The organism is Polaribacter sp. WD7 (assembly GCF_003335085.1).
Classification (GTDB): domain Bacteria; phylum Bacteroidota; class Bacteroidia; order Flavobacteriales; family Flavobacteriaceae; genus Polaribacter.
In genome coordinates this window covers 115343-173013 of record NZ_QPEJ01000018.1, presented here as the reverse complement: position 1 = coordinate 173013, position 57671 = coordinate 115343, and the positions used below count along the sequence as shown (strand labels likewise).

The window sequence follows — 57671 nt, the reverse complement described above, 5'->3', positions numbered from 1 at the left end:
CGCAGAATTCGTGGACAAGCCAAAGACGTAACAAGGGTACACTCTATTTACGTAGTAGATAAAGAAGACAAATTGGTAGGTAGACTTTCTTTAAAAGATTTAATTATTGCAAAATCTGATCAAAAAATTGCTGAAATTGCCAAATCAAAAGTAGATGCTGTTCATGTAAATATGGATGATGAAGAAGTGGCAAAAATTATGGCAAAGTATGATTTGGAAGCCATTCCTGTAGTAGATGATCATAATGTCTTACTAGGTAGAATTACCATTGATGACATTGTAGACGTTCTAAAAGAAGAAGCAGAAAGAGACTACCAAATGGCAGCAGGTTTAACCCAAGATGTAGACTCAGACGATAGTATTCTACAGCTTACCAAAGCACGCTTACCTTGGCTATTTTTAGGCTTAGTGGGTGGTATTGGTGCCTTTTTAATTATGAGTGTATTTGAGCATTCTTTTAAAGAAAGTGCATTTGTCTTATTCCTTTTTACTCCGTTAGTTGCTGCCATGGCAGGTAATGTTGGTGTACAATCATCTGCAATTATTGTACAGGGTTTAGCCAATGATGATGTAAAAGGAAGCATAAACAGCCGTTTATTAAAAGAAATGCTCTTAGCGTTGCTAAATGGCTTTATTTTGGCACTCTTTTTAATGCTTTTTGTTTGGATTTATGAAGGAAGAATAGATTTGGCTTTAGCCGTTTCTGTTTCGCTTATTGCAGTAATTGTTGTAGCTGGCTTAATTGGTACTTTTGTACCTTTGTTTTTACACAAAAGAGGTATAGACCCAGCCATTGCCACAGGACCATTCATTACCACCTCAAACGATATTTTTGGAATTCTAATCTACTTCTTAATCGCAAAATCAATTTTAGGAATTTAGTTTTAGAAGCTATTTCCAGCTTTCTGCACTCGCTTTTTTTGTTTTGTAAAAAACAAAAAAGAGCTCAAACAAATGCTTCAATCTGGGCTAAACGTGTTTGTTAACTTTACGTTTTAAAAGTTATGCTTTGTCAGTCTAATTGCTAATTTTACAAAACAAATCCCAAATAACAACACCAGTAGTCACAGAGATGTTTAAGGAGTGTTTGGTACCCAATTGCGGAATTTCAATACACAAATCAGAAGCATCTACAACCTCTTGTTGCACTCCTTTCACTTCATTACCCATTACAATAGCATATTTTTGGTTTTTTTCAGGAATAAAAGCATCTAGTTTTGTACTATCTTCTGCTTGTTCAATGGCTAGTATTTTTATACGTTCTGCCTTTAGACTTTCAACCAATTCTAAAGTATTTTCTGCATACTCCCAATCTACAGAGGCAGTAGCCCCCAAAGCTGTTTTATGAATTTCTTTATTGGGTGGGGTTGCACTAATGCCACACAAATATATTTTTTCTATCAAAAAAGCGTCACTTGTTCTAAAAACAGAACCAATATTATTTAAACTTCTAACGTTATCTAAAACAACAATTAATGGTGTTTTTTTAGAAACTTTAAATTCTTCAACACTAATCCTGTTCAGTTCGTTGTTTTTTAATTTTCTCATTTTAGTCTTTAGACTTTTATATTCAGACGTTAGTAAGACTGTTGAAAACTAAAAACCACCAACTAACGACTAAAAACTATATTTTCTATCTTCGCAAAACTAACCCAAAAATTCTAAAACTTGGCAAAATCAAAAGGTAAAAAGGTAACCCCTTTAATGAAACAATACAACAGTATCAAGGTAAAGTACCCAGATGCAATGTTATTGTTTAGAGTGGGCGATTTTTACGAAACTTTTGGTGAAGATGCCAAAAAAGCTGCAGAAATTTTAGGCATTATTCTTACCAAAAGAGGCGCAGGCTCTGAGTCTGAAACAGCTTTAGCAGGTTTTCCGCACCACTCTCTAAACACCTATTTGCCAAAGTTAGTAAAAGCGGGTATGCGGGTAGCTATTTGCGATCAGTTAGAAGATCCTAAAATGACTAAAACTATCGTAAAACGTGGTGTTACAGAACTAGTTACTCCTGGAGTTTCTTTAAATGACGAAGTTTTACAAACTAAAAAAAACAACTTTTTAGCAGCCGTTCATTTTGATAAAAAACAACTTGGTATTTCTTTTTTAGACGTCTCTACAGGAGAATATTTGGTAGCCCAAGGTAATGCAGAATATATAGACAAATTATTACAAAACTTTACACCAAGTGAGGTTTTGGTACAAAAACAAAACAAACAAAAATTTCTTGAACTGTTTGAAAATAGATACTACATATTTTATCTAGACGATTGGGTTTTTCAAGCAGTATATGCTAATGAAACCTTACAAAATCATTTTGAAGTTAAGACCTTAAAAGGATTTGGGGTTCAAGACCTAAAAACAGGAATTATTGCTGCTGGTGCAGTGTTGTACTATTTGTCTGAAACACAACATAATCAATTAAAACACATTCAAAATATTAGCAGAATTGCAGAAGACAATTATATTTGGATGGATAGATTTACTGTTAGAAACTTAGAACTCTACAATCCTAATTCTGTGAACGCTGTTACACTTTTAGATGTAATAGACAAAACCATTTCACCTATGGGTGGCCGCTTGTTAAAACGTTGGTTGGCATTACCTTTAAAAGATATTAATGCCATTAAAGACCGTCATGAATTGGTCAAATTTTTTATAGACTCAGATGTTTTTTCGCAAACGGTAACCTATCAACTCAAACAAATATCAGACCTAGAAAGACTCATTTCTAAAGTAGCCACAGCAAAGGCTTCACCAAGAGAAATTGTACTTTTAAAAAACTCTTTAAAAGCCATTTTACCCATAAAAAAGGCTACTGAACAAAGTAAAAACAATACGGTAAAAACCTTAGGCAAGCAATTGCATGCTTGTAATGATTTGATTGATAAAATTTCTAATACACTTTTTGAAGATGCTCCTGTAAACATTACCAAAGGCAATGCTATTGCAGATGGTGTTCATCAAGAATTGGATGATTTACGTGCTATTTCAAATTCAGGAAAGCAATATCTGGATGATATGCTTACGCGAGAAACAGAACGTACAGGAATTACCAGCTTAAAAATTGCGTTTAACAATGTTTTTGGCTACTATATTGAAGTTAGAAATACGCATAAAGATAAAGTACCCCAAGAATGGATTAGAAAACAAACCCTAGTTTCTGCAGAAAGATACATTACAGAAGAACTTAAAGAATACGAAACTAAAATTTTGGGTGCCGAAGAAAAAATTCAGGTTCTAGAGCAAGAAATTTTTAGCAAGTTATTGCTCTATATCATTCAATTTGTACAAAAAGTACAAGAAAACGCACAAATTATTGCAAAAATTGACTGTTTATTGTCTTTTTCTGTTTTAGCAATAGATAACAATTACGTGCGTCCTATTATGGATGAAAGTACAGATTTAGATATTAAAAACGGACGTCATCCTGTTATTGAAAAACAATTACCCATAGATCAACATTATATTGCCAATGATGTTGTTTTAAATAGAAATCAGCAACAAATCATTATGATTACTGGACCAAATATGTCTGGTAAATCTGCTATTTTAAGACAAACTGCATTAATTGTTTTGTTAGCACAAATGGGTAGTTATGTACCCGCACAAAACGCTAAAATTGGTATTGTAGATAAAATTTTTACCAGAGTTGGTGCCAGTGATAATATTTCTATGGGAGAATCTACGTTTATGGTAGAAATGAATGAAACGGCTTCAATTTTAAATAATGTTTCTGAAAGAAGTTTAATTTTATTAGATGAAATTGGACGAGGAACCTCTACTTATGATGGAATTTCTATTGCTTGGGCAATTGCAGAATTTCTGCATGAACATCCTGCCAATGCAAAAACGCTATTTGCTACACATTATCATGAATTGAATGAAATGACAGCCACTTTTGAGCGCATCAAAAACTTTAATGTTTCTGTAAAAGAGTTAGAAGACAACATCATTTTCTTACGCAAATTAGTTTCTGGAGGTTCTAATCATAGTTTTGGAATTCACGTTGCAAAATTAGCAGGAATGCCAAATATGGTTATTCATAGAGCCAATAAAATACTGGCTCAATTAGAAAAAAACAATAAAAATGCAGAAGTAAAAGACGTTTTAAAACAAACACAACATGATGAAATGCAACTCAGTTTTTTTCAGTTAGATGACCCCTTGTTAGAAAATATTAGAGAGGAAATTTTAGCGACTAATATTGATACCTTAACACCAATTGAAGCGTTGATGAAGTTAAATGAGATTAAGCGTATGCTTATAAAAAAGTAATGTTTATGACGCATACTTTATAAAAACCTTTGTTTTTAGCTACTTCTCTAATAAATCTTGCACACCATTTTTAAGTGTATACAAATGTTTAATCTCTTCTGGAAACAAGTATTTGTTGTAAATAGAAATTTCATCCATAAGACCAATGTAACCTAAGCCTAAATAGATTTTAGCATTATGAATATCCCAAGTAAAAGGGTCTTTAATTTCATTTCTCACACCTTTAAACACGCCGTTAACATAAATAGCAGCTTCACCATTTCTATTTAAGTTTTTAAAATTTATCACAATATGTGTCCAACTTTTATTGCTAAATCCTGGTTCATCAACAGTAACTAGTTGATTTATAAATATTGGATTTTCATTGTCTGGTCCTTTAGGATTTGGATTCCAACTATCACGATCTCCAATAACTCCAAGACGAAAATCTCTTGGGTTTTCTTTGGTAAAATCTACCCAAAAACCAGCATCATTATAACCAGAATCTGTAATTTGAATGGGGTCACAATATCCAGGTTCTAGATCTTCATCAGGATTTAAACTTAACCAAAAAGAAATAGCTCCTTCCCATGCTTCTTTGGTATAATTCATATTCCCTTTTGCATTGTAATACAAATATCCTTTACTATCTTCTGTGTATGAAAGTGCATCACCATAAAGCCCTTTTCCTTTGGCAATAGTTACTCCTTGTTTATAAAGCCCTACTTTTGCAAAATCTCTTTGTTTACGATTGGTAACAGTGTATAAGTTTGTATCTCCTTTACCAAATACAGCCTTTGTGCCATTATCAAAAGAAGTAAAAAAGGTTAGTGAGTTTCTTAAAGATATGGCTTCTTTTTTAGTAATGTTTTTATTTTTATTTTGAGTTGTTTTTTTGGTACAAGAAAATATAAAAAGAAAAACCAAACTGTACAAAACTTGTTTTGTAAAACGCATAAGAGATATTTTTAACAAATATACCTGAAAATAAGTAATGTTTTTGTTAATAGGGGTTTTGTAAAAAATAAAAGCAATAAAAGTTGATTAAAAAGTAATTATATTTGCATTATGAATTCAATATTGTTATTTATTAGTGGGCCAGAAATTATGGTGGTAATGCTTATTGTTGTCATGGTATTTGGTGCAGATAAAATTCCTGAAATAGCAAGAGGTTTAGGAAAAGGGATGCGTCAAGTAAAAGATGCTACAAATGATATTAAAAGAGAAATAAAAGAAAGTTCTGAAAAACAAGGAATTGATACAGATATTACTAAAGATATTAAAAAAGAAATTGGCGAAGTAAAAGATAATTTAGATGATCTTACAGGGCCAATTAAAAGACAAATGTAAGTTTACAAACACCCAAAAAAACGTCACGGTTTGTGTAAACTGTGACGTTTTTTTGTTTATTATCTTTTTTTAAAGTCTGTATTAAAAATCTAAAATAAGTTTAATTTTACACAAATTATATAACCCTGCTAACTGTTAAACCATCACGAATTGGTAACAAAACCGTTTCTATTCTATTGTCAGCATTTAAGAGGTTGTTATACTCTAAAAGCACTTTGGTATCTGTATCTTTTGGATCTAATTTTTCTACCACTTTGCCACTCCACAATACGTTATCTGATAAAATAATTCCTTCAGGATTTATCTTGTCTATAATTAAATGAAAATAATTGATATAGTTAGATTTGTCTGCATCAATAAAAACCAAGTCAAAAGTAGTGTTTAGCTTGGGTATAATCTGTGTGGCATCTCCTACAAATTGTTCAATTTGGTTTCGGTAGCCAGATTTTTCAAAATATTTATTTTGTAATGTTTCTAATTCTTCATTTTTATCTATCGTAATTATTTTTCCTTCAGGATGTAATCCTTCAGCAAAACATAAAGCAGAATACCCTGTATACGTTCCAATTTCTAAAACCGTTTTTGGTTGAACCAATTTAGAAATCATACTTAAAATTCTTCCTTGAAAAGCACCGCTTAACATTCTTGGATTTAATACTTTTTGCCAAGTTTCTTTACTAAGTTCTTGTAATATTTTGGGTTCTTGTTGCGAGTGTCTTACAACATAGTTGTCTATATTTTCTGGTAAAAAATGCATATTATCGTACCTACTATTATGGTGTTTCAATGTATCAAAAATAAAAAAACGGAATTTATATTTCTATAAAATCCGTTTCAATCTAACAAAAAATCAAAAAATGTAGTTTTTAAAAAAACTACAAAAAAATTTTTATTGTGCTTGGAGTTTTTCAAACTCTTCTTTTAATAGATCTTTTGCATTATCTGGCATGCAATGATTTACATGCTGACAACTTCTTGCATGACCTTTATATATTTTTGTAAGAGTCATATTTTGCTTTGTATATTTAAAGCAAATTTTACACCTAATAAAATGAAGGTTTAACTTCAATTTTTCCAATAAACTAGCTTCACCATATTGATTTTTATCGCAAATGGTTGTGGCTTGATCGCATGTTATTTTTAAACTTTTAAACATTTTTCTAAGTATTAAACCAGTTATCTTCCATACATTTTCTGAGCTGTGTTCTTGCTCTGTGTATCATAACCCATAAGTTTGACGCAGTAATATCTAGTTCCTTACAAATTTCTTCAGTTTCAAATTCTTGTATGGTTTTCATTCTAAAAACCATGCCGTATTTTTGAGGTAATGCATCAATACAAGACTCTAGTTGAGATTTTAATTCTTCGTTCTCTATAGATTTTTCAGATTGGTTATCCCAACTTTGAGGTACTCTTTCTTCTAACCAATTTCCTTCGTTTTCACCATCATCATAAAAATTCATTCTAACTTCAGCTTGCCCTTTTTTAGAATTAATTTTTCTATAATAATCAATAATTTTTCGCTTTAAAATTGAAACTAACCAGGTTCTTTCTGTTGATTTTCCTTGAAAATTTTTTGCAGATTTTAATCCTGCAAAGAACGTTTCTTGTACAAGGTCTTTTGCTAAATCTCCGTCATTAACACGTACAATAGCATAATTATACATATAATCTGCATAATTATCTATCCATTTACTAGTATCTAATACAACTTGTTCTTCTGCCATTTTAAAATAAAAAACCAAATATAATGTTATTTTTTTTGTTTTGCATCCTCACAATTAGCTCTTCTTCTCATATCTACCAAATAAATAATTTTCCAAATTCCGTTGTCATTAAACAATTGAAAAGAATTTGCACCACAATGACTAAAATTTCCGTTTAAAAAAAATGAATACGGTGTCCAAACCGAAGCCAAGTTTCCATCTACATGTATTGTGTAAGAATGTATTTTTTCTAAATACATATCTGCTGTTTTTTTGCTAGCAACTTGCTTTAATAAATTTGATTTTGTCTGTGTTCTCAACTGTTTTTCTCCTTCACTAGTGGTAAATGTTGTCTGAATTTTAAGATTTTTATGTAAAGTGCTTTTTAAAAGTGTACTATCGCCTTTATGTAAACCTATAAAAAACGTTTTTAGTACTTCTTTTATTGACTTTTCTTCATTTTGGTTTTGAGCAGATGCTGTTACTGAACATAATAGAACTGTAAATACAATAATAATTCTTGACATAAAATGTTGATTTTAAAACAACTAAAACTAATCAAAAAAAATTGTGCTTGTTAAACAATAACTAAGATTAACGAAACATTAACTCGTTTTAAATCTCTCAATATTTCTTACATTTACACTATTCTAAAACAAAAAAAGAATGTCTACAGCAAAAAAAGAATACAAAAAAGTTACTGTAAAATCTCTAGTAGATATGAAGAAACATGGAGAAAAGATCTCCATGTTAACAGCCTATGATTTTACCATGGCCAAAATATTAGATGGTGCAGGAATTGATGTGCTTTTAGTTGGCGATTCTGCCTCTAACGTAATGGCAGGTCATGAAACTACTTTACCTATTACTCTAGATCAAATGATTTATCATGCGAGTTCTGTAGTTAGAGCTATTGACCGTTGTTTGGTTGTGGTAGATTTACCTTTTGGTAGTTATCAATCTGATCCTAAAGAAGCATTGCGTTCTGCGATTAGAATTATGAAAGAAAGTGGTGCACATTCTATAAAATTAGAAGGTGGTAAAGAAATAAAAGAATCTATAAAACGTATTTTAAATGCAGGAATACCTGTTATGGGGCATTTGGGTTTAACACCACAGTCTATATACAAATTTGGAACATATACTGTAAGAGCTAAAGAAGAGAAAGAAGCAGAACAGTTGATGGAAGATGCTTTAATGTTAGAAAGAATTGGTTGTTTTGCGGTAGTATTGGAAAAAGTACCTGCAAAATTAGCAAAGAAAGTGGCCGACACTATTTCTATTCCGGTAATAGGTATTGGAGCAGGAAATAATGTAGATGGACAAGTTTTGGTTACCCATGATATGATTGGAATGACACACGAATTTCATCCTCGTTTTTTAAGACGATATTTAGATTTATATAAAGAAATGACAAGTGCTTTTGAATCTTATATTAATGATGTAAAAAGTGGTGATTTCCCTAGCGAAAAAGAACAGTATTAAATTAGTTTTTAGAAAGTAAGAAAAACTCTTTTTTTACTGTTTACTATGTATCATTAATTTCTTTTTTATATGTTTTTGATTTTATTGCTCATAAAACTTGACATCTAATCATTTACTCTCTATAACCATCTAATTTGAAAATTCTACACCTAGATACAAACCACCCTCTTTTACTAAATCAATTAAATGATTTAGGGTTTATTAATGATGAAGATTATACTTCATCTAAAGAAGTTGTTGAAGAAAAAATTCACTTGTACGATGGTTTTATCATTAGAAGCCGTTTTAAAATTGATAAAAACTTTTTAGACAAAGCCACAAATTTAAAGTTTATTGGTAGGGTTGGCGCTGGTTTAGAAAATATAGATTGTGATTATGCTTTATCTAAAAACATACATTTAATTGCTGCTCCAGAAGGTAATAGAAATGCAGTTGGCGAGCACGCTTTAGGAATGTTACTATCACTCTTTAACAAACTTAATACCGCCGATAAAGAAGTAAGAAATGGAAAATGGTTGCGTGAAGAAAATAGAGGAATTGAGCTTGATGGAAAAACCGTTGGTTTAATTGGCTACGGCAATATGGGAAAATCTTTTGCAAAAAAACTACGCGGTTTTGATGTCCAGGTTATATGCTACGATATAAAACCTGGTGTTGGTGATGAAAATTGCACCCAAGTTTCTTTATTAGAATTGCAAAATAAAGCTGATGTTTTGAGTTTACATACACCGCAAACCAACCTAACCAAACAAATGATAAATATTGATTTTATCAATAATTTTAGAAATAATTTTTGGTTGATAAATACTGCACGAGGTTCAGCTGTGGTTACCAAAGACTTAGTGTCTGCTCTTAAATCTGGCAAAGTTTTAGGCGCAGGGTTAGATGTTTTAGAATATGAAAAAACGTCTTTTGAAAACTTATTTTCTGACCATAAAATGCCCAAAGCTTTCAACTATTTGATCAATTCAGAAAAGGTACTTTTATCTCCTCATGTTGCGGGTTGGACTATAGAAAGCAAAGAAAAATTGGCGCAAACTATTGTCAATAAAATAAAAGTAAAGTTTTGTTAACTTGTAACCATCAAAATTTGATGTTATGCAATACAAAGCAAGTTCTCCAGAAGATTATATTAATCAAGTTCCAGAAGATCGTAAAGAGACTCTAAAAAAGTTACGCAACATTATCAAAGATAATTTACCCAAAGGTTTCAAAGAAGGTATGCAATATAGTTTTATCAGCTATTTTGTTCCGCATTCTATATATCCTAAAGGATATCATTGCAACCCAAAAGAACCATTACCTTTTATAAGTTTTGCTTCACAAAAAAACTCCATAAACTTGTATCATAGTGGTATTTATGCAATTCCAAAACTTCATAATTGGTTTGTTTCAGAATATCCAAAACATTGCAAACGCAAACTAGATATGGGAAAAAGTTGTATTCGATTTAAAAAAACAGACGAAATCCCATTTGATTTAATTGCCCAATTGTGCCAAAAAATTACAGTTGAACAATGGATTAAAATTTACGAAACCAATATTAAAAAGAATTAAATTTTACCTGTTATGCATTTTGAAAAATTCTGTCAATTCGAGTGTATTTTATGATTGAAGTGAGTAAAATTTGTATCGAAAATAAGAATTTTTAGCTTATAAATGGTTCTCGATACAATTTTTCGTTCCTCAAAATCACTCGAACTGACATTTATCTAGTTTCTGCACTAAAATGCACAACAGGTTAAATTCTTATTTCTAATATAGATTACAGCAATCTTACATACTCAAAAGTTTACATAAAACATACTACACATGAAAAATAGAGTAACAGGAATTGGCGGTTTATTTTTTAAAAGCAATGACCCTAAAGCATCCAAAGACTGGTATAAAAAATATTTAGGTTTTAATACTGATGAATGGGGCTGTACATTTTGGTGGAAAGATAAAAATGGGAATGAATGTTCTACACAATGGAGTCCTTTTGACAAACATACAGATTATTTTAAGCCTTCTCAAAAGGAATTTATGTTTAATTATCGTGTGGAAAATTTAGTTGAACTTATGACTCAATTAAAAGAAGAAGGCGTTACTATTGTTGCTGAAATACAAGAATATGATTATGGTAAGTTTGGTTGGATTTTAGACAACGAAGGCAATAAAATAGAACTTTGGGAACCTATAGATTCCGCTTTTAAATAACTATTAAAACTACTTAGATGCGCTTTTTATCTAATCATCCTGCAGAAATTCTTATTTTACTTTTTTTAACCATTACTTTTTTAGTATCTGTTTTTGAAAAAACAACAGATTGGAAAGGAAACGTACATTTTATAAAAGAACATTTTAAACTATCTCCTTTAAAAAACTACGTTCCATTCTTATTAGCTATTGTTTTACTAACAGAAATATTTGCTTGTATTTTTATGGGTATTGGTATGTATCAAATTTACACTTCAGAGGCAAAGGAGTATGCTTTATTTGGTGTAAGTCTTGCAGCGGTTACTTTACTTTTTTTGTTAATAGGGCAACGTTTGGCCAAAGATTATCCAGGAGCGATGTCTTTAGCCGTCTATTTTATCGTTACGCTTTTGGGTGTATTTCTTTTAAATAATTAAAAACTATTATTTTTATTAAAGTTATAATAAAAAACTATTAAATTATCAATGAAAAGAAGCTTTTTAAGCTCTTTTTATTTTTATTTAGACTTATGTGTTGTTTGTGCTACAAAATTAAATCTAACCCCGCTTTAAATCTTTTTTAACACATAAATTATAGAAGAATACTCAGAAGTTGTCCTTGCTTTAAGATTTGAAAGAAATCCTTTAGCAAAAGCCTGTATAGGCTTCATTTTTCCATGCTTGTATTTTTCACTTAGCAGCGAAACATAATATGCATCAAATTTCATAGGTATCGTTTTTTCAACAATCATACTTTCTTCTGTAAATATTTTATGAATTGATGTTTGTGAGAAATGCCAAATATGTCTTGGTACATCATAAGCTGCCCAATATTCTTTATAATGTTTTGCATCGTAACTATTAAAATTAGGTACAGCAATTACAAGTTTACCATCTTCAGATAACAACTCTATAATTTTAGAAATGTAATCTGAAAGGTTTTTTACATGTTCTAAAACATGCCATAGTGTTATAACATCAAATGTTGTTCTTTCAACTTGTCCTAAATCTTCTTTTAAGAAAATGCCTTTTTCAGCAGCCTTATTTATAGCACTAATGTTTGGCTCTACTCCAGAAACAGTCCAACCATTATTTGCACAAATTTTTAAAAAATCTCCTGTACCCGCTCCAACATCTAAAACCGTTTTTGTTTTTGTTTTAAATGAGTTGAGTAACTTTAATTTTCTTTTGAGTGTTATATTTTTTACAGATTGATATACTTTATCTAAAGATGATGTTTTGCTATCTGTATGAGATATATAGTTTTCACTTTTATAATAATTTTCTAAATCTGAAGGTATAGGTGAGGTAACCATCATATCAAATTCAGAATTAAACATAACCTCATACGTTTCTCCAGAAACAGTATAATCTTTACAATTTAAAAAAGGTTTTAATCCTTTTTGTAAATCTCTTTTCTTCTCCATGTTGTTCTTTTTTCAAAATGTTCCACGAGGAACAATAGCTCTTTTTTTATTTTTATCTTCCCATATAAACCAACAATACAGAAATATCACTAGGAGATACACCACTTATTCTACTGGCTTGTGATATAGATGTTGGTTGAATTTTACTTAGTTTTTCTCTAGCTTCATACGAGAGAGATTTAACTTTTTGATAATCGAATTTAGAAGGAATACTTACATTCTCTAATCTATTTAATTTATCTGCGTTACTTTTTTCTTTTTCTATATAACCAGAATACTTTAAATGAATTTCTGCTTGTTCTATAATTTCTGAATCGATATTATTTTCTTTCAGAAAAGAACTTAGTTTTTTTAGGTTTGTGAAATCAGAAAAATCCAATTGTGGTCTGGCAGCAATTTTAAACAACTTCATGGACTGATTTACCAAAGCTAAGTTTTTTGCCTCTAAAATAGGATTCATTTCTTCTTGTTTAACGCTTGTTTCTTTTAAAAACTTAATCAACAGATCTGTTTTTTCCTGTTTTTCTACAACACGATCCATACGTTCTTTTGAAGCCAAACCTAATTTATATGCTTTAGGTGTTAATCGTAGATCTGCATTATCTTGTCGTAACAGTGTTCTATATTCTGCTCTTGATGTAAACATTCTATAAGGCTCTTCGGTTCCTTTAGTTATTAAATCATCAATTAGAACTCCAATGTAAGCTTCATTTCTTTTTAAAATGAAAGCTTCTTTTTGTTGAACTTTTAAGGCTGCATTAACTCCTGCCATTAGACCTTGTGCAGCGGCCTCTTCGTACCCAGTAGTTCCGTTAATTTGACCTGCAAAGAATAGATTTTGAATCAGTTTAGTTTCTAAAGAATGTGTCAATTGCGTAGGTGGGAAATAGTCGTATTCTATAGCATAACCATATCTAAAGAATTTGACATTTTCAAAACCTGCTACAGAACGTATTGCTTTGTCTTGAATATCTTCCGGAAGTGATGTTGAAAAACCATTTACATACATTTCGCAGGTAGTCCAACCCTCTGGTTCAACAAAAATTTGATGTCTGTCTTTGGTTGCAAAACGGTTTACTTTATCTTCTACAGAAGGGCAATATCTAGGCCCTGTAGATTTAATTCTACCATTAAACATAGGTGATCTTTCAAAACCTTCTTTTAACAAATCATGTACTTTTGGGTTTGTATAAGTTAGCCAACAAGACCGTTGTTTAGTTAAATTTTTAGTAATTGGTAAATACGAAAATTTCTCTGTGTTATCATCTCCTGGTTGTTCAGTCATTTTAGAATAATCTAAAGATCTACCATCTACTCTTGGAGGTGTTCCTGTTTTCATTCGTCCCGCTTCAAAACCTTTTGTGACTAAATCTTCTGTTATTCCTCTTGACGCTCCTTCTCCTGCTCTACCTCCTCCAAAATTTTTATCACCTATATGTATTAAACCATTTAAGAAAGTACCAGCAGTAATAACTACAGTTTTAGATTTTATCTCTAATCCTAACGCTGTTTTTACACCAATAATTTTATCGTCATCAAACAAGAGACCATTAACAGAATCCTGATAAAAATCTAAATTATCTGTTTGCTCTAACATTGTTCGCCAACACTCTGCAAACTGCATTCTATCTGATTGTGCTCTGGGACTCCACATTGCAGGTCCTTTAGATTTATTCAACATCTTAAACTGAATTGCTGTTTTATCTGTTACTATAGCACTGTAACCACCTAGAGCATCAATTTCTCTTACTATTTGCCCTTTAGCAATACCGCCCATTGCAGGGTTACAACTCATTTGTGCAATGTTTTGCAAATTCATTGTAATTAATAAGGTATGTGCACCCATATTTGCAGCAGCAGCAGCAGCCTCACTACCTGCATGACCACCACCTACTACAATTACATCGTATGTTGTATTAAATAAACTCATTTTAATAGTTCCACGTGAAACTTTATATTTAATTAATTGTTAATCAATTTATTAAGACTCGATAAAGCGTTATCTTCTGCATTACGCATAGCTTTTTTTTCTAAGGATGTTTTATCTTTAAAACCCATATAATGCAAAACACCATGAATCATAACTCTTGACAGTTCTTCTATAAAAGTTACATTAAAATCTTTTGCGTTTTCTTTAACTCTTTCTACAGATATAAATATATCTCCGCTAATTAATTTACCCACAGTATTATCAAAACTAATAATATCAGTTAAGGTATCATGTTGTAAAAATTCAACATTTAATTTATGAAGATATTTGTCATCACAAAAAATATAATTGATTTCACCTATATCATAACCATTTTCTATGACCACATCATTTATCCATAACATAAAATTGTTTTCTTCTTCTAAGACAAAGTTTGTTTCGTAGTTAAAAAGAATCATTATTTTATAGATATGTTATGAATTACAAAGTTTTTGTCTTTAATATTATAGGCTATGTATCTAAAATTATTTTTTAAAAAACAACTAGATTCAAACTTAAACTTAAGGTTACCCTCTAAATTATCTATGTACATTTCTTTATCGATTTCTTGATAAAAAGAATCGGGTAAATCTTCTTCCAATAAATTACAGTCTACATCCAAAACCACCTCAAAGAATCTTTTTTGTTTTAATACTGTTGCACTTAAAAAAGCTTCATCATCCATAAAATTAGGTCCAAAGCCACTAGGAATACTTCTTTGTATATTTTGTTGGATAAATTGATTGTGGAATTGTTGATGGATAAATTGATGATGATACCACAAATTATAATTATAATTATAGGTTACATCTACATAATCTATTCTTAATCGTAATTTATCTGTAGTTGTTTTATTAACAGTAAGAGTTGCATTGTACTTATTCTTTGATGCGTTTTTCAAGAATTTAGGTAGACCAATAAATTCGTCATTATTTTTTATATATTTTGACAAACTTTCATCTAGAGGAAAATTATTTACTGTTGTATTTGTATTAATATCGTGTATTTTTATATAACCTTCACTTTTTGATAAAGCAAGTTGAAACAACTTATTATCAATTACATAAGAGGTTGCTTTTCTATACTTTTGATTATTTTGATTGTTAAAAACAGATAACTGTGGAGACAATAAATTACTGTTCAAATTAAAAATTAACAATTCTGTAGTATTGGTTTTTTTACTATTGATATCAAAACCAATGATATTAAATTTTAAAGGCTCTTCTGAATCTCTGGTAAAAAATAATTTATTATCTTTAAAATAAAGTCTTACATCATTGACAGCTCCATTAGGTACAAACTCATTTGTATTTATAGAAGAAACAGATTTATCTTTAAAAAAAACTTTAACACTATCTTTTGGGGAAATGAATGTATATCTTTTTAAAACAGGTTTTAGTGAGGATATAAAATCTGCAATTTCTATGTAATTATTATCATTTTTGTATACTAAAATAGAACGATTATTTAAGCGAACTGAAGTTAGAAAATCATCATGAACCAAGGGGTCTGACTTTTGTATTGAGTTCTTGTAAAGGTTGAAATCAATCTTTTTTAAAAAGGATTTATTTTTGAGTTTATAACTTAATAATAACGTTAACATTTCTTTATTTTGGTGAAAAGAAACAATATTAACATCTGTTTCACTTGTAAAAATTGGTAAAGCAACTACAGTATTTCCATCAAACAAAAATGAAAAAACTTCATACTTCTTGGATATTTTGTTTTTTGTAAAAATTAGATGAAAAGATTCATTATTAAGTAAGTCTCCAGAAAAAGTGCGTAGTGTTTTATTACTTTTTGGAAGCACAATATCATTTTCTAAGTTTAGATTTGCGTGAATAAAATTTGAACATAAAAAAGCAATAATGATGCTAAACTTTTTCATAATTAAATGGTATTTTCTATACTTTGTTAGAAAAATAAGCTCTAACTTTAAGTTTATAATTTTGCTGCAAAGGTAATGATTGTCTGTTTAATATCTCTGTTTGATTATAAAACTGTTTTTTAAACTTTAATGCTTTTGCTTTTATTCTTTCAAAATCTTTTTTGTTGGTATTAGATTTTCGTTTTTTATCTTTTCCTTGTTCTAAAGCTGCTTTGTCTAATTTAAGTAATTCATAATTTAAATTTTGCATTTTTTGTAATGTTGAAGCATTAAAACCTTTTTCTAAGATTTCATTTTCTAAATCTTCCATTTTTTTTAAGGCTTTTCTAGCTTTAGAATTTACACCACTACCACCGTTTTCAGATTGCCTAATTTGTTCTTGTAATTGTTGGCGTAATAGACTTTGTTCTTTGTAGATTTGATATAACTCACCATCAAGATCATCATTTAAACCTCCTTCTCCAGATCCATTTTGCTTTCCATTATTTCCTTGTTTCCCTCCTTCACCTTGTTTCCCTTGCTCTCCTGTTTCTCCTGGTTTACCCATTTTTCCTGCTTGTTTGCCTTCTTTCCCTTTCCCCTTTTCAATACCTTTTTTCATCTTCTTGGACAATCCTTCTTGTTTTTTAATCAAGTCAGGTAAACTAAAGCCACTTCCACTACCCTTTTTTCCTTTTCCCATTTTCATAGACATCGCATTTTGCATACTATTTAAGATGTTACTTAGATAATCTGAAAGATTATTTGTTGCGGTCATTACATAGCGTTGATTAGATACTCCGTTTGTGAACCTATTTTCTGAGAAATTTTCTAAAGACTGGTCTAAATTATAGTGAACAGTAGAAAGATCATCTTTAATTTTGGTTGAAATTTTGGGTACCCGTAGAGATAAAACGTACAAACTATCATCTATGTGCTCAAAATATGTTTTTAATTGATTTTGGTTTTTTAAATCTTTACCAAAATCTGGATGCGATGTAGATATATTGCTAAACTTTTGCATAAGGTTTTCTTGTTGAAAAGAAAATGTAACCAAGTTTTCAAGTATTTTTCGCAAATCATCCATATTTTCTTGCATAGATTCTCCTTCCATTTCTAGCATTTGTTGTTGCATTTTAGCACTCATTTTTTGCATTTGACTAGAAGATTTTTGTTGACTTTTTTTGGCTTCTGATGATTTTTTTTCAGTTAAATTCTCTTCCGATTTTTTTAACTGATCATCTACGTTCTCTTTTTCTTCCTCTACATCAGGAAGCTCCATAGGTTTTTTTAATTTTTCATTGTCTTTATCTAGTTCTTTTAACTCTTCTTTTATTTGATTAAATTCTTTTTTTATGTTTTTTTGAGCGTCTAGATTGTCTTTCTCTTCTTTAGCTAAATCATCTTGTTTTTTAGACAGCTTATCTATTTTATTGGCAATTTGCATTGCTTTTTGTTCTACATAAAAACGTTTAGTAAGTTCTAAAACACGTTCTAAACTGCGCTCTTGTTGTTTATTTTGTTGTGCTAATTCTTTAGCTTTTTTTAGCAAATCATCTTTATTCAGTTTTTCTGCCATTTTTTGAATTTCATCCAACAGCTTTTGTTGCTTTTGTAACTTTTTTAATTCCTGAATTCTTTTCTGTAACGCTTCTTTTTTATTTTGAAGAGACTCTGTTTCTTCTTTCTTTTCTTCTAAATTTTCTTGCAACTTGTCAGTTTGACGTTGCATCATTTGATTGTATTGATTTTGGCGTTGTATAAATTTTTGAACTTTCTTTTTATCGTTCCAATTTACTTTTTTCTTACTTTGTAAATCTTTTTGAACTTCTTGTAAGGCCTGTTTCTGTTTTTGTTGTTTACTTATAGAGTTTTCAATAGCACGTATGGTGTTTCGCTGTTCTTGTAACAACTCCTCTTCTATTTCATCGTCTAATTTATTTCTATAATTAAAAACTTTACTTGTAGTTTTTTTATTTCCGTTAACAGCATCGTTATCAAAAACTTGAAAAAAGAACTCATAAGAAACTCCTTTTTGCAGACGCAAACCATTAGGAAATTCATAGAAGAAAGATTGTATGCTCTCTTTTGTAATTTTTATGTTTTGTATTTCTTTTACATCTGGATTATTTTCATCATAATAAACCAGTTGTAATTTATGTAAACCATAATCATCAGAAATTTGTCCCGCAAAAAAAGATGTTCCACGAGAAATACTATCTATGTTAGATTTTACAGAGATTTGAGGAAAAGCATCTTTTACAACATCAACAGAAAATTGCAAACTTTCAAAATCTTTTAAATAGTTGTTAGAAGATGAAATTTGATAATAAAATGCTTTACGTACTTGTTGTGTGTGTCTAAAAAGATCTTTACTTACAGAGTCAAAAAAAACACTATTGTTATTGTTAGTAAATGAAACAGAATCTGTTTGATTCGCAGTTACATTCCAAGTTATTTTTGTTCCTTCGGGTACACTTATATTGTTAGAATTTTGAGTTGATTCATTTTTTTTACCTAAGTACTTTGGATATTTTAAATCTAATGAAATCGATTGTATAGTTGGTGTTTTTAAGATTGATATTTGATAGTTTTTTGATTCAACTCCATTAGCATCAATATAAAAATCTATAGGTTTTTGCACATCAGAAAAGGTATAAGAAAAAGTACCATTCTCTTTATTTTGTAAATAGTATTGTTGATTGTCAAAGATAACCTTAGCTTCACTTGGTATAACATTACCTATAGTTTCTACAGTTATTGTTATAGAAGATCCTTGAATTATTTGTAGACTTTTATTGGTTATAGAAATAGTAAAAGGCGCTGGCGGAAGATATGCTTTTTCGTGATTTACTACGCGCTTTAGACTTTGAGTTAAATCTTTATAAAATCCTGATAATAAAGATATTATAAAAATAAAAACAGGAATTATTGCATATTTTAAATATTTTTTATTTTGCTTAAAATCTACTGCTTTAGCAAACGGAATAGGTTGTAATTGTGCTGATTTTTGAGCTATGCTTGCCAATAATAAATCTGATGTATTGCTGCTTTGTTGTAACTGTAAAACGTTTAGTAGTTTGTCTTTTACTTCAGGAAAATGATTTCCAATAATTGTAGACGCTTGTTCATAAGAAATGCCTTTTCGTAAGCCTATTAGCTTAAAAATAGGAAAAGCAATAAAACGAATTAAAAGAAAAAGTTCTACCAAAACAAACACCCAAAACAAAATTGTTCTAGATAAGGGTTTAAGCCATAAAAAATATTCTAAAAAAAGAGTAAAAAAGAGGTAAACACATCCTAAAGAAAGAAATAAAATTGTGCCCTTTATCAACTCACTTGTATAATATTTTTGTGTAAACTGATGTAGTTTTTTTTCTATGTTTTTAAATACGTCCATAAACAACTAATAAAAATACTGTTTTTTAAATTTTTATCATTCAATTTTTTGTTAAAACAGTTTTGTAAGTAATTTAAAAACAACGCTACTAAGTTCATATAAAAAATTTAAAATGAAACATCTAACAAAACTTTTGTTCCTATTCATTACTATTAGTGCTTTTTCTCAAAGCCCTTGGACACAAGAAAAAGGAAAATTTTATACACAATTATCATTTACAAGTATTGCCAATTATAATTCTTTATTTGGAGACCCAGAGATTCTTACTGAAAGAGAAATTACAGACAATACGTTACAATTTTTTGGAGAATATGGTTTGTCTGATAAAACGTCTTTACTGGTAAATATTCCCTTTAAACTTATTGAAACAGGAGATTTAACATCAACCAACTTAAACCCAACAACAACAGCTGCTACAGAAAGTACACTTGGCAATATAGAATTGGGTTTAAAACATAATTTTTATCAAAAAGACTGGACAATTTCTGGGCAATTTTCTGTCGAAGCAAATACAAGTTCTTTTGATGCTAGTTCAGGTATTAGAACAGGGTACGATGCTTGGACATTCTCTCCTTTATTATTAGCAGGAAAAAGCTTTGGAGACACATATATACAAGGTTTTTTAGGAGCCAACTTAAGAACAAACAATTATAGTTCTAACTTTAGATTTGGAGGTGAAATAGGAAGCAGATTAGGAAAACACGTATGGTTAATTGCTTTCTTAGATGTTTCTTCTTCTTTCAAAAATGGAGATGTAGTAATACCTCAAGAAAATATACTTACTGGTTTATATGTAAATGATCAAGAATTTGGTGCTTTTGGTTTAAAAGCAATTGGAGAAATTTCTGAAAATTTTGGTATTACTGCCGGATTTGGAGGTGCATTTTCTGGAAATAATGTAGCTAAACAAGGAGCTCTTAATATTGGTCTTTATCATAAATTTTAGAGTAATTGCCCCGAATTCACGAATAAATCATACCAAAACCTCACAAAATATGTGAGGTTTTTTGTTTTTTGATTCATATGTTTTCTAATCAACTATCAAATCATTCTAATAACAGGCAATAATTTGTGAATTCGTGGCTATAATTTTTAAGAAAAAGTATCTTTGCGTCGTAAAAAACTAAAATAAATTTGTTTGTCATTTCGACTGAAATGGAGAAATCTAAAATAATTAAATACAAAGGTTAGATTTTTCGGCTTCATTTCATTCCGCACAAAACGACATTTAAAAAATTTTAGAAAATCTTATTCAAAAATCAAGAAAATAATGAAATCTGATGTTCGTGTTCGTTTTGCACCAAGTCCTACAGGACCTTTACATATTGGTGGTGTAAGAACAGCTTTATATAATTACTTATTTGCAAAAAAACATAACGGAACTTTTGTGTTACGTATAGAAGACACAGACCAAACACGTTACGTTGCCAACGCAGAACAATATATTATAGATGCTTTAGATTGGTGTGCTATTCCTTTTGATGAAGGTCCTGGAAAAAATGAAAAATTTGGTCCGTACAGACAATCTGAACGAAAAGAGTTATACAAAAATTATGCAGATACTTTATTAAAAACAGGTTGGGCTTATTACGCTTTTGATTCTTCTGATGATTTGACTAGTTATAGACAACAACACGAAGCTGAAGGAAAAACCTTTGTATATAACTGGCAAAATAGAGCAGACGGAACTTTGGTAAATTCTTTAGTTTTAAGTGAAGAAGAAGTACAAGCAAAACTTAATACTGGTGATAAATATGTCATCCGCTTTAAAACACCACAAGACGAAATTTTAAAATTAGAAGATGAAATTCGTGGTAATATTACCATTGATACTAATACTTTAGATGATAAAATTTTGTTTAAATCTGATGGAATGCCAACCTATCATTTAGCAAATATTATAGACGATCATTTAATGAAAATTAGCCATGTAATTCGTGGAGAAGAGTGGTTACCTTCTCTCCCACTTCATTCATTATTATATAGAGCCTTTGGTTGGAATTCTCCAAAATTTGCACACTTACCATTAATTTTAAAACCCGTTGGTAAAGGAAAATTAAGCAAACGAGATGGTGATAAATTAGGTTTTCCTGTATTTCCTCTAGAATATACAAACGATGTTACAGGTGATGTTTCTCGCGGATATAAAGAAGATGGGTATTTTGCTGATGCTTTTATAAACATGTTGGCTTTTCTTGGATGGAATCCAGGTACAGAACAAGAAATCTTTTCTTTAGAAGAATTAGTACAAACATTCGATTTAAAACGTGTGTCTAAATCTGGTGCAAAATTTAGCCCAGATAAAACCAAATGGTTCAATCAACAATACATGCAGTCTAAATCTGATGCAGAATTGACAGATTTATTTCTTCCACTTTTAGCAAAAAAAGAAATTGTAAAAGACTACAATTTTGTTTTAAAAGTAGTTTCATCAATAAAAGAGAGAGCTATTTTTGTTGCTGATTTCTGGAATTTATCTTCATTCTTTTTTGAAACTCCAACCTCTTACGACCCAAAAGCCGCTAAGAAAAACTGGAAAGAAACAACTTCTGAATTGATGAAAGAGCTTATTTCTGTGATTGAAAACATTGGTAATTTTTCTTCCGAAAACACAGAAAAAGAAATTAAAGGATGGATTACTACTAAAGAAATTGGTTTTGGTAAAGTAATGCAACCTCTTCGTTTATCTTTGGTAGGTAAACTAGCAGGCCCTCATTTATTTGATATTATTGCTATGATTGGTAAAGAAGAAACTATTAAACGAATTGAAAATGCAATAGAGAACCTATAATTATGAAACAACTATTTTTTCTTTTAGCTTTACTATTTACTAGTATTTCTTATGCTCAGTTTAACAACAATTCTCGTCAGAGACAAAGCTTTCCTAGTCCGCAACAACAACAAAGTCCTAAACCAAAGTTTGAAGTAGAAAAATATGTTGGTATTATAATTTATGATGTAGAAAAAGCTGCCAAAAAAACAGGCGTAAAATTATCTTCTACTACTGGTAAAACATTTTCTACAACTTTAAAAAACTACAATAAATCTATTAAAGATATTGAAAGAATAAACAGTTTTGTTTTAAAAAGTACTAAAAATATGGTAGAAAGTTTTCAAAAAAAAGCCATAGAAACAGGTGATTTTTCTAACCAACCTAAAGTAATGAAAGCTATGAATGAAAATTTAAAACCAGTTTCTGAAAGCATTCAACAAGAAGATAAAGCTTTTGATGCAAAAATGAAAAGCGTACTCTCTAAAAAACAATACCTAAAATGGATTAAGTATAATAGAAAACTAAACAAAACGTTTTATAAATAATACTTTTACAACCAACATATAAAAACCCTGTACTAGCTGTACAGGGTTTTTCTTTTAAATAACTGTAACATTTTTAAGAAAAAATATACCTATAAGTACTTAATCTTTTAAGTATCTTTACAATAATCGTTTATTAATTTAAAAAAATTATCATGTTTGCTACTTTACCTATTATCTTTATTCTTATAGCTTTATTTGTTTTCGGCGCCTTTTTTGTGGTGAAACAACAAACTTCTGCAATTATAGAACGTTTCGGAAAATTTCAAAGCATTCGTCATTCTGGTCTTCAATTAAAAATTCCTTTAGTTGATAGAATTGCAGGAAAACTGAGTTTAAAAATTCAACAATTAGACGTTATTATAGAAACCAAAACGTTAGATGACGTATTTGTAAAACTAAAAGTTTCCGTTCAATATAAAGTTATTAGAGAAAAAGTTTATGATGCTTTTTATAAATTAGATTATCCTCATGATCAAATTACTTCTTTTGTTTTTGATGTAGTTAGAGCAGAAGTTCCTAAAATGAGATTAGATGACGTTTTTGTAAAAAAAGATGACATTGCCATTGCTGTAAAAAGAGAATTGCAAGAATACATGACAGAATATGGTTATGATATTATTAAAACTTTAGTAACAGATATAGATCCTGATGCTCAAGTTAAAGCAGCTATGAACAGAATTAACGCAGCAGATAGAGAAAAAACTGCAGCTCAATTTGAGGGTGATGCGCAACGAATTTTAATTGTAGAACGTGCTAAAGCAGAAGCAGAAAGCAAACGTTTACAAGGGCAAGGTATTGCAGACCAAAGACGCGAAATTGCAAGAGGTTTAGAAGAGTCTGTAGAAGTATTAAATAAAGTAGGTATAAACTCTCAAGAAGCATCTGCATTAATTGTGGTTACACAACATTATGATACGTTACAATCTATTGGTCAAGAAACAAATAGTAACTTAATTTTATTACCCAACTCACCTCAAGCAGGAAGTCAAATGTTAAATGATATGGTGGCTAGTTTTACAGCAAGTAATCAAATTGGAGAGGCTATGAAAAACGCTAAGCCAAAAAAGAAAAATAATGAATAAACTACTTTTATTTCTTTTAAGTTTTTTCTTTAGTTTTATATCTTTAAGTCAAACTAAAGAAGAGGCTTTAAGAGATGCAAAAATAACGGCAGATGCTACTTTAAAGTCTGATTATAAAACCGTTTTAGCATATACATATACTCCTGTTTTAAAAGTAATGGGAGGTAAAAAAGAAGCTTTACGTTTGATTTCTAAATCTATGGAAGATATGAGAAAGCAAGGTTTTGCATTTGAATCTGCAGAGGTAGTGTCTTGCTCAGAAATTGTAGAAGAACAAAATCAAAAAAGATGTTTTATAAATAATACATATGTAATGCTTTTTAATGACTATAGAATTACTTCTAAAGCATATCTTCTAGGTATTTATAATGAGACAACAAAAAATTGGAATTTTATAGAAGCTAAACAACTTTCTAGTCCAATGATGAGTAGCATTTTTCCAGATTTTAAAACTTCTCTTATTATCCCTCAAGGCTCTATAGATAAAGAAAAAATAAAATAGCTTTTATGAGTTTTTAAATAATTTTTTATTTGTAAAATCTTTATCAAAATAATACTATAATCATCTTAGAATGTTTGTTTTACATTGGTTAAAAAAACCTTATTTTTTTATCAATTCTTTTAAGTTTAATTTTATAATTTGCTTAGGTGTTGGTTTTTTTATATTTCTATTTCTCTTTATTTTTCGTCCTTTCGGAATAACAAGTATTTTAAACAACAAATTGTTATATACAGCTGGTTTTGGGTTAATAACATTTATTTGTTCTTCTTTCTTTTTTCTTTTATTTCCAATTTTGTTTCAATCTTTTTTTGATGATGAAAACTGGACTGTAGCAAAAAATATTTTTTTTCTGTTTTTATTAGTTTTTTTTATTTCTGTGGGTAATTATTACTATAATTCTTTAGTACAAAATACACAAAACATAGATTTATTATCTCTTAAAGATTTTTTAGGTTTTACCTTTACTATAGCTATTTTTCCTATAATTATTTTTACTTACGTCAGTGAAAAAATGTATAGATATCATAGAGAAAAAACAGCAAAGAAAATCATGAACATAAAGCTTTCTAAAAAAGTAGATAGCAAAGATATAGATACTAATGAAATTATAATTTTTGGTGAAAATAATAAAGAAAATATATCTTTTAATGTAAATGATTTAATATACATTACTTCTCAAGGTAATTATGCATGTTTTTATCTTAAAACTGAGAAACAAACAAAAGAGCGTATTATAAGAAATACATTATTTAACATACAAAAGTGTTTAAATAATTACTCAAACTTTGTTAGATGTCATAAATCCTATATCATAAATACAAAATTTATAAACTCAGTTTCTGGAAATGCTAGAGGATATTACTTAAAATCTGATAGTATTAATAAAAAAATACCAGTTTCTAGAAATTTTAAAAAAGATGAACTTACAAATTTAATTTCTTAAATTTACTTTTTAAGCTTCGTATGAAAAAAAAAAATTCTTGGTTATCTAAACCTTACTATTTTAATACTTCTATTAAATTTAAACTAAAAATTAGCTTTTTCTTTGGTCTTTTTGTTTTTTGCTTTTTATACATCTTCAAACCTTTTTACTTATCATTAATAGATCATCCTGTTATTCTTGAATATACAATAGGTATTGGTATCATAGTTTTTATAGGTACTTTTTTTATGGTATGGGTTCCTCCAATGATTTTTAAACGTTTTTTTAATGAAGATAAATGGACTATTGGTAGAAATATTTTACTTCTTTTAGTGGGTGTTCTTATTGTAGGTACTTTTTTATGGTATTTTGGAGAGATGTACAAAGAACAGTATAATCTAAAAAAACTTTCTTTATTACAGTACTTAATCTATTCTTTTTTAGTTACGTGTTTACCTTTAAGCATATATATATTTTATAATGAAAAATATACTAGAGAAAGAAGACAAGAAAAAATAGGGTTTATTAAAAAGTACAAATCGAGTATAACGTTAGAAAAGAAACAAATTTTAAATGATTTTATAAAAATTTATTCTGATAATAAAAAAGAATATTTAGAGTTTAAAGCAGACGATTTGGTTTATATTACCTCTCAAGGAAATTATGCTAGTTTCTTTTTAAAAAAACAAAACTCTATTAATTTAAAAGAAGATATTTTAAGAGTAACTTTATCAAAAATAGATACTAATTTAAAAGAATACCCTAATATCATACGTTGTCATAAATCTTATATTATCAATTCAAACTATATAGAAGATATTCAAGGTAATGCAAGAGGTTATTTATTAAAAATTAAACATGTTTGTTTTTTTATTCCTGTATCTAGAAATTTTAGCAAACAATCTTTATTAATTTTTTCTAGATAAAAGCTTCCTTTTCATCCCAAACATTGAATAATTCTTCCCGTTTGTAACATTTTCTTGAGAAAACAATGATAGTAGCCTATATTTGTGTCAAAGAAATTAAATTAGAAATATTGGGGGATTTTTTTAATTTAAAAAAACTAAAGCTCAATTTATATATAAATTGAGCTTTTTTTATGAGATAATAAAGTAACGATTTTTACTTTTTTTCTTCTAATTTTTCATCAGATTCCTCTTCTTTAGCGGCATTTTTAAATTCTTTAATTCCGCTACCTAATCCTTTCATTAATTCAGGAATTTTTCTTCCACCAAATAGTAATAAAATAACCACAACAATTATAATAACTTGTGGTCCACCTATCATTCCAAAATATATTGCTAAACTGTTCATTTTTTATTCTTTAAATACAAAGATACAAAAGTAAGACTAATTTCTTTTCTGAATAATTCCTCCTATAACTTTTTTATCTTTAATTACTTTAGGATTTCCTTTGTAAAAAATAGAACCTCCAAAACCAACCTTAGCATTTAGTGTTTCTCCTGCTAAAATTTCTGCTTTTGCACCCGTACCTGCATTTACGGTAGAATTGCTAGATACACTCATATTAAAACCATGATAAGTACCATATAAATCTACATCTACAACTTGATTTTTTGAAGCACCAGATAATTTAATAATTCCACCAGAAGACGCTCTTACCTTTAAGTAATCTGTAGTACATAATAAATTTATAAAAGCTCTTTCTTGTGCGTTTACTTCTAATTTATCTTGATTAAAGCTTTTACTTGTTATAGTTGCTCCTTCATTTGCATCTATAATAGCTATTTCTTTGTTATAATATAATTTAATTAAAACTTCACCCTCAGCAGCGTTTTCGCTAGGTTTAACAGAAAATTTTAAAGATAATTTTAAAGTATTATCTACATTTTTAATCTTTACTTTTTCAGATTTTTTTCCTGTAATTTCTAGATATTGTTTATCTGATTTTATCAATTCTACTTCTATACCATTGTAAACTTTCAATTCTGAATAATCTCCAAGAGTTTTAGATATTTTTATTTGAGACATTAAGGATAGACTCAATAAAAATAACATTGTACAAAAAATTCTTTTCATTTCTTTTGTTTGATTAAAGTTACCAATATAAAGACTAATTTATATTTTTATTGTTGCAATTGCGTTAAATCTATATTAATCAATTTTTTTAATGTTCTATTAAATCAAAATCAAGGTGTTTACGTTCTAAATCTGTTTTTTTTACTTTTACCTTTACATCATCACCTAATTGATACATTTGTTTTGTAGATTGTCCTACAATGGCGTATTGCTCTTCATCAAAAATATAATAATCACTTTTTATATCTCTAATTCTAACCATTCCTTCACACTTATTCTTTGTAATTTCTACATAAATACCCCATTCTGTAACACCTGTAATTACACCATCAAATACTTCATCTTTATGATCTTGCATATATTTTACCTGCATGTATTTAATAGAATCTCGTTCAGCTTTAGATGCTAATTCTTCTCGTTTAGAAGAGTGTTTACATTTTTCTTCATAAACATCTTGTTTTACGCTATTTCCGCCATCTAAATAGTGTTGTAGTAATCTGTGTGTCATTACGTCTGGGTAACGCCTAATAGGTGATGTAAAATGGCTATAATAATCAAATGCTAATCCGTAATGACCAATATTTTGTGTTGTATAGACAGCTTTAGACATAGAACGAATTGCTAAAGTTTCTATCATATTAGATTCTGCTTTTCCATGAACATCACTTAATAATTGATTTAAAGAATCTGAGGTAGATTCTCTTGTATTGGTATCTATTTTATAACCAAATTTACTGATGATGTTTTGTAAAGATGCCAACTTTTCTATATCTGGTTCATCATGCACTCTGTATATAAAAGTTTTATTAGATGGCTTCCCTCCTTTTGCTTTTCCAATAAATTCAGCTACTTTTCTATTGGCTAATAACATAAATTCTTCAATTAATTTATTAGCATCTTTTGCTTCTTTAAAGTAAACACCTGTAGGATTAGCTTGTTCATCTAAATGAAACTTTACCTCTACTCTATCAAAAGAAATAGCTCCTTGCTTCATTCTTTTTTTACGAAGAATTTTTGCTAATTTATCTAGTTGTAAAGTAGCTTCTACGATATCTGGAGTAACTTCATATTCTTTATCAATAATAGACGTTTCTATAGGCATTGTATAAGATGCTATAGTATCTGACAATTTACAATTTTCTAGTATAGACTGTGCTTCTTCATACGCAAAACGTTGGTCTGAATAAGTTACTGTTCTTCCAAACCATTGATTGATAAGTTGCGCTTTTTCATTCATTTCAAAAACAGCAGAAAAGGTTAATTTTTCTTCATTAGGTCTTAGAGAACATACCCCATTACTTAGCATTTCTGGTAGCATAGGCACTACTCTATCTACCAAATAAACAGAGGTTGCTCTGTCAAAGGCTTCTGCATCTAAAATAGTTTTAGGTTGTAAGTAATGAGAAACGTCTGCAATATGAATACCTATTTCATAATTTCCGTTTTCTAATTTTTTAAATGACAAAGCATCATCAAAATCTTTTGCATCTTTAGGATCTATGGTAAACGTTAAATCGTTTCTCATATCTCTTCGTTTTGCAATTTCTTCTTTTGTAATTTCTACAGGAAGACATTGTGCTTCTTCTTCTACTTCTGTCGGAAATTCATAGGGTAAATCATATTCTAATAAAATAGAATGCATTTCTGTATTATGATCTCCTGGTTTACCGAGTACCTTGGTTATTTTTCCGAACGGATTTTTAGATTTTTCTGGCCAGTCTGTAATGGTAGCTTGTACTTTATCTCCATGTTCTGCTCCATTTAGTTTGTTTTGAGATATAAATATATCTGCATACATTTTGTTACTATCTGGTAATACAAAACCAAAGTTTTTATTGAGTTGTAAAACGCCTACAAATTCTGTTTTTGCACGTTCTAAAACTTCTACAACATCTGCTTCTAGTTTATTAGAACGTCTTTTTTTATACACATAAGCTTTTACTATATCTCCATGTAAACCTTTACCTAAATTTATATTTGGTATAAAGATATCGTCTTCATAATCATCAGACATGAAATACCCATTTCCGTTTGACGTAATATCTAAGGTTCCTAATGAATATTTTCTATCTTCATTAATTTGAAATTTTCCTCTATCTACTTCTTTAATTTTTTTGGTTGCTGTTAATTCAACTAATTTTTTTAATACTTGAGTTTTACCATCAGTATCAAATATATTTAATTTAGTAGCAATTTGCTTATAATTGTAAAATTTATCACTGTCTTGATTTAAAATTTTAAAGATGTTTCTTGTAAGATCTTTAATAACTTTTCCTTTCTTTTTATATATTTTTTTATTTTTTCTAGGCATAAAATGCTTTTATTATTATGTTACCAAAATACAATAAATTATAAGTTAACTAATTTAAACAAATGTTACTTTTTAATGTATATATAGATAAACTATTTCTATAATATATGTTGATATCTCATTGTTTATAATTTATAATTAACTTAATTTCAAGTTTTTATAAAATATAAATATCAAAATACTTTTTAATTATGTAAAGGGAAATTAAATGCTTTATGAAATCTTAATTAGATTTTTGGAGAAGAAAACTGTTAACGGTTTACAAAATATTAACGCAAACATACATAAAAACTTTTAATGTAAGTCTTTATAATCTTTCGGCTAAGTAAAATCTCTATTTTATGGCTTTAATTACCTAAAATTTATACAGACGTTGATGACTAACTTAAAATAAGTTAAATAAATCTTAATTTTTTTGTAACGTTTTACCAAAAAGTACGTCTATCATATAGAAGCAACACCATAAAGATGAAAAATTTTAGAAAAATAATTCTTTTGTTTACAGTAATATTTGTAGCAGGAATCATTATTACAGTAAAAACTGTAAATTCATCTCTACAGAAAAAGGATACACTAGAAAAGGCTTCAGAAATAGAAAAAGACATCACTTATCTTTTAAAAGCAGAAAAAACAATAGAAACTGTTTAATTTCTTTTTTACATCACTACTACATTTTTTTAAAACTAAAGACGTTACATAGATTTAAAAAAAGAAGACTTATTAACATCTTATATTATATTTATTTTTCTTTTATAAATTTTTTAAAAACTATGATGTTTATAATAGTCTGTGAATAGCTACTATAAAATTTAGATCTTTTATTTTTTAATATCACTTATTAAAAAGCATTGACAAGTTATGAGTCATTTAAAAGCTTAAAAATCAATTTAATTTTAGAGTTATTAACAATACTTATAAACAGCTATTAACTTCTTTTTGATGATAACTAAAAGATCTTTTATGTAAACAAATTGTAAATTTTGTGTTGATAAACTTTTATGAAAATCTAAAAATAAAATTTGCATAATTCATCTAGATACTTGTATTGTAATAAATATTGAAACAAACAAAAAAAGTTTCGAGTTTTTAATGATAAGTTCTTAACATTCTCTTAAACTTGTTAAATCCTTAAAAAATAAGGAGTTATTAAAAATAGATAAATTTTGAATGTTTATAACTGTTGATAACCGGTATTTTCTATATTTTTGTGATGTACAATACAATTAAAATCAACAAATTATGACTATTGCCATAGGTAATGACCACGCAGGAACAGTATACAAATTTGAAATTATAAAACATTTAGAAAATAAAGGCTATACAGTTTTAAATTTTGGAACAGATACTAATGATTCTATGGATTATCCAGATGCTATTCATCCTACAGCAAATGCAGTAGAATCTGGTAAAGCAGCATTTGGTATTATTTTATGCGGTTCTGGTAATGGTGCACAAATGACTGCTAATAAACATCAAGGAATAAGAGCTGCATTATGTTGGAATAATGAGTTGGTTGTCTTAACAAGACAACACAATAATGCCAATATACTTACCATACCTGCTCGTTTTGTATCTCTTCAACAGGCTTTAGGTTTTGTAGATGTATTTTTAAATACAGAATTTGAAGGAGGAAGACATCAAAACAGAATTGATAAAATTTCTTGTGCTGGTTGATAAAACTTAATATTTATCGCTTCAAGTAAATTTTTTGAATGATGCGAAAATTTGTATCAACACGTCTTAAATAGTATTCAATGAATTTCATTACAAAATCTTTTAAAGAATTAGATATTTACGAACTCTACCAAATATTACAACTACGATCTGAAGTTTTTGTTGTAGAACAAGACTGTGTGTATCAAGATTTAGATTTTAAAGATCAAAAGGCATTACATATTTTAGGTTGTAAAAACAATAAAATCGTAGCTTATACACGTCTTTTTAAACCTGGAGATTATTTTAAAAATGCAAGTATTGGTAGGGTAGTAGTGGCTAAAAATGAAAGAAAGTATGGTTATGGACATCAATTAATGAAAGCATCAATAACAGCTATACAAGAACATTTTAATACAACCCATATTACTATTTCTGCACAAGTATATTTAAAAGACTTTTACAAATCTCATCAATTTAAAAAAGTAGGAGAGGAGTATTTAGAAGATGGTATACCTCATATGAGAATGAATAGAAATTAATTTATACAAGAGTTTCTATTTCTTTTACTTCACCAACATTTAACTTCTCCAATTTTATAGCACCAACTCTAACACGAATTAACCGTAATGTAGGATGTCCTACAGCAGAGGTCATTTTACGTACTTGTCTAAATTTTCCTTCTGTTAAGGTTATGGAAATCCACGATGTTGGCCCGTGTCTTTCGTCTCTAATTTTTTGAGCTCTTTTAGGTAAATTAGGAGTTTTAATGATTGATGCTTTGCAGGGTTTTGTTGTATATTTTTTGCCATCAAAACCAATTTCTACTCCTTTTTTTAATTCTTCAATTTTTGATGGTATAATTTCTCCGTTAACTTGAACGTAATATTCCTTTTCTACATTTCCTCTTGTTGTTATAAAATCACTTACTTTTCCGTCTGTTGTTAATAATAATAAGCCTTCAGATTTAACATCTAATCGCCCAATAGCCATTGTTTTATCAGGAAAATTATACAATTCTCCTAATAATTTTTTCTTTCTTTTGGTTTGATTATTTACAAATTGAGATAAAAATCCGTAAGGTTTATAAATGATAAAATGGCGGTGTTTTTTTATCAATTTATATCAACTTTAAAGTTACAGAAAAAACATTTTTACCTTTAGAGAGCGTCATATTGTTTTCAGAAAATTTTTGGTTGGTATAAGAGGTGTAATGAGTAATAGGTTCTATACAAACCATATTGTCTACTTCTGTCCAAAGCATAAAATTATGAAAACCTGTAGTAGAAATTTCAACATCATTTTTACCTATATTTTTCAAGATGATGGTATCTGAATTTAACACAGGAAAAGCATTAGAACCAGCTTTATACACATCTTTTAAATGATATACCGTGTTGTTAGAAATAAAAGTTTCTTTACCAGAATTAGATAGCAAAAAAGCAGGATGATACCCTAGCATAAACGGCATATTAGCATCAGAATTAACAATAAATGTTATCGTTAAAATAGTATCTTTTAAATAAAAATGTTTTTCAAATGAAAAATCGAAAGGCCAAAACAAATTTTCTTCGGTAGACTTTTTAGGATATTTACTGTTTTTAATAAGTGTATTTTTCTTATATTTTTTAATAAAAGTCGCACTGTTATCATCACTAGAAATATTTTCATATTCTAACTCTCTTAGCAAACCGTGCTGATCTTGAATGGCATCTCCTTTTTTAGTATGAACTTTAAAATTATTTTTATTTGTAGGACCAATTACTGGAAACATTTCGTCATCAGATTTTCGCCAACCTATATTTCCTTTTTGATGAATATATTCGTTATTATCTTTTTTAAAACTAATAAGTTCTCCTTTTTCAATAGTAACAACAGTAGTTTTATTTTCTAAAAAAAGTATAGAATTCATGAATATTTTTTTAGGCAAAAATAGTACAAAATATTAGTAGTTTTTTTAGGATAAAAGAAACAGTTTTTTGTAACTTGTGTCACTTTTAAAATTAAAAATTTTCAATACTATATATGGCAACAGATAAAGAAAAACAAGCTAAACTAAAAGCATTACAACTTACTTTAGACAAGTTAGATAAAACTTATGGTAAAGGTTCTGTAATGAAATTAGGTGATGTTGTTACAGAAGATGTAGACGCAATTTCATCTGGATCTTTAGGGTTAGATTTAGCTTTAGGTGTAGGGGGTTATCCAAGAGGTAGAGTTATTGAAATATACGGACCTGAATCTTCAGGTAAAACTACATTAACTATTCATGCAATTGCAGAAGCTCAAAAAGCAGGAGGAATTGCTGCTTTTATAGATGCAGAACATGCTTTTGATAAGTTTTATGCAGAAAATTTAGGAGTAGACATAGATAATTTAATCATATCGCAACCAGATCACGGAGAACAAGCGTTAGAAATTGCAGACAACCTAATTCGGTCTGGAGCTATTGATATTGTAGTCATAGATTCTGTAGCTGCTTTAACGCCAAAATCTGAAATAGAAGGTGAAATGGGAGATTCTAAAATGGGTCTTCATGCACGTTTAATGTCTCAAGCTTTACGTAAATTAACAGGTACAATTTCAAAAACAAACTGTACTGTAATTTTTATCAACCAATTAAGAGAAAAAATTGGAGTAATGTTTGGTAACCCAGAAACAACAACGGGTGGTAATGCTTTAAAGTTTTATGCGTCTGTTCGTATAGACATTAGAAGAAGAACTCAAATTAAAGACGGAGATAGAGTTATTGGAAATTCCACAAAGGTTAAAATCGTAAAAAATAAAGTGGCACCTCCTTTTCAAATTGCAGAATTTGATATTATGTATGGACAAGGAATTTCTAAAGTAGGAGAAATTTTAGATATTGGTGTAGAATTAGGAATTGTAAAAAAGAGTGGATCTTGGTTTAGTTACGGAGAAACCAAATTAGGTCAAGGTAGAGATGCTGTAAAAGGCTTAATAAAAGACAATCCTGAGTTAATGGAAGAACTAGAAAGCAAAATAAAAGATGCTATTGAAAATCAAGATTAAGTTTTAAAAGTTCTAACTATTATTTATTATTAAACTGCTGCAGAAGTAATCAATCTACAGCAGTTTTTTTATTTCTTAAAATATTATTCTTTAGAAAATATTTTTACCAACCAAAGTATTAAGTAGGCACCAATACCAAACCCAGCTAACAAAACTGCTAATACAAAGAATATTCTAATATTCTTTGCTGTAAATTGAGTTTTCGTACTCAACCACTCACAAACACCTAAAATCATAATTTTTATTTTTAGTTAAACAAATATAAAGAAACTAATTTTTAATATTTTTTAGACACCAGTGCTTCCAAAACCTCCAGAACCACGCTCTGTCTCAGATAAAACAGAAACGTGTTTCCATTGTACACGTTCATGTTTTGCTATAATTAATTGAGCAATACGCTCACCATCATTTACAATGAAATTTTCATTAGATAAATTTACTAAAATAACACCAATTTCACCTCTATAATCTGCATCCACAGTACCTGGGCTATTTAAAACTGTAATTCCCTTTTTGGCAGCTAAACCACTTCTAGGTCTTACTTGAGCTTCATAACCAATAGGTAAGGCAATATATAAACCAGTTTTTACAATTGCTCTTTCTAAAGGTTTTAGAGTTATAGAATTTTCAATATTTGCTCTTATATCCATGCCAGCTGCACCTTCTGTTTCATAAGTTGGTGTTGCATGTTTAGATTTATTTATTATTTGTACGTCCATTTTTAATTTATGATCTCTTACAAATATAATAATTCGCTAATGCATACATATAAAGATTTTAGTTTTCTTATTTTTGAAACTTAAATATGTTGTATTGATGAATGATCAGAAAAAAATAGCAGTTTTAGGTGGAGGTAGTTGGGCTACAGCAATTGTAAAAATGTTATCAGAAAATTTAAAAACTATAGGATGGTATATGCGTAATGAGCAAGCTATAGCTCATATAAAAGAAAATGAACACAATCCTAATTATTTAAGATCTGCAGAGTTAAATGCAGAACAACTAGATTTATCAAATGATATTAATTACACTGTAAAAAATTATGATGTTTTAATTTTTGCAATTCCTTCTGCCTTTCTAGTAAGTGAAACAAATAAGCTTAAAACAACACTAGATAATAAAATAATTTTTTCTGCAATTAAAGGTATTGTACCAGAAACAGGTTTAATTATAGGAGAACATTTTAACGAAACTTACAACATCCCCTTAAAAAATATTGGTGTCATAACAGGACCTTGTCATGCAGAAGAGGTAGCTATGGAGCGTTTATCTTATTTAACCATTGCTTGTCAAGATGAAGAAAAAGCAATTTGTGTAGGCAAAGCTTTAGAAAGTTGGTATATAAAAACTAAAATTTCTGATGATATTATTGGAACAGAATATGCTGCGATGCTAAAAAATATATATGCAGTTGCTGCTGGTATGGCTCATGGTTTGGGTTATGGAGATAACTTTCAGTCTGTTTTAATGAGTAATGCTATTCGTGAAATGAAACGCTTTATTAAAAAAGTGCATAAAATGAAACGAAATATTAACAACTCTGCCTATTTAGGAGATTTGTTAGTAACAGGGTATTCATTATTTAGTAGAAACCGTCAGTTTGGAAATATGATTGGTAAAGGGTACACTGTAAAGTCTGCTCAAATAGAAATGAGCATGATTGCAGAAGGGTATTATGCCACAAATAGTGCTTATAAAATTAAAGGAGAAAACAAAGCTAAAACACCTATTATAGATACAGTTTATCATATTTTATATAAAAATAAAAATCCAAAAATAGAATTTAAAAAACTTACAGATAAACTAGATTAAGCGTTGGCATATTAAATTTGTATAAGAAGTTTTTTATTTTGATTCAAAATATTATTTAGAAAAGAAACTTAGAAGTGAATAAATTACCTCAAAATAAGTTTGATTTAAAACAAGTAAACCCTATAAAGTATATATTTTCTAATTAGTGATGAAGTATTGATATATTGTTTATTTTTGAACATTAATATTAATTATTAAACAATCAACATGAAAACAATACAAGAAGTTGTTGAAAGTACTATTAGAAAAACTCCATTTATAGAAGAGGCATTAAATGAAAAACTAATTAATGTTTCTTCTTTAGCAAGAATTATTTTACCAGAGGTTTCTACAATTTTAAAGAAAGATGTTAAAGTAGGTGCAGTTATGATGGCAATTAACAGACTTTCTCCAGCAAGCGAGTTGCGTATTCGAAAAAATATTAAAAAACTTGCTTTAGACTTAGGAGATGTTATTGTACGTTCAGATTTATGCGACTTTACTTTTAAAAACACTCCTTCTTTATTAAAAGAAATTGCAAAGATTTTAGCAAAATCTGCAGAAAATTCCGATTATTTTTTGACCGTTTCACAAGGTATATTTGAAACAAATATTGTGACTAGTAAAAATTTAAGACCTTATGTTGAAGGAATTTTTGAACAAGAAAGTTTAACACATAGCATGTTAGAGTTGGCCTCTATTACTATAAAATTACCACAAGCCAACCTAGAACAATCTGGTATTTATTATTTTATTTTAAAACAATTAGCTTGGGCAGATATTCCTTTACAAGAAATTATTTCTACTACCAATGAAATGACTATTGTTGTAAAAGAAGAAGATATTAACCAAACCTTTTCAATTTTAATGGATATGAAATTAAGCTAAATGACAAAAAATGATCCTTATGCGGCACTTAGAATAAAAGAGTTTAATATTTTTTTATTTGTTCGTTTTTTATTGGTTTTTGGATGGTCTATGCAATTTATAGTTATTGAGTGGCAAGTGTACTCTATAACCAAAAACCCATTGTCTCTTGGCATCATTGGCTTAATGGAAATTATACCTGCTTTTACAATGGCGCTTTTTGCGGGTCATATTGTAGATCAAAAAGAAAAAAGAAACCTATTGGCATTATGTACAGCAGCTTTTTCTTTAATAAGTTTTGGGTTATTTTTTTTAACCTCAGATAAGGTTGTAGGTAATTGGTCTACTAATTCTATTTTATATGGTATTTACGCTTTGGTCTTTTTTGGTGGTTTTCTACGCTCTTTTTTTGGCCCCACAATTTTTTCTTTAGTTGCTTTATTAGTTCCAAAGAAAATTTATCATAATGCTGCAACTTGGAGCACAAGTACCTGGAAAACGGCATCTGTTTCAGGGGCATTATTTGGTGGTTTTTTTATCAGTTGGATTGGGGTGGATATGACACTTTGTTTGGTTTTTGTTTTGGTAATATTATCGTTAATTTTTACTTTTTTAATTCAAAAAAAACCAATTCTTAATAAAAAAATTGGAGAACCAATGATGCAAAGTTTAAAAGCAGGAGTAAGGTTTGTTTTTAAAACTAAGGAAATTTTAGGTGTTCTAACCTTAGATATGATTGCCGTTTTATTTGGGGGTACAGTAGCAATTTTATCTGTTTTTGCACAAGATGTGCTAAAAGTAGGACCAGAAGGCTTTGGTATTTTAAATGCCTCTATTTCGGTAGGAAGTATTGTAACCATGTTTTTAACAACTTATATACCTATCAACAAAAAAACAGGTATAAAAATGTTGATATCTGTATTTATCTTTGGATTAAGCATTATTGCTTTTGGATTATCCTCTTTATTTTGGGTAAGTGTGCTGGCTTTGTTTGTTAGTGGAGCAGCAGACGGAATTTCTATGGTGATTAGACAAACTATTTTACAATTAAAAACACCTGATGATATGCGAGGTAGAGTGTCTTCTGTAAACTCTATGTTTGTAGGTTCATCAAATGAATTAGGTGCTTTTGAAAGTGGTTTAGCGGCTAAAATTTTAGGTCCTGTTGCTGCTGTTGTTTTTGGTGGTACAATGACGCTAATTACTGTAGTTGCTACAGCAGTAGCAAACCCTACACTAAGAGAATTAGATTTAACAAAAGAAATTGAAGCAAATCAACAAGAATAAAAAAAGACTTACTAAAAATTAGAAAGTCTTTTAAAAATAAAATATTGTTTTTACTTAGTTTACATCTAGTTGTCTAAAATTACCTAAAAGTAGGGTCCAATCGTAACTTTTAAACTCTAAATTTTTAGCTTCCTCTGGGGTAATACCGTATTTTTTTAAAATTTTACAAGCTCCAGATTTTCCTCCAAAATCACCACGAAACCAAGACATTAAAGCAACAGATTTTGCAGTTCTTGTTTCTTCATTATATATAGTTTGTTCTTTTAAATATTCTGTAGTCATAAAATCAAATTCTTTATCTAAATTTTTAGAAGAATAAATAGCTACTGGCGGACAACTTTTTGCACCACAATTTAAAGCAAAATGAACCCTCCAATCAATATCATTATCTATTCGTAATTTACGTTCCCACTTTGGGTTAAACCATTTTTTAAGATATCCTAGACTAATTTTAACACGAGATTTTCTAATGATTCCATGCTCAATATCATCAAAAGATAAAACTTCTCCAGCAATTTTAACTCTTGGTTTGCCAAAAAAAGCACCTCTATTTTCATATTCCTCAGGGTTTTCTGTTAGTGATATTTGAATAAAAGCATTGTAAATGTTAACCCAAAAAGCAATTTTTTGTTTGTCTGTTTGTAGAGCTGTTGTTAAATCTTCTAAGGTTGTGTTTTCTAGAAGCTGTATAGCTTTTTCATTAGACTTACCGTCTATAATATTTTGTAGTAATTGTTGTGAAACTTTTTCATAATTTACTTTATCTTGTGAAAAAATAAAAGAACCTGTTAAAAGAAATGCAATTAAAAAAAACTGTTTCATATAAATATCCGTATGTTTTATTATGTTAATAAGTGTAATAATTCCTGTTTATAACGAACAAGAAAATCTTCTAAAGAGATTGTCGTTTTTGTGTAACCAAGCTAACAAATTTCCTATAGAAATTATTGTTTCTAACTCTCCTGAAACTACAGACAATAGTACCAAAGTTTGTAGTAATTTTGATAAAGTTAGGTATTTACAATCAGAAAAAAAAGGAAGAGCAGCTCAAATGAATTTTGGAGCAAAACATGCAAAAGGAGCTATTCTTTTATTTTTGCATGCAGACAATCAGCTACCAAAAGATTTTTATACTCAAGTGGTTTCTGCAATAAAAAACGGAAATAAAGCGGGTTTTTTTGCGTATAAGTTTGATAGAGAAACGTTTTTATTGAATGTAAATAGTAAATTTACTACCAAAGATGGCATTTTTGCTGGTGGTGGAGATCAAAATCAATTTTTTACAAAATCAACTTTTGAAGATTTAAAAGGGTTTAACGAGTCTTTTTGTATTATGGAAGATTTTGAAATAATTGATAGAATTCGTAAAAAGAAAATACCCTATACTATTGTACAATCTAAAGCAATTGCTAGTGCAAGAAAATACCTTAATAATTCATGGTTAAAAGTAAACTTGATTAATGGGTATGTTTTTTTGCTGTATAAGTGTGGTGTTCATCCAAGAAAGTTAAGAGAAAAGTACAAATCATTATTAAGAGAAAGTGTATAAAAATGAATACAGTATTGACAGATAATTATAAGAAAAAGTATCAATTTTTAGAGATACTTTTATTATTTGTTGTTACACCAATTGTACTTACCTTACCTATACTTATTGGTTTTAAAATAACATATTTGTTATTAGGAGTTTTATACATTGTATGGATTTCTATCACAAAAAAAAGTGTTAAAAAAGAAAAAACAATAACGCTTAAGAGATTGTTGCTTTTAATCGTAGGGCGTTTTTTTATAATTGCAATAAGTACAGCTGCTTTTATATTTTTTAAAGATAAATCTTCTTTATTTAGTGTAATGCTAAATAAACCTATGTTATGGATAAAGTTTAGCGGAATTTATATTGTCTTTTCTGTGATTCCGCAAGAATTAATTTACAGAAGTTTTTTTGTAAAAAGGTATCGTAATTTTATAAAAAACAAAAAAGTATTTATCATCTTAAATTCTATATTGTTTTCTTTTGCACACATATGGTTTCAAAGTTGGGTAGTACTAATTTTTACGTTTATAGGAAGTCTGTTTTTTATAGATACTTATTTAAAAACAAGATCTATTTGGTTGGTAATTTTAGAACACTCTTTGTATGGTGTATGGTTGTATACTGTAGGTTATGGAGCGTTGTTTATGTTTCCTGTTTAACTACAAAAAAGTTGTTGCTGTTTTTAAATGATATGCCAATTCTTGTTGGTAATGTTGGGTAGTTTTATCATCCCACAAAAACAGAGTTTTAAAAATATCTAAAACAAAATCTTTATACATAACAACACTTTTAGCATCAAAGAAAAGTCTACCAGTTCTTCTCATAAAAAAATCAGTAGGCGAACATGTCATTTCGTTTTCTATACAAAATAAAACCTCAGCTTGCAGCATTTTTTTTGGTTCTCCTTCTATAGACATTTGTAAAGATAAATCGTCATATTTTTGTAAGATAAGGTCTGTTTGTTTTCCGTAATTATATACTAAATATTCTGCATATTTTCTATCAAAATCAACTTCTGCTATTCTATTTTGTATAGCATCTGTATAACTTTTTACTTCATTAAAGTCTTTAAAAGTACCTCCAGATAATATAATTTCTTTTGTTTTAATTTCATCAAAAGAAATAGCAAACCTACGATCATATTTTTTTGCCACAAGGTCTACAATTCTTTCTGCCATTTTTCTATATCCTGTTAGTTTTCCTCCAGCAATAGAAATGAGTTCTGTTTCAGAAACAAAAATTTCATCTTTACGAGACAATTCTGACGCAGATTTTCCTTCTTCATGAATCAAAGGACGCAAACCAGCCCAAGAAGATTGCACATCATCTAAGGTTAAATTAATGTCTGGAAACATATTGTTAACGGCTGATATTAAGTAAGTTGCATCTACTAAGTTAGTAGTTACGTTATCTTTATCTTTTTGATAATTTGTGTCTGTTGTGCCAAAATAAGTGACTTTACCTCTTGGTATAGCAAACATCATTCTACCATCAGGAACATCAAAATAAACAGATTGTTGTACAGGTAATTTTTCATGAGAAACCACCAGATGCACCCCTTTTGTTAGGTGCAAACGTTTGCCAATTTTAGAATGATTTAATTGACGTAATTCATCCACCCAAGGGCCAGCAGCATTTACAACATATTTTGCATTTATATGAAACTCTTCATGTGAGATGGCATCAAAAACCTTAACACCGGCAACACGATCGTCTTTATAAATAAAACTTTTAGCCTCTATATAATTGCTAATTTTAGCACCATATTGTAAAGCCGTTTTTAAAACTTCTATGGTTAAGCGAGCATCGTCTGTTCTGTATTCTGCATAATAGCCAGCTCCGTTTAAAATGCTTTTAGGAAGCAGAGGTTCTTTTTCTAAAGCCTCTTTTTTGTCTAGCATTTTACGTTTATCTTCTCCTTCTACAGAGGCTAAGATATCATAGACTTTTAATCCAATAGAAGTCAACCAAGAACCGTAGGTGCCTCCTTCTATTAAAGGCAAAATCATTTTTTCTGGAACTACTAAGTGTGGCGCTAATTTGTGTACAATGGCACGTTCTGTACCTACTTCTTTTACCAACCAAAAATCAAATTGTTTTAAATAACGCAGACCACCATGAATTAGTTTGGTAGATTTAGAAGAGGTACCAGAAGCAAAATCGTTCTTTTCTACTAAGGCTACTTTCATACCACGAGAAGCAGCATCTAAAGCAATTCCTGCCCCTGTTATACCTCCGCCTATTATTAAAATATCAAACTCTTCTGCTTTTAAAGAATTGTTAATATTAGCTCTATTTTGGAATGAAAATTGTTGCATAAATATTTTTTTGTAAGTATTTGCTTAAAATTTCGGACAAAAAAGTACGAAAAAAATAAAGTTTAATTATTAAAATATAAATTTATTAGTCATGGCAATATTAGATATCTATACCACAGGGTTACAAAAACAAGCAGTAGGACACTTTGCAAACATTGTAAAGTTAGCAAAATCTGATTATAAAATTACAGAAGAAGAAAATTCATTTATTGAAAAAATGGCAATAAAACTAAATATAGGTTTAACTACCAAAAATTTAGTTTTAAAAAATCCATATCTATTTCCAATACAACCACCTGTGCATTATGAAGATAGAATTACCAGGCTTTATAATTTAGCAAAAATGATTATTGCAGATGGTAAAGTTGCTTTAGAAGAAAAAAAATTACTTCGAAAATTGGCAATTGGTATTGGTTTTCCTTTAGGTAAAGCAAAAAGAGTTTGTAAAAAAGCCTTAAAAATGGTAAAACAAAACAAAAGCTTAGAAGATTTTATATTTGAGATAAAACGAGTAAATAGATCTTAAATAAAACTTTAAGATAAAAAAAATAGCCTTGTAAAGGCTATTTTTGGTTTACAATATTTGTAGGTAAACCGTCAATACTTTCTTGATTTTTAGCAGCCCAATATTTTTTAATTCCTTCTTTTCCTTGTTCTACAGCCCAAGTATTCAATTCGTTTCGTTCTCCTTTATACTCAAAAAACGGTATAGACATTCCACAAGAAGTCTGAGCAGATTCTATGGTAATATCAAAAATTTGACGTGTTCCAGGAGTTTCTGGAAATAGTTGAATTAGTGCATTCCAAGAAGCATCTCCTTCTTTAATTTCTTTGCCCTTACCGTACAAACGTAAAATATTAGGAGCTTTTTCAAAAGCACAAAACATTATAGTAATACGATTATTTACTAACAAATGTGCTGCAGTTTCGTTTCCGCTCCCTGTAACGTTTAGCCATAAAACTCTATTTTCACTCAGAACCCTAAAAGAATCCATCCCCTTTGGGGATAAATTTATTCTGCCAGAATTAGGTGCTGTTGCCACAAAAAATATTTTTTGAGCTTCAATAAAACTTTGAAGTCTTGAGGTAATTTTGGTATATAATTTTGACATTTTTAATACGAATTAAGCACCTGCAATTTACAAAATCTAAACGTATTAATTTCTTACCTTTAGCAAAATAAATATCATTTATGGAATACGGATTTCTCTCGGTTTTACCACCTATTATTGCTATCATTTTAGCATTAAGAACAAAGCAAGTATACATTGCCTTATTATTTGGCATCTGGTTTTCTTGGTTGATAGTTAAAGGATGGAATCCGTTAGAAGGTACTTTGGCAATGATAGAAGGTTTGGTAAACGTTTTTCAATCTAAAGGAAACACCAGAACTATTATGTTTAGTGCATTAGTGGGCTCTTTACTTATTTTTATTCAGTACTCAAGAGGTGTAGAAGGGTTTATCAATATTATCAACAAAAAATTGGTAACTTTAGAACAAAAAAAAACAGGCTATGCAAGAGTAATGGTGCAAATTTTAGCAACATTTACAGGCTTATTATTATTTGTAGAAACTAGTATTTCTTCATTAACGGTGGGTACATTATATCGTCCAATTTTTGATAAACTTAAAATTCCGAGAGAAAAGCTAGCATACATTGCAGATTCTAGTTCTGCACCATCATCTATTTTAATACCTTTTAATGCTTGGGGTGCATTTATTATGGGGTTACTGTTAACACAAGGAATAGAGAAACCATTTTCTGTACTGATAGCCTCTATTAAATATAATTTTTATCCATTATTAACTATAGGTATTTTATTTTTTATCATTTTATCAAAAAAAGATATTGGTTCGATGAAAAAAGCAGAACAAAGAACTAGAGAAACTGGTGCTTTGTTAAACGAAGGCTCAACACCTATGGTATCTGACGAGGTAACTTCTTTTCCGCCTAAAAAAGGCATACCAGCAAGGGCTTGTAATATGATTGTACCTTTATTAGTAATGGTTTTAATGATGCCAATAAATTTGATATACACAGGATGGGATGCTGTAAAAAAATCTACCTCGTTATTAAATCATGCATCACAAGCTATAGGAGAAGGTTCTGGGTCATCATCTGTATTATATGCTGTTATTACAGCTATTTTGGTGGCTATTATCATGTATTTTATTCAAGGAATTTTAAAGCCAAAAGAAGCTGTAAATTTAACGTTAAAAGGAATTAGTGAGTTGATGCCTTTAGCGTTATTAATGCTTTTTGCTTTTGCTATTGGAGATGCTTGTAAAGTTTTAGATACAGGAAATTATGTGGCAAATATTACAGAAAGTTGGTTGTCTGCAGCGTTATTGCCTGCCGTAGTTTTTGTAGTAAGTTCTTTTATTGCATTCTCTACAGGAACTTCTTGGGGAACGTTTGCTATTATGTTGGCAATTTCTGTACCCATGGCAAATATTCATAGTGCAGATATTACCATAGTTGTAGCCGCTACTTTAGGAGGCGGAATTTTTGGAGACCACTGTTCGCCTATTTCAGATACGTCTATTATTTCTTCTATGGCTTCTGCTAGTGATCATATAGACCATGTAAAAACACAGTTACCCTATGCTTTGTTTGGTGGTGTAATTACTACTATTTTGTATCTGATTATTGGGTTTTTTGGGTAAGTTTTTCTTCTCAGTTTTGTCATTCTGCAAGTATCTTTTAGGTCTGTGATTATTCTTGTTTTTAGAATGCTCACCGACTGACAAACCTATTATAATCACTCTACTGTGAAACCTTTTTAAAGAGAGAAAATGTGCGAGTTATAAAAAACGCATTATTTTGCCAAAACTCCACGTTTTTTAATTTCAGAAATCATGCGTAAAGCCCCTTCTTTAACAGTATTTTGCTTGAAGATAAATGTTTTATCAAACAACATGTTTCCTTCAAAAAAACTTACCTGAAAGCGATTGTTTAATTGAAATAATTCTGGCTGAATCAATTCTACTTTAGCAAAAGAATTGGCAGGTAATTTTTCTAATTTTTTACGCAATAAAGAAGTCGTTTTTGTTTCTGAAAACCCTTGAGATACAATAACTATCATTTCTAAATCTACATCCTTGTTGTTTATAATGTAAACATTCCAATCATCTGTTTTATAGATGTCATTGTACTCATAAACAATAGCAATTTCTACGTTAGTAACTTCAGGTATTTGAATGTCTTTTTTCATAAGCCTTTTTACTGATAAGGAAAGAAATCATTAGCAAGTAATACTAGTTTCATCTACTATATAATCGCGCTTTATACTACAAAATTTTACTTTTTTTATAGTTAAAGATGTTACTAAATAACAGATTTAAACTGCTCTAAAAAACGTTTATCATTTTCATAAAACATTCTAATATCTGGTATTTGATACAACAACATGGCAATACGCTCTATACCCATTCCAAAAGCATAACCAGAGTATTTTGTGGGGTCTATATTCGCGTTTTTAAGAACGTTAGGATCTACCATTCCACAACCCATAATTTCTAACCAACCAGTACCTTTGGTAATTCTGTAGTCTGTTTCTGTTTCTAAACCCCAATAAATATCTACTTCTGCACTAGGCTCTGTAAACGGGAAATAAGAAGGACGCAAACGAATTTTAGACTTTCCAAACATCTCTTTGGTAAAATACAAAAGCGTTTGTTTTAAATCGGCAAAAGATACATCAGTATCTATATACAAACCTTCAACCTGATGAAAAATACAATGTGCACGAGCAGAAATATCTTCGTTTCTAAAAACTCTTCCTGGAGAAATTGTTCGTATAGGGGGTTCATTTTCTTCCATATAACGTACTTGTACAGAAGAGGTATGTGTACGTAACAAAATATCAGGATTTTGCTCTATAAAAAATGTGTCTTGCATGTCTCTTGCAGGATGATATTCTGGCAAGTTCAATGCTGTAAAATTATGCCAATCATCTTCAATCTCTGGACCTTCAGAAACGGTAAAACCAATTCTGTTGAAAACTTCAATAATCTGATTTTTCACCAGTGATATTGGATGACGAGACCCTAAATTAATAGGTTCTGCAGGACGTGTCAAATCTCCATAACTACCTTTTTCTTCAACAGCATTTTCTAAAGCATCGTTTAATTCAGTAACTTTGCCTTCAGCACTTTTTTTAAGATTGTTTAAAGCTTGTCCAAAATCTTTACGCAACGCTGCGTCTACATTTTTAAATTCAGCAAACAGCCCTTTTAACAAACCTTTGCTTCCTAAGTATTTAATTCTAAAAGCTTCAACTTCTTCTTTAGAAGTAGCATTAAACGCTTTTACTTCACCAATCAATTCTTTTACCTTATCTAACATTGTAATTTATAGAAAAAAATTCGACTACAAATTTAGTGTTTTTTAGATAGTTTAAGAGCGCTTTTTATGACGATCAATGAAATCAAACGAAATCGATTGAAATTAGGGGATTTGGATAAAATTTAAGAAAACTTTTTAATTTTATCATATTTAAAAAGAAGTATCTTTGTTACGTTAAAATTTTAATAAATCAACAAAAAATCATGGAAGAAAGTATAAAATCTAAAATAGAAGGTTTCATGGAGTTGGTAAAACAACGAAATAGCCATGAACCAGAGTTTTTACAAGCTGTTCAAGAAGTTGCAGAAACTGTAATACCTTACATTGTACAGCATGACATATACAATGGTAAAAATATTTTATTAAGAATGGTTGAGCCAGAAAGATTAATTTCTTTTCGAGTTTCTTGGGTAGATGATGATGGAGAAATTCAAGTAAATAGGGGGTATAGAGTGCAAATGAACTCTGCCATAGGACCGTATAAAGGAGGTTTGCGTTTTCACCCAACTGTAAATGCAAGTATTTTAAAGTTTTTAGCGTTTGAGCAAGTCTTTAAAAACTCACTAACTACGTTACCTATGGGTGGCGGAAAAGGAGGTTCTGACTTTGATCCTAAAGGAAAATCAGACAATGAAATTATGCGTTTTTGTCATGCATTTATGACAGAATTGTTTAGACATATAGGGCATAATACAGATGTACCTGCTGGAGATATTGGGGTAGGAGCTAGAGAGATTGGTTTTATGTTTGGAATGTATAAAAAGCTAAGAAACAATTTTACAGGAGTTTTAACAGGTAAAGGAGCTTCTTGGGGAGGTTCTTTAATTAGACCAGAAGCTACAGGATATGGAACAGTGTATTTTGCAGAAAACATGCTAAAGTTGAAAGACGATTCTTTTGATGGCAAAAAAGTTGTTATTTCTGGTTCTGGAAACGTTGCTCAATTTGCTGCTGAAAAAGCGATTGAGTTAGGAGCAAAAGTGGTAACGCTTTCTGATTCTGGAGGATATATTTATGATGAGGATGGAATAGATACAGAAAAACTTGAGTTTGTTATGGATTTGAAAAATAACAAAAGAGGCAGAATAAGTGAGTATGTAGACAAATACACATCTGCTAAATATTTTGAAGGAGAAAGACCATGGTCTGTGCAATGTGATGTTGCTTTGCCTTGTGCAACGCAAAATGAATTGAACGGTGAGGAAGCTAAAGCTTTAATAGACAATGGATGTATTTGTGTTTCTGAAGGTGCTAACATGCCTTCTACACCAGAAGCAATGCATGCTTTTCAAAATGCAAAAATTTTATTTGCACCAGGAAAAGCTAGTAATGCCGGAGGTGTAGCTACATCAGGATTAGAAATGAGTCAGAACTCTTTACGCTTAAGCTGGTCTCGAGAAGAGGTAGATGAAAGGTTAAAAGATATTATGGAAGACATACATGATTCTTGTGTTCAATATGGTAAAAATGACGATGGATCTATAGATTACGTTAAGGGTGCAAATATTGCAGGTTTTGTAAAAGTTGCAGACGCTATGTTAGCTCAAGGTATTATTTAAAACAAATTTTACTTAAAAAATATAAAAGCTTAAAGTGACTACTTTAAGCTTTTTTTTGAGTTATTTTTCAGTTCTTGGATTGTAATTTTTGTCTTTGGTTATCAACCATTCATCCATTTCAAAACCATCTTCTCGCATGCTAAATTGAATATCATGTTCTCCTGCAGTTTTAATATCTAAGTAAATTGCATTTTCTATTCCGCAATGTTCTGCTTTTGTTCTTTGTTTGCTCTCCCAATACCAAGAGCGTTTGCCTTTGCACCATTGCAAGCGTTTGCCAGAGTTTGGCCATTTGCCATTTAAACCCACATGCACCCCATTATCTTCAGAGCCTGTACTAAAGGCTTTTACCCAAACATAATATCGTCCAGGATTTTGAATACGAACTTTGTAATGTACTACTGCAATACCAGGAACATTGCTAAAGTTTTCGTTTTGTATAAGTTTGTCTTTGTGCGTTTGGCGGGTATCAGGTAAAATCTCAATGTATTTTCTTTTACTAGCAGTTTGAGCATGAGAAGCATCAGCATCTTGTAAAGTTGTTTTAAATCTTTTGTCAACAACATACCATTTTCGTAGCTCATCATTGGTTTGTTTGTAAAAACCTTCTGCCTCAACTTTTAAAAAACCATTTTTTTCTTTAAAAACTTTTTGAGCTTGTGCTGTAGATGTCCATATTAATAAACAAAACCCAATTTTTAAAATGCGTTTTACCATATTTATTTTGCTTTATTTTTATTTGTAGAGTTTCTTATGACTAAAAAAGACTTTAAAATTCTTTTCTCATACAAATTACTAGGTTCTTTTAATTCTTTTACCAATAATTGTGCAGCCTCTTCTCCCATTCTAAAACCAGGTTGAGAAATACTGGTTAAAGAAGGGTTAATGAATTCACCCACCGGTTCGTTGTTAAAACCAATAATACAAAGTTTTTTTGGAATATCTATACCTCTTTCTTTAGCAACTAGCATTACAGAAATAGCAATTTGATCGCTAAATGCTAAAATTCCGTCAGGATGCATAGGAGCATACAATAACATACGAGCAGCAGATAGTATACTTTCTTTATCAAAATTACTGTATACCAAATCGTCTTCAATAACCTCTAAATTATTGTCTTGCAACGCTTTTTTGTAACCGTTGGCTCTATCTCTATTTATTTGTAACACTTCTGGACCACCTAAATACGCAATACGTTTACAACCTACGTCAACTAAATGACTAACAGCTTCGTAAGCTGCTCTAGAATTATCAATAGTTACTTTATTGCTAATAACATCTTTACATTCTCTATTAAAAAAAACTATGGGTATCCCCAATTTTTTTAATTGGTTAAAATGAGAAAACGTTTTAGTTTCACTTGCTAAAGAGGCAATAATACCGTTTACACCTATAGCTATCAATTCTTCTACTAAACTTTTTTCTCTTTGGTAAGATTCATTTGATTGACAAACAATAATGTGCATGCCGTTACTTTCAGCAACTTTTTCAATACCACTTATAGCCATAGCATACAGATGATAGCTTATTTTAGGAACAATAATACCTATTAAATTAGAATGTTTCTTTTGTTGTTCTTCTAATAAATCTATAGATAAATACCCCAAACGGTTAGCTGCTTGTTTTACTCTTCTTTGTGTAGTTTCACTAATTCTAGGATGCCCTTTTAAAGCTCTAGAAACAGTAGACACAGAAATTTGTAAAGTCTTTGCAATGTCTTGCAGCGTAATTTCTTTTTTATAAGAGGACATGGTTTTTATATTCAAAATAAATATCTTTTGCGCAAAAAATTGCACAAAAAATAAGGTATTTGTAAAAATGATGGTTCAAAATTACATATGTTTGTTGAAATAGTCATTAAATTTTATCAAATTCTTAAAATTTGATTATGCAATTTTTTGCACAAACATATTGTTAAAACAATTAAAATAATAAATTAAAATGAGTAAAAGTTATAAGATTGCCGTTGTTAATGGTGATGGAATTGGTGCAGAAATTGTGCCTGCAGGAGTATCAGTTTTAGAGGCTGTGGCAAAGAAACATGGCTTTCAACTAGAAAAAGAATCATTTCCGTTTGGAGCAGGGTATTATAAAAATCATGGTAAATTTATGTCAGATAATGCTATCGAAACTTTAAAACAGTTTGATGCCATTTATTTTGGAGCTGTTGGTTTACCTGAAATAGATGATACTTTGCCAGCAAAAGATTACACGTTTAAAGTAAGAACAGAACTAAATCAATATGTAAACTATCGACCTGTAAAATTATTTTCTGGCTTAAAAAGTCCGTTAAGAACAAAAACAGAAGCAGATATTGATTTTGTAGTGGTTCGTGAAAATAATGAAGGAGAATTTGTACAGAGTGGTAAAACTTTTTATGCAGATGATGCGCATGGTTTTGCAACTGACACTAGTGTTTTTACACGTTTTGGTATCGAAAGAATTGCACATTATTCTTTTAAATTGGCAAGAAAACGTAGAAATAAAGTAACCAATGTAACAAAATCAAACACACTTATTAACAGTTTAGCGTATTGGGATAGAGTAATTGAAGAGGTGTCTAAAGAATATCCTGATGTAGAATTTAATAAAATGTATATAGACAACGCATCTGCAAGTTTTGTGCTAAGACCAGAAGTGTTTGATGTAATTATAACAACAAATCTTTTTGGTGACATTTTATCAGATTTAGGAGGTGCAATTATGGGAAGCTTAGGTCTTGGAGGAAGTGGAAATATTAATCCCGAAAAAGATTTTCCGTCTATGTTTGAGCCAATTCATGGTTCTGCGCCAGATATTGCGGGTCAAAATATTGCAAATCCAATAGGACAAATTTGGTCTGCAGCTATTATGTTAGAACATTTAGGCGAAGTAGAAGCGGCAAAAGATATTGTGGCAGGTATAGAAGCTACAACTGCAGCAGGTAATTTAACTGTAGACTTGGGTGGAAATGCCTCAACTTCAGAAATTTCAAATCGCGTAGTTAAACATATAGAGGCTACAAAATTAGTTACCGCTTAAAATGCAGCGTAAAAAAATAATAGATTTAACACTATCCGTCAATAATAAGATGGATGGTGTAGTTATTACGCCTGCTAAAACCATAGATAAAAATGGTTGGAACGCAACAACATTAAATTTGTACTCGCATAGCGGAACTCATATGGACGCTCCATTACATTTTGGAGTCAATGCACAAACCATAGACAAACTTTCTATAGAACGATTAATTAGTGAAGCTTGGGTGGTAAACCTTACACACATAAAACCAAAGGAAGAAATTTTAATAGCGCATTTAGATGGTATTGCTGATGTTTTTAAAGCAGGACAAAGTATTTTATTACATACAGGTTGGAGCAAAAAATTAGGAACTGCGGCTTATCGTGATAATTTACCAAGAATAAGTGTAGAATTGGCAAATTGGTTAGGTGAAAAAAAGGTAAATATGTTGGGTGTAGAACCACCTTCTGTAGCCGATGTTAACAATCTAGAAGAGGTTACCAATATTCATCACATATTAATGAAAAACGATATTATTATCGTAGAAGGCCTTTGCAATTTAGAACAAATTACTACACCAAAAGTAACGTTAATTGCACTGCCATTAAAGGTTGAAGGTGGAGATGGTGCACCATCTAGGGTAATTGCTTTACAAGATTAACAATGCTAAAGAAAGATATTTTAAAGGCTATTTCTGAAGGAAACCAACACAATGGTTTTTTAAAAGAGATACAAAAAGAAATTATAACAAGCCCTAAATCTATTGTTATCTTAGACGATGACCCAACTGGAACCCAAACAGTTTACGATTTGCCTATTGTAACCAGTTGGAATACATCTGTTTTAGAAGAAGAAATTCAAAAAAACCCCATTTTTTTCATTTTAACAAACTCTAGAAGTTTACAGGTAGAAGAAGCAAATAATTTGGCAGTACTACTTGGAAAAAAACTAAAAGAACTTGCTAAGAAATATAATAAAGAACTTATTGTGGTTAGTAGAGGAGACTCTACATTAAGAGGCCATTATCCCAACGAAGTTGATGCATTAGCTAAAGGATTAGGTATAAAAAATGCAACTCATATTTTGGCTCCAGCTTTTTTTGAAGGAGGACGTTTTACATTTAATGATGTTCATTATGTGAAAGAAGAAAACAATTTTATACCAGCAAACAAAACTCCTTTTGCAAAAGACAATACTTTCGGATACAAAAATGCAAATTTAAAAGATTGGATTGTAGAGAAATATACAGGTAATATTGATAAAACATCAATAGATAGTCTTTCATTACAATTTTTACGAACACAATCTACAGAGAAAATTATAGAAAGAATAGAATCATTAGAAAAATCGCATATAGTTATAAATGCAACAAGTTATACAGATTTAGAAGCTGTGGCATTGGCAATTTTAAAAAGTAGCGCACCATTTTTGTTAAGAACATCTGCCTCTTTTGTAAATGCAATTACAGGTATAGCAGCTAAAGCTTGTCTGGTAAAAGAAGAAATTTTAACACATCAAAAAATAGGAGGTTCTTTAATTGTAATAGGTTCTTATGTACCTAAAACAACAGTACAATTGGCTTTTTTAAAACAACATTCTAATGCTATTTTTCTAGAGTTGAACGTATCAACTATAAAAAATGATACGCTTTTTAAAAATCATGTAAAAGAACTATCTCAAAAAATAAATCACCATTTAAAAGAAAATAAAGACGTAGTATTTTATACCAGTAGAACTATTATCAAAGGAGAAACTAAAGCAGAAAGTTTAGCCATTGTAAATAAAGTTTCTAACGGAGTAATAACTATAATTAAACAACTAAATATAAAACCAAAATATATTGTAGCAAAAGGAGGAATTACCTCTAGCGATGTTGCTACTAAAGGCCTAAATGTGCAAAGAGCTCACGTTCTAGGGCAAGTTTTAAAAGGTGTACCTGTATGGAAATTAGGCAATGAGACCAAGTTTCCTAACATGCCTTACATCATATTTCCTGGTAACGTAGGAGACAGCGAAGCATTATATCAATTAACTAAACTTTTAACATGAAACAATTAAGCTATTTCCCAAAACGATACCTAATGGTAACAGGTACATTTCTTTTAGCACTATTATTATACATAGATCGTATTTGTATCTCTGTGGCTAAAGAACCAATTTCTGAAGCATTAAGTTTAACAGACAAACAGATGGGGTGGGTATTAGCTATTTTTTCTCTAGGATACGCATTTTTTCAAACTCCATCAGGGATGTTAGCAGACAGATTAGGCCCCAGAAAAGTACTGGCAAGTATTGTAACTATTTGGTCTGTTTTTACAGCATTAACAGGGTATGCCTGGAATTTTATATCCTTATTAATTCTTCGTTTTTTGTTTGGTGCTGGAGAAGCTGGTGCATTTCCAGGAATGACAAGAGCTATTTACAATTGGATACCTCTAAAAGAAAGAGGTTTAGTAACAGGTATTAATTTTTCTGGGTCGCGTTTAGGAGCTGCTTTTGCATTGCCTTTGGTGGTTTGGTTAATTGATAATTTTGGATGGAGAACATCGTTTTTAATTATGGGAATTGTAGGGGTACTTTGGGCAGTTGCTTGGTATATTTTGTTTAGAGATAATCCAGAAAATCATACAGCGCTCTCTAAAGAAGAAAAAGACTTTATCATAGAGCATAGACAAGAAAGAAAAGCAGATGTTGCAAAAGAAAAAATACATTTTGGAACACTTATAAAATCTAAAAACATGTGGTTGGCTATGGGGCAATATTTCTGTAGTAACTTTACCTTTTTCTTTGCATTAACTTGGTTGTTTCCACATGTAAAAAGTGAATACAACCTAAATACATTAGAAGCTGGTTTGTATACGTCTATACCGCTAGTATTTGGCGCTTTCGGTAATTGGTTTTCAGGTGCTTTAGGAGATTATATTTTTAGAAAAGGAGATTGGAAAAAATCAAGAGTAATTCCTGCTACTATTGGTTTTGCACTAGCAGCTATGGGTTTAATAGGTAGTATTTACATGAGTTCTGCAATGGGTGCAATAGCATTTTTAAGTATTGCTATTTTTGGCGCAGATATGACCTTACCTTCTTCTTGGTCATTTTGTGCTGATATTGGTAAAGAACATTCAGGGGCAGTTTCTGGTACCATGAATATGGCAGGAAACATTGGTGCATTTATAACAGCATTAATTTTTCCATATCTATTGTCTTGGACAGGTAATGCAAACCTATTTTTTATTGTTGGTGCACTATTAAATATAATTGCTATCTTTTTGTGGTTTAACATGAAACCAAACAAACACTTTTCTGAATATTAAATTAAAGGGTAATGAAAAAACTAAGAGGTGTAGCTGTAGGTACAGGATATTTTAGCCAGTTTCAATACGAAGCTTGGAACCGAATGAAAAATGTAGAAATTGTTGCAGTTTCTAGCAGAAGATTAGAAAAAGCACAAGCCATATGTAACCAATTTAACATACCGACTGCTTATGATAGTTTTGAGGAAATGTTAATTGTTGAAAAACCAGATTTTGTAGATATTATAACACCACCAGAAACACATTCACTGTTTTGTGATATTGCTATAAAACATAAAGTTGATATTATTTGTCAAAAACCATTAGCACCTACTTATCAAGAATCTGTGGCTTTGGCAAAAGCCATAAAAGAGTCTGGAGTTAGAATGATGGTGCACGAAAATTTTAGATTTCAGCCTTGGCATAGAGAGATTAAAAAGTTGTTAGATGCAAATGTGATAGGTGATAAAATTCACAGCATCAACTTGAGAATGCGAATGGGAGATGGTTGGCAAGAAGATGCCTACATGAATCGTCAACCTTATTTTAGAGAAATGCCACAGTTATTAATTTACGAAACTGGTGTTCATTTTATAGATGTTTTTAGATATTTAATAGGAGATGTTTCTCAAGTATATTCAAAATTAAAAACCTTGAATTCCAATATCAAAGGAGAAGATTTTGCATGGGTGCAGTTTGAGTTTACAAACGGAACGTTGGGTTTTTTAGATGCCAATCGTTTTAACGAAAATACCAGTGAAGACCCAAGATTAACTTTTGGTAATATATGTCTGGACGGAAACAAAGGAACTATTCGTTTGTTTGATGATGGAACCATTACAATTCAAAAGTTGGGTAAAGAAGAAAGAGTACACAAATATTTATTTGAAAAAATAAATTTTGCAGGAGATTGTGTATACAACACCCAAGAACATTTTATAGCATGTCTACAATCTGGAAAACCTTTTGAAACTGATGTAGAAGCGTATTTAGATAACATAATTGTGCAAGATGCTATTTATATGTCTAATAAAAAAGGAATTCCTGTGGATGTGAAGTAATTATTATAGTGATTGAGTTAACTTTACATAGAAAAAGCCTCTAAATTGCCCTTGCAAATATGGCTTTTTACACTTACATTTTTTTGGGATTTATTATTGCTAGTTTAGGTAGTATAACACCTAGTTTTTTAAATTTAACTGTTGTAAAATTTAGTTTACGAAACGGAATAAAATCATCTTTTTATTTAATTGGAGGTTATGCAACAGTGTTGTTTTTTCAAGCAAACATAGGTGCTTATTTGTCTAATATTTTGATGCAAAATTCAGAGTACATCACTTTAATTCAAAAAATTGGTACAGCAATTCTTTTTTTGCTTTCTATCAATTTTTTTAGACTTCATTTTACTACTAAAAAAGAAAAAAAAGACAAAGAAATTCCGAAATCTAAAGCCTACTTTTATGGAGTTATGATGTCTTTATTAAACATGATGGCAATTCCCTTTTATTTTACATTTATTTCTATTTTGATTGGGATGGAGTATTTTAACTACTCTTATACAAGTGCATTGTATTTTTCTATTGGTTCTACAATAGGTTCGTTTACGTTGTATTCCTTCTACGCAATTGTTGCAAAAAAAATAGAGCATAAACTTACGTATGTTGCCACTAAAATGGATTTTATTTTAGGTGTTTTAACAGGTATAGTAGCTGTAACAAATGTAATTTATTTGCTTTACAAGTAATCTTAACTATTTAATTACGACTCAAACTACAATACAAACCGTAATTAATGATTTTACTTTTTTTTTTAGGCATCTTTTTTTCTTTCTTAGGATATACGCCACCAAGTGTGTTGAATATGACTGCCTTAAAAATACGTTTACATGGTGATAAAAAGGAATTTAACAAATTTATGTTTGGAGCCCTGTCAATTGTGCTTTTTCAAGCATATCTATCTGTGTATCTGACAAAATACGTAGCGGGTAATCAATCTTTACTTATCATTTTACAAAAAATAGGAATTATAGTCTTATTGTTACTTTCTATATATTTTTATAAATTAAATAAAAAAGAAAAAACAAAAAATACAGCTTCCTCTACAAGAAAAAATCCTTTTGTGGCTGGTTTGGTTTTATCTTCTTTAAACATGTTTGCAATCCCTTTTTTTAGCGGAATAATTGCTTTTTTAGGAGCATTTAATCTAATGGACTTTAACGGAAATTCAATATTTCTCTTTGTTGCGGGTTCTGTTGTAGGTACTTATTATATTTTGTACTTATACGGTAAATATGCTCACAAAATTCAGGAAAAAGCAGGAAAATTAACCAACAATATCAACTTGATATTAAGTTATATTACAGCAGTATTTGCTTTGTTTACTTTGCTTAAATTAGCAGTATAAATACGATCAATGAAAATTTTAAAAAATTTAATTGTTACAGGTAAGCATCAAAAGCCAATTGTAACTGATGTTTTTTATAAAGAAAACCATCAACCCAAAAAAGTAGTTATATTTTGTCATGGTTATAAAGGATTTAAAGACTGGGGTCCTTGGAATTTATTAGCAACGCAATATGCTGATGTTGGTTTTTTCTTTGTAAAGTTTAATTTTTCGCATAATGGAGGTACTTTAGAGCAGCCTATAGATTTTCCTGATCTAGAAGCTTTTGGTAATAATAATTATACCAAAGAATTAGACGATTTGGCTGCTGTTATTGATTGGGTTTCTGTTCATCAAGACTTTAAAAATGAAGCTAATACCAATGATATCTCTATAGTAGGGCACAGTAGAGGTGGAGGTATAGTATTGTTAAAGGCTAATGAAGACCATAGGGTAAAAAAAGTCATTACACTAGCTGCTGTTTGCGATTTTGGAAAAAGATCTTCTACTATTGGCGATTTAGAGCAGTGGAAAAAAGAGGGTGTAAAGTATGTGGTTAATGGTAGAACCAATCAAAAAATGCCACATTTTTATCAGTTCTATTTAAATTTTAAAGAAAATTCTGAACGGTTAAATATTCAAAATGCGGTAGAGAATTTAACAATTCCGTATTTAATTATTCATGGAAATAAAGACGATGCTGTATTTGTAGAGGAAGCAGAAAATTTAAAAAAATGGAACCCAAATGCGCAATTGGAAATTATTGAAAATGCAAACCATGTGTTTAATACA

The 57671-nt window shown here is 29.7% G+C and carries 59 protein-coding genes (2 of these 59 running past the window's edge); 35 read left to right on the top strand and 24 right to left on the bottom strand.

Going from position 1 to position 57671, the window contains the following annotated elements; translation table 11 throughout:
* Positions 1 to 882, top strand: the 3' portion of a protein-coding gene (gene mgtE, locus DUT90_RS10015) for a magnesium transporter (RefSeq protein WP_114427049.1). It extends 471 nt beyond the left edge of the window; 882 of the gene's 1353 nt are visible here — the last part of the coding sequence; the start codon falls outside the window, past its left edge; its stop codon occupies positions 880 to 882.
* Between the two features lie 135 nt (positions 883 to 1017).
* Here the strand turns inward: mgtE and DUT90_RS10010 are convergent, their stop codons facing one another.
* Entirely contained in the window at positions 1018 to 1548 is a 531-nt protein-coding gene (locus tag DUT90_RS10010; RefSeq protein ID WP_114427048.1) for an RNA methyltransferase, read from the bottom strand.
* 120 nt (positions 1549 to 1668) lie between these two features.
* Here DUT90_RS10010 and mutS point away from each other — a divergent pair, with 120 nt between their 5' ends.
* Entirely contained in the window at positions 1669 to 4278 is a 2610-nt protein-coding gene (gene mutS, locus DUT90_RS10005) for a DNA mismatch repair protein MutS (RefSeq protein ID WP_114427047.1), read from the top strand.
* Positions 4279 to 4317: 39 nt separating this feature from the next.
* On the opposite strand, the gene DUT90_RS10000 is transcribed toward mutS, so the two are convergent.
* Positions 4318 to 5214, bottom strand: coding sequence for a LamG-like jellyroll fold domain-containing protein (locus tag DUT90_RS10000; RefSeq protein WP_114427046.1), 897 nt, complete (start codon positions 5212 to 5214; stop codon positions 4318 to 4320).
* Between the two features lie 111 nt (positions 5215 to 5325).
* Here DUT90_RS10000 and DUT90_RS09995 point away from each other — a divergent pair, with 111 nt between their 5' ends.
* Complete coding sequence (locus DUT90_RS09995; RefSeq protein ID WP_114427045.1) at positions 5326 to 5607, top strand: twin-arginine translocase TatA/TatE family subunit; 282 nt, start codon at positions 5326 to 5328, stop codon at positions 5605 to 5607.
* 115 nt (positions 5608 to 5722) lie between these two features.
* Here the strand turns inward: DUT90_RS09995 and DUT90_RS09990 are convergent, their stop codons facing one another.
* The 3 genes from DUT90_RS09990 to DUT90_RS09975 form a co-directional block, all read right to left on the bottom strand.
* The gene (locus DUT90_RS09990; RefSeq protein ID WP_114427044.1) at positions 5723 to 6364 is read right to left on the bottom strand and encodes an O-methyltransferase; all 642 of its coding nucleotides are present in this window, start codon (positions 6362 to 6364) and stop codon (positions 5723 to 5725) included.
* 403 nt (positions 6365 to 6767) lie between these two features.
* Positions 6768 to 7334, bottom strand: a complete 567-nt coding sequence (locus DUT90_RS09980; RefSeq protein WP_114427042.1) for a sigma-70 family RNA polymerase sigma factor — start codon at positions 7332 to 7334, stop codon at positions 6768 to 6770.
* Between the two features lie 26 nt (positions 7335 to 7360).
* Positions 7361 to 7840: a nuclear transport factor 2 family protein gene (locus DUT90_RS09975; RefSeq protein ID WP_114427041.1), complete on the bottom strand. Its 480-nt coding sequence runs from the start codon at positions 7838 to 7840 to the stop codon at positions 7361 to 7363.
* Positions 7841 to 7979: 139 nt separating this feature from the next.
* Between DUT90_RS09975 and panB the strand changes: the two genes are divergently transcribed.
* The 5 genes from panB to DUT90_RS09950 all read left to right on the top strand — a co-directional run bounded on the left by panB (position 7980) and on the right by DUT90_RS09950 (position 11413).
* On the top strand, positions 7980 to 8798 hold the full coding sequence (gene panB / locus DUT90_RS09970; RefSeq protein ID WP_114427040.1) for a 3-methyl-2-oxobutanoate hydroxymethyltransferase: 819 nt from the start codon (positions 7980 to 7982) through the stop codon (positions 8796 to 8798).
* 134 nt (positions 8799 to 8932) lie between these two features.
* Complete coding sequence (locus DUT90_RS09965; RefSeq protein WP_114427039.1) at positions 8933 to 9871, top strand: 2-hydroxyacid dehydrogenase; 939 nt, start codon at positions 8933 to 8935, stop codon at positions 9869 to 9871.
* 25 nt (positions 9872 to 9896) lie between these two features.
* Positions 9897 to 10355, top strand: a complete 459-nt coding sequence (locus DUT90_RS09960) for a DUF1801 domain-containing protein (RefSeq protein ID WP_114427038.1) — start codon at positions 9897 to 9899, stop codon at positions 10353 to 10355.
* A 255-nt stretch (positions 10356 to 10610) separates the two neighbouring features.
* Positions 10611 to 10997 (top strand): VOC family protein, encoded by a 387-nt coding sequence (locus DUT90_RS09955; RefSeq protein WP_114427037.1) that lies wholly within the window; start codon positions 10611 to 10613, stop codon positions 10995 to 10997.
* Positions 10998 to 11014: 17 nt separating this feature from the next.
* A complete protein-coding gene (locus tag DUT90_RS09950) occupies positions 11015 to 11413 on the top strand; it encodes a DoxX family protein (protein ID WP_114427036.1) in 399 nt (132 codons plus the stop codon).
* A 131-nt stretch (positions 11414 to 11544) separates the two neighbouring features.
* Here DUT90_RS09950 and DUT90_RS09945 read toward each other — a convergent pair whose 3' ends face one another.
* Genes DUT90_RS09945 through DUT90_RS09925 form a run of 5 tightly spaced genes read right to left on the bottom strand, consistent with a single transcriptional unit; the run spans position 11545 to position 19638 of the window.
* The gene (locus tag DUT90_RS09945) at positions 11545 to 12402 is read right to left on the bottom strand and encodes a class I SAM-dependent methyltransferase (RefSeq protein WP_114427035.1); all 858 of its coding nucleotides are present in this window, start codon (positions 12400 to 12402) and stop codon (positions 11545 to 11547) included.
* Positions 12403 to 12454: 52 nt separating this feature from the next.
* Entirely contained in the window at positions 12455 to 14332 is a 1878-nt protein-coding gene (gene mnmG, locus DUT90_RS09940; protein ID WP_114427034.1) for a tRNA uridine-5-carboxymethylaminomethyl(34) synthesis enzyme MnmG, read from the bottom strand.
* 32 nt (positions 14333 to 14364) lie between these two features.
* Complete coding sequence (gene ybeY / locus DUT90_RS09935) at positions 14365 to 14790, bottom strand: rRNA maturation RNase YbeY (protein WP_114427033.1); 426 nt, start codon at positions 14788 to 14790, stop codon at positions 14365 to 14367.
* Positions 14790 to 16259 (bottom strand): hypothetical protein, encoded by a 1470-nt coding sequence (locus DUT90_RS09930; RefSeq protein ID WP_114427032.1) that lies wholly within the window; start codon positions 16257 to 16259, stop codon positions 14790 to 14792. The genes ybeY and DUT90_RS09930 overlap by 1 nt, the downstream gene beginning before the upstream one ends.
* Positions 16260 to 16275: 16 nt before the next feature.
* Positions 16276 to 19638 carry a DUF4175 family protein gene (locus DUT90_RS09925; RefSeq protein ID WP_114427031.1) on the bottom strand — a complete coding sequence of 1121 codons (3363 nt, stop codon included), beginning with the start codon at positions 19636 to 19638 and terminating at the stop codon, positions 16276 to 16278.
* Positions 19639 to 19750: 112 nt separating this feature from the next.
* Between DUT90_RS09925 and DUT90_RS09920 the strand changes: the two genes are divergently transcribed.
* From DUT90_RS09920 to DUT90_RS09890, 7 genes are all read left to right on the top strand, one after another.
* Positions 19751 to 20584 carry a hypothetical protein gene (locus DUT90_RS09920; protein WP_114427030.1) on the top strand — a complete coding sequence of 278 codons (834 nt, stop codon included), beginning with the start codon at positions 19751 to 19753 and terminating at the stop codon, positions 20582 to 20584.
* Between the two features lie 324 nt (positions 20585 to 20908).
* Positions 20909 to 22429, top strand: a complete 1521-nt coding sequence (gene gltX, locus DUT90_RS09915; RefSeq protein WP_114427029.1) for a glutamate--tRNA ligase — start codon at positions 20909 to 20911, stop codon at positions 22427 to 22429.
* A 2-nt stretch (positions 22430 to 22431) separates the two neighbouring features.
* A complete protein-coding gene (locus tag DUT90_RS09910) occupies positions 22432 to 22956 on the top strand; it encodes a hypothetical protein (protein ID WP_114427028.1) in 525 nt (174 codons plus the stop codon).
* Positions 22957 to 23108: 152 nt separating this feature from the next.
* The gene (locus DUT90_RS09905; protein ID WP_114427027.1) at positions 23109 to 24038 is read left to right on the top strand and encodes an SPFH domain-containing protein; all 930 of its coding nucleotides are present in this window, start codon (positions 23109 to 23111) and stop codon (positions 24036 to 24038) included.
* Positions 24031 to 24540, top strand: a complete 510-nt coding sequence (locus tag DUT90_RS09900; RefSeq protein WP_114427026.1) for a hypothetical protein — start codon at positions 24031 to 24033, stop codon at positions 24538 to 24540. The genes DUT90_RS09905 and DUT90_RS09900 overlap by 8 nt, the downstream gene beginning before the upstream one ends.
* A 220-nt stretch (positions 24541 to 24760) precedes the next feature.
* Positions 24761 to 25483 carry a LytTR family DNA-binding domain-containing protein gene (locus tag DUT90_RS09895; protein WP_181858183.1) on the top strand — a complete coding sequence of 241 codons (723 nt, stop codon included), beginning with the start codon at positions 24761 to 24763 and terminating at the stop codon, positions 25481 to 25483.
* Positions 25484 to 25503: 20 nt separating this feature from the next.
* Positions 25504 to 26388 (top strand): LytTR family DNA-binding domain-containing protein, encoded by an 885-nt coding sequence (locus tag DUT90_RS09890; RefSeq protein ID WP_114427024.1) that lies wholly within the window; start codon positions 25504 to 25506, stop codon positions 26386 to 26388.
* Between the two features lie 196 nt (positions 26389 to 26584).
* Here DUT90_RS09890 and tatA read toward each other — a convergent pair whose 3' ends face one another.
* From tatA to rnr, 3 genes are all read right to left on the bottom strand, one after another.
* Positions 26585 to 26776, bottom strand: a complete 192-nt coding sequence (tatA, locus tag DUT90_RS09885; protein ID WP_114427023.1) for a twin-arginine translocase TatA/TatE family subunit — start codon at positions 26774 to 26776, stop codon at positions 26585 to 26587.
* A gap of 36 nt (positions 26777 to 26812) precedes the next feature.
* Positions 26813 to 27502: a head GIN domain-containing protein gene (locus DUT90_RS09880; RefSeq protein ID WP_114427022.1), complete on the bottom strand. Its 690-nt coding sequence runs from the start codon at positions 27500 to 27502 to the stop codon at positions 26813 to 26815.
* A gap of 88 nt (positions 27503 to 27590) precedes the next feature.
* Positions 27591 to 29813 (bottom strand): ribonuclease R, encoded by a 2223-nt coding sequence (gene rnr / locus DUT90_RS09875; RefSeq protein ID WP_114427021.1) that lies wholly within the window; start codon positions 29811 to 29813, stop codon positions 27591 to 27593.
* A gap of 468 nt (positions 29814 to 30281) precedes the next feature.
* Here rnr and DUT90_RS09870 point away from each other — a divergent pair, with 468 nt between their 5' ends.
* From DUT90_RS09870 to DUT90_RS09860, 3 genes are all read left to right on the top strand, one after another.
* Positions 30282 to 30461: a hypothetical protein gene (locus tag DUT90_RS09870; protein WP_114427020.1), complete on the top strand. Its 180-nt coding sequence runs from the start codon at positions 30282 to 30284 to the stop codon at positions 30459 to 30461.
* 591 nt (positions 30462 to 31052) lie between these two features.
* Positions 31053 to 31487, top strand: coding sequence for a ribose 5-phosphate isomerase B (gene rpiB / locus DUT90_RS09865; RefSeq protein WP_114427019.1), 435 nt, complete (start codon positions 31053 to 31055; stop codon positions 31485 to 31487).
* A gap of 80 nt (positions 31488 to 31567) precedes the next feature.
* Positions 31568 to 32008, top strand: coding sequence for a GNAT family N-acetyltransferase (locus DUT90_RS09860; RefSeq protein ID WP_114427018.1), 441 nt, complete (start codon positions 31568 to 31570; stop codon positions 32006 to 32008).
* Position 32009: 1 nt separating this feature from the next.
* On the opposite strand, the gene DUT90_RS09855 is transcribed toward DUT90_RS09860, so the two are convergent.
* On the bottom strand, positions 32010 to 32585 hold the full coding sequence (locus tag DUT90_RS09855; RefSeq protein ID WP_408962310.1) for a pseudouridine synthase: 576 nt from the start codon (positions 32583 to 32585) through the stop codon (positions 32010 to 32012).
* A 1-nt stretch (position 32586) separates the two neighbouring features.
* Positions 32587 to 33378, bottom strand: a complete 792-nt coding sequence (locus tag DUT90_RS09850) for an aldose 1-epimerase (RefSeq protein WP_114427017.1) — start codon at positions 33376 to 33378, stop codon at positions 32587 to 32589.
* A 113-nt stretch (positions 33379 to 33491) separates the two neighbouring features.
* On the opposite strand from DUT90_RS09850, the gene recA reads away from it, so the two are divergent.
* Positions 33492 to 34499: a recombinase RecA gene (gene recA, locus DUT90_RS09845; RefSeq protein ID WP_114427016.1), complete on the top strand. Its 1008-nt coding sequence runs from the start codon at positions 33492 to 33494 to the stop codon at positions 34497 to 34499.
* A gap of 83 nt (positions 34500 to 34582) precedes the next feature.
* Here recA and DUT90_RS09840 read toward each other — a convergent pair whose 3' ends face one another.
* The gene (locus DUT90_RS09840; protein ID WP_114427015.1) at positions 34583 to 34735 is read right to left on the bottom strand and encodes a PspC domain-containing protein; all 153 of its coding nucleotides are present in this window, start codon (positions 34733 to 34735) and stop codon (positions 34583 to 34585) included.
* 51 nt (positions 34736 to 34786) lie between these two features.
* Positions 34787 to 35218: a dUTP diphosphatase gene (gene dut / locus DUT90_RS09835; protein WP_114427014.1), complete on the bottom strand. Its 432-nt coding sequence runs from the start codon at positions 35216 to 35218 to the stop codon at positions 34787 to 34789.
* Between the two features lie 97 nt (positions 35219 to 35315).
* Here dut and DUT90_RS09830 point away from each other — a divergent pair, with 97 nt between their 5' ends.
* The 3 genes from DUT90_RS09830 (at position 35316) to DUT90_RS09820 (ending at position 38444) form a co-directional block, all read left to right on the top strand.
* Entirely contained in the window at positions 35316 to 36311 is a 996-nt protein-coding gene (locus DUT90_RS09830) for an NAD(P)H-dependent glycerol-3-phosphate dehydrogenase (RefSeq protein WP_114427013.1), read from the top strand.
* Between the two features lie 207 nt (positions 36312 to 36518).
* Positions 36519 to 37178 carry a hypothetical protein gene (locus DUT90_RS09825; protein ID WP_114427012.1) on the top strand — a complete coding sequence of 220 codons (660 nt, stop codon included), beginning with the start codon at positions 36519 to 36521 and terminating at the stop codon, positions 37176 to 37178.
* Positions 37179 to 38444: an MFS transporter gene (locus tag DUT90_RS09820; RefSeq protein ID WP_114427011.1), complete on the top strand. Its 1266-nt coding sequence runs from the start codon at positions 37179 to 37181 to the stop codon at positions 38442 to 38444.
* A gap of 54 nt (positions 38445 to 38498) precedes the next feature.
* Here DUT90_RS09820 and DUT90_RS09815 read toward each other — a convergent pair whose 3' ends face one another.
* Positions 38499 to 39266, bottom strand: coding sequence for a DUF547 domain-containing protein (locus DUT90_RS09815; protein ID WP_114427010.1), 768 nt, complete (start codon positions 39264 to 39266; stop codon positions 38499 to 38501).
* 22 nt (positions 39267 to 39288) lie between these two features.
* Between DUT90_RS09815 and DUT90_RS09810 the strand changes: the two genes are divergently transcribed.
* Positions 39289 to 39993, top strand: coding sequence for a TIGR04283 family arsenosugar biosynthesis glycosyltransferase (locus tag DUT90_RS09810; RefSeq protein ID WP_114427009.1), 705 nt, complete (start codon positions 39289 to 39291; stop codon positions 39991 to 39993).
* 2 nt (positions 39994 to 39995) lie between these two features.
* Positions 39996 to 40637 carry a CPBP family intramembrane glutamic endopeptidase gene (locus DUT90_RS09805; RefSeq protein ID WP_114427008.1) on the top strand — a complete coding sequence of 214 codons (642 nt, stop codon included), beginning with the start codon at positions 39996 to 39998 and terminating at the stop codon, positions 40635 to 40637.
* On the opposite strand, the gene DUT90_RS09800 is transcribed toward DUT90_RS09805, so the two are convergent.
* Positions 40638 to 42296 carry a glycerol-3-phosphate dehydrogenase/oxidase gene (locus DUT90_RS09800; RefSeq protein ID WP_114427007.1) on the bottom strand — a complete coding sequence of 553 codons (1659 nt, stop codon included), beginning with the start codon at positions 42294 to 42296 and terminating at the stop codon, positions 40638 to 40640. It abuts the gene before it with no gap.
* 91 nt (positions 42297 to 42387) lie between these two features.
* Between DUT90_RS09800 and DUT90_RS09795 the strand changes: the two genes are divergently transcribed.
* Positions 42388 to 42822, top strand: coding sequence for a hypothetical protein (locus DUT90_RS09795; protein ID WP_114427006.1), 435 nt, complete (start codon positions 42388 to 42390; stop codon positions 42820 to 42822).
* Positions 42823 to 42859: 37 nt separating this feature from the next.
* Here the strand turns inward: DUT90_RS09795 and DUT90_RS09790 are convergent, their stop codons facing one another.
* The gene (locus tag DUT90_RS09790) at positions 42860 to 43408 is read right to left on the bottom strand and encodes a pyridoxamine 5'-phosphate oxidase family protein (protein ID WP_114427005.1); all 549 of its coding nucleotides are present in this window, start codon (positions 43406 to 43408) and stop codon (positions 42860 to 42862) included.
* An 80-nt stretch (positions 43409 to 43488) separates the two neighbouring features.
* Between DUT90_RS09790 and DUT90_RS09785 the strand changes: the two genes are divergently transcribed.
* Positions 43489 to 44964: a Na+/H+ antiporter NhaC family protein gene (locus tag DUT90_RS09785; protein ID WP_114427004.1), complete on the top strand. Its 1476-nt coding sequence runs from the start codon at positions 43489 to 43491 to the stop codon at positions 44962 to 44964.
* A 152-nt stretch (positions 44965 to 45116) separates the two neighbouring features.
* Here DUT90_RS09785 and DUT90_RS09780 read toward each other — a convergent pair whose 3' ends face one another.
* Both DUT90_RS09780 and pheS read right to left on the bottom strand, forming a co-directional pair.
* Positions 45117 to 45512, bottom strand: a complete 396-nt coding sequence (locus DUT90_RS09780) for a hypothetical protein (protein WP_114427003.1) — start codon at positions 45510 to 45512, stop codon at positions 45117 to 45119.
* Positions 45513 to 45625: 113 nt separating this feature from the next.
* Complete coding sequence (pheS, locus tag DUT90_RS09775; RefSeq protein WP_114427002.1) at positions 45626 to 46645, bottom strand: phenylalanine--tRNA ligase subunit alpha; 1020 nt, start codon at positions 46643 to 46645, stop codon at positions 45626 to 45628.
* A 203-nt stretch (positions 46646 to 46848) separates the two neighbouring features.
* Here pheS and gdhA point away from each other — a divergent pair, with 203 nt between their 5' ends.
* On the top strand, positions 46849 to 48204 hold the full coding sequence (gene gdhA, locus DUT90_RS09770; protein WP_220222564.1) for an NADP-specific glutamate dehydrogenase: 1356 nt from the start codon (positions 46849 to 46851) through the stop codon (positions 48202 to 48204).
* Positions 48205 to 48264: 60 nt separating this feature from the next.
* Here gdhA and DUT90_RS09765 read toward each other — a convergent pair whose 3' ends face one another.
* Both DUT90_RS09765 and DUT90_RS09760 read right to left on the bottom strand, forming a co-directional pair.
* Positions 48265 to 48921, bottom strand: a complete 657-nt coding sequence (locus DUT90_RS09765; protein WP_114427001.1) for a hypothetical protein — start codon at positions 48919 to 48921, stop codon at positions 48265 to 48267.
* A gap of 2 nt (positions 48922 to 48923) precedes the next feature.
* Complete coding sequence (locus DUT90_RS09760) at positions 48924 to 49970, bottom strand: LacI family DNA-binding transcriptional regulator (RefSeq protein WP_258848540.1); 1047 nt, start codon at positions 49968 to 49970, stop codon at positions 48924 to 48926.
* A 175-nt stretch (positions 49971 to 50145) separates the two neighbouring features.
* Here DUT90_RS09760 and DUT90_RS09755 point away from each other — a divergent pair, with 175 nt between their 5' ends.
* The 8 genes in view from DUT90_RS09755 to DUT90_RS09720 are tightly spaced (at most 59 nt apart) and all read left to right on the top strand, a layout consistent with a single transcriptional unit that may run on beyond the window.
* Positions 50146 to 51225 carry a tartrate dehydrogenase gene (locus tag DUT90_RS09755; protein WP_114426999.1) on the top strand — a complete coding sequence of 360 codons (1080 nt, stop codon included), beginning with the start codon at positions 50146 to 50148 and terminating at the stop codon, positions 51223 to 51225.
* 1 nt (position 51226) lies between these two features.
* Positions 51227 to 51865: a cyclase family protein gene (locus tag DUT90_RS09750; RefSeq protein WP_114426998.1), complete on the top strand. Its 639-nt coding sequence runs from the start codon at positions 51227 to 51229 to the stop codon at positions 51863 to 51865.
* Positions 51866 to 51867: 2 nt separating this feature from the next.
* Positions 51868 to 53253, top strand: a complete 1386-nt coding sequence (locus tag DUT90_RS09745) for a four-carbon acid sugar kinase family protein (RefSeq protein ID WP_114426997.1) — start codon at positions 51868 to 51870, stop codon at positions 53251 to 53253.
* The gene (locus DUT90_RS09740) at positions 53250 to 54518 is read left to right on the top strand and encodes an MFS transporter (RefSeq protein WP_114426996.1); all 1269 of its coding nucleotides are present in this window, start codon (positions 53250 to 53252) and stop codon (positions 54516 to 54518) included. Before DUT90_RS09745 ends, DUT90_RS09740 begins: the two co-directional genes overlap by 4 nt.
* A gap of 11 nt (positions 54519 to 54529) precedes the next feature.
* Positions 54530 to 55558 (top strand): Gfo/Idh/MocA family protein, encoded by a 1029-nt coding sequence (locus DUT90_RS09735; RefSeq protein ID WP_114426995.1) that lies wholly within the window; start codon positions 54530 to 54532, stop codon positions 55556 to 55558.
* A 59-nt stretch (positions 55559 to 55617) separates the two neighbouring features.
* Complete coding sequence (locus DUT90_RS09730; RefSeq protein WP_114426994.1) at positions 55618 to 56241, top strand: LysE family translocator; 624 nt, start codon at positions 55618 to 55620, stop codon at positions 56239 to 56241.
* A gap of 47 nt (positions 56242 to 56288) precedes the next feature.
* Entirely contained in the window at positions 56289 to 56900 is a 612-nt protein-coding gene (locus tag DUT90_RS09725) for a LysE family transporter (protein WP_114426993.1), read from the top strand.
* Positions 56901 to 56909: 9 nt separating this feature from the next.
* Positions 56910 to 57671, top strand: partial view of a S9 family peptidase gene (locus tag DUT90_RS09720; RefSeq protein ID WP_114426992.1) — the 5' portion only. It continues 81 nt past the right edge of the window; the window shows 762 of its 843 coding nt (coding positions 1–762); the start codon lies at positions 56910 to 56912; its stop codon lies off the right edge, out of view.

Excerpts from the sequence above, each read along its gene's own strand:
- DUT90_RS09725 (WP_114426993.1), top strand. The coding sequence starts at position 56,289 with ATGATTTTACTTTTTTTTTTAGGCATCTTTTTTTCTTTCTTAGGATAT.
- DUT90_RS09840 (WP_114427015.1), bottom strand. The coding sequence starts at position 34,735 with ATGATTTTAGGTGTTTGTGAGTGGTTGAGTACGAAAACTCAATTTACA.
- DUT90_RS09800 (WP_114427007.1), bottom strand. The coding sequence starts at position 42,296 with ATGCAACAATTTTCATTCCAAAATAGAGCTAATATTAACAATTCTTTA.
- DUT90_RS09980 (WP_114427042.1), bottom strand. The coding sequence starts at position 7,334 with ATGGCAGAAGAACAAGTTGTATTAGATACTAGTAAATGGATAGATAAT.
- ybeY (WP_114427033.1), bottom strand. The coding sequence starts at position 14,790 with ATGATTCTTTTTAACTACGAAACAAACTTTGTCTTAGAAGAAGAAAAC.
- DUT90_RS09950 (WP_114427036.1), top strand. The coding sequence starts at position 11,015 with ATGCGCTTTTTATCTAATCATCCTGCAGAAATTCTTATTTTACTTTTT.
- panB (WP_114427040.1), top strand. The coding sequence starts at position 7,980 with ATGTCTACAGCAAAAAAAGAATACAAAAAAGTTACTGTAAAATCTCTA.
- DUT90_RS09735 (WP_114426995.1), top strand. The coding sequence starts at position 54,530 with ATGAAAAAACTAAGAGGTGTAGCTGTAGGTACAGGATATTTTAGCCAG.
- DUT90_RS09890 (WP_114427024.1), top strand. The coding sequence starts at position 25,504 with ATGAAAAAAAAAAATTCTTGGTTATCTAAACCTTACTATTTTAATACT.
- recA (WP_114427016.1), top strand. The coding sequence starts at position 33,492 with ATGGCAACAGATAAAGAAAAACAAGCTAAACTAAAAGCATTACAACTT.
- DUT90_RS09750 (WP_114426998.1), top strand. The coding sequence starts at position 51,227 with ATGCAGCGTAAAAAAATAATAGATTTAACACTATCCGTCAATAATAAG.
- mnmG (WP_114427034.1), bottom strand. The coding sequence starts at position 14,332 with ATGAGTTTATTTAATACAACATACGATGTAATTGTAGTAGGTGGTGGT.
- rpiB (WP_114427019.1), top strand. The coding sequence starts at position 31,053 with ATGACTATTGCCATAGGTAATGACCACGCAGGAACAGTATACAAATTT.
- dut (WP_114427014.1), bottom strand. The coding sequence starts at position 35,218 with ATGGACGTACAAATAATAAATAAATCTAAACATGCAACACCAACTTAT.
- DUT90_RS09930 (WP_114427032.1), bottom strand. The coding sequence starts at position 16,259 with ATGAAAAAGTTTAGCATCATTATTGCTTTTTTATGTTCAAATTTTATT.
- DUT90_RS09905 (WP_114427027.1), top strand. The coding sequence starts at position 23,109 with ATGTTTGCTACTTTACCTATTATCTTTATTCTTATAGCTTTATTTGTT.
- DUT90_RS09955 (WP_114427037.1), top strand. The coding sequence starts at position 10,611 with ATGAAAAATAGAGTAACAGGAATTGGCGGTTTATTTTTTAAAAGCAAT.
- DUT90_RS09825 (WP_114427012.1), top strand. The coding sequence starts at position 36,519 with ATGAAAACAATACAAGAAGTTGTTGAAAGTACTATTAGAAAAACTCCA.
- DUT90_RS09790 (WP_114427005.1), bottom strand. The coding sequence starts at position 43,408 with ATGTCAAAATTATATACCAAAATTACCTCAAGACTTCAAAGTTTTATT.
- DUT90_RS10010 (WP_114427048.1), bottom strand. The coding sequence starts at position 1,548 with ATGAGAAAATTAAAAAACAACGAACTGAACAGGATTAGTGTTGAAGAA.
- DUT90_RS09810 (WP_114427009.1), top strand. The coding sequence starts at position 39,289 with ATGTTAATAAGTGTAATAATTCCTGTTTATAACGAACAAGAAAATCTT.
- DUT90_RS09900 (WP_114427026.1), top strand. The coding sequence starts at position 24,031 with ATGAATAAACTACTTTTATTTCTTTTAAGTTTTTTCTTTAGTTTTATA.
- DUT90_RS09785 (WP_114427004.1), top strand. The coding sequence starts at position 43,489 with ATGGAATACGGATTTCTCTCGGTTTTACCACCTATTATTGCTATCATT.
- DUT90_RS09815 (WP_114427010.1), bottom strand. The coding sequence starts at position 39,266 with ATGAAACAGTTTTTTTTAATTGCATTTCTTTTAACAGGTTCTTTTATT.
- DUT90_RS09745 (WP_114426997.1), top strand. The coding sequence starts at position 51,868 with ATGCTAAAGAAAGATATTTTAAAGGCTATTTCTGAAGGAAACCAACAC.
- DUT90_RS09740 (WP_114426996.1), top strand. The coding sequence starts at position 53,250 with ATGAAACAATTAAGCTATTTCCCAAAACGATACCTAATGGTAACAGGT.
- rnr (WP_114427021.1), bottom strand. The coding sequence starts at position 29,813 with ATGCCTAGAAAAAATAAAAAAATATATAAAAAGAAAGGAAAAGTTATT.
- DUT90_RS09995 (WP_114427045.1), top strand. The coding sequence starts at position 5,326 with ATGAATTCAATATTGTTATTTATTAGTGGGCCAGAAATTATGGTGGTA.
- pheS (WP_114427002.1), bottom strand. The coding sequence starts at position 46,645 with ATGTTAGATAAGGTAAAAGAATTGATTGGTGAAGTAAAAGCGTTTAAT.
- DUT90_RS09755 (WP_114426999.1), top strand. The coding sequence starts at position 50,146 with ATGAGTAAAAGTTATAAGATTGCCGTTGTTAATGGTGATGGAATTGGT.
- DUT90_RS09920 (WP_114427030.1), top strand. The coding sequence starts at position 19,751 with ATGAAACATCTAACAAAACTTTTGTTCCTATTCATTACTATTAGTGCT.
- gltX (WP_114427029.1), top strand. The coding sequence starts at position 20,909 with ATGAAATCTGATGTTCGTGTTCGTTTTGCACCAAGTCCTACAGGACCT.
- DUT90_RS10000 (WP_114427046.1), bottom strand. The coding sequence starts at position 5,214 with ATGCGTTTTACAAAACAAGTTTTGTACAGTTTGGTTTTTCTTTTTATA.
- gdhA (WP_220222564.1), top strand. The coding sequence starts at position 46,849 with ATGGAAGAAAGTATAAAATCTAAAATAGAAGGTTTCATGGAGTTGGTA.
- DUT90_RS09805 (WP_114427008.1), top strand. The coding sequence starts at position 39,996 with ATGAATACAGTATTGACAGATAATTATAAGAAAAAGTATCAATTTTTA.
- tatA (WP_114427023.1), bottom strand. The coding sequence starts at position 26,776 with ATGAACAGTTTAGCAATATATTTTGGAATGATAGGTGGACCACAAGTT.
- DUT90_RS09795 (WP_114427006.1), top strand. The coding sequence starts at position 42,388 with ATGGCAATATTAGATATCTATACCACAGGGTTACAAAAACAAGCAGTA.
- DUT90_RS09860 (WP_114427018.1), top strand. The coding sequence starts at position 31,568 with ATGAATTTCATTACAAAATCTTTTAAAGAATTAGATATTTACGAACTC.
- DUT90_RS09850 (WP_114427017.1), bottom strand. The coding sequence starts at position 33,378 with ATGAATTCTATACTTTTTTTAGAAAATAAAACTACTGTTGTTACTATT.
- DUT90_RS09730 (WP_114426994.1), top strand. The coding sequence starts at position 55,618 with ATGGCTTTTTACACTTACATTTTTTTGGGATTTATTATTGCTAGTTTA.
- DUT90_RS09820 (WP_114427011.1), top strand. The coding sequence starts at position 37,179 with ATGACAAAAAATGATCCTTATGCGGCACTTAGAATAAAAGAGTTTAAT.
- DUT90_RS09910 (WP_114427028.1), top strand. The coding sequence starts at position 22,432 with ATGAAACAACTATTTTTTCTTTTAGCTTTACTATTTACTAGTATTTCT.
- DUT90_RS09990 (WP_114427044.1), bottom strand. The coding sequence starts at position 6,364 with ATGCATTTTTTACCAGAAAATATAGACAACTATGTTGTAAGACACTCG.
- DUT90_RS09765 (WP_114427001.1), bottom strand. The coding sequence starts at position 48,921 with ATGGTAAAACGCATTTTAAAAATTGGGTTTTGTTTATTAATATGGACA.
- DUT90_RS09925 (WP_114427031.1), bottom strand. The coding sequence starts at position 19,638 with ATGGACGTATTTAAAAACATAGAAAAAAAACTACATCAGTTTACACAA.
- DUT90_RS09830 (WP_114427013.1), top strand. The coding sequence starts at position 35,316 with ATGAATGATCAGAAAAAAATAGCAGTTTTAGGTGGAGGTAGTTGGGCT.
- DUT90_RS09880 (WP_114427022.1), bottom strand. The coding sequence starts at position 27,502 with ATGAAAAGAATTTTTTGTACAATGTTATTTTTATTGAGTCTATCCTTA.
- DUT90_RS09870 (WP_114427020.1), top strand. The coding sequence starts at position 30,282 with ATGAAAAATTTTAGAAAAATAATTCTTTTGTTTACAGTAATATTTGTA.
- DUT90_RS09780 (WP_114427003.1), bottom strand. The coding sequence starts at position 45,512 with ATGAAAAAAGACATTCAAATACCTGAAGTTACTAACGTAGAAATTGCT.
- DUT90_RS09960 (WP_114427038.1), top strand. The coding sequence starts at position 9,897 with ATGCAATACAAAGCAAGTTCTCCAGAAGATTATATTAATCAAGTTCCA.
- DUT90_RS09975 (WP_114427041.1), bottom strand. The coding sequence starts at position 7,840 with ATGTCAAGAATTATTATTGTATTTACAGTTCTATTATGTTCAGTAACA.
- DUT90_RS09945 (WP_114427035.1), bottom strand. The coding sequence starts at position 12,402 with ATGGAGAAGAAAAGAGATTTACAAAAAGGATTAAAACCTTTTTTAAAT.